Source organism: Phycisphaerae bacterium (assembly GCA_019636475.1).
GTDB lineage: Bacteria > Planctomycetota > Phycisphaerae > UBA1845 > UTPLA1 > JADJRI01.
In genome coordinates, this window is the sequence record JAHBXN010000005.1 from 1 (window position 1) to 57,671 (window position 57,671).

Consider the following 57,671-nt stretch of genomic DNA (forward strand, 5'->3'; position numbering starts at 1 on the left):
CTTCGGCACCTTGAGTCCCGCCTGACGCCAGAGTCGTTCGATCCGCTTGCGGTTCACACACCAGCCTTCGTGCCGCAGCAACGCCGTGATCCTGCGGTAACCATAACGGCCGTACACGCCGGCCAGTTCGATCATCCGTTGAACCAGCCGCGGCTCATCATCGCGAATGCGCACCCGATGACGCTGTGTCGCCCTGGCCTGATGGAGTACCCGACACGCCCGACGCTCTGACACGTCCGGAAGCACTTCCCGAACGTGATCGATCGTCAGCCGTCGACGAGCCGGGCTCAGAAGTTTGGGTTGGCGGCCTCTTTCAAGATCGCATTGTCCAGCGACAGGTCGGCCACCACCTTCTTCAGCCGGCTGTTCTCACGCTCGAGTTCCTTCAGGCGTTTCGCCTGATCCATCTTCAGCGCGCCGTACTCCTTGCGCCATCGATAGTACGTCTGGTCCGTAACCCCGATCTGCTTGCAGACCTCCGCCACCGTCCGGCCCTTGGCCAACTCCACCTCCGCCTCACGCAGCTTGTGAATGATCTGCTCCGTCGAAAATCGATTCCGTGAACTCATCAACCTGTCCTCCATTCCAGGGTCCAAGACCATGAGTTTACCACTCAACACATGGACCGGGTTATGGGGGGCAGGTCACTAGCCCATGCAACCCATGAGGATCAAGGCGGCGAACTGGATGTGCGACCGGGCCTGCGAGAAATTTCTCATGGGCCGTATGTCGATACCGCGCCTCTACGGTGAACTTTTGGGCTTTCGCGAATACCGCCGCATGGCCTCAAGCGTCCGCGGACTGAGGTGGTGTTCGATACCCTCCGCGTCGATTTCCGCATCGGCGCGGGGCACACCCAGTGCAATGAGGAAGTCCAGCACCGTTCGGTGTCGTTCACGGGTGAAGTCCGCGAGAGCCTTGCCTTCGTTCGTAAGAAAAATGGAGCGATACGGCTTTGAAGTCACCAGCCCTTCACGCTTCAGGCGATTGATAGTCTTGGTCACTGTGACCTGGGTAACGCCAAGATGCGTGGCCACATCAACCGCCCGAGCCTCGCCCCGCTCCCGAATGAGGTCGTCGATCAACTCCACATAGTCCTCTGCGATCTCGCGGGCGTGGTCGGATCGCGTTCGGCGATGCCCATCCACCGTGGAGAGTGCCGAACGAGTGGGTGCTGTGGATTTCTTGCGACGTAAGGTCGTGGGCATTTTCGATTTTCACTCGGACGGGCCATCGGCGCCCACTTCAGACGCCCTGTGCCGGATCGGACCGCACACCGGACTGACTTCGACCGCATTTAGCGTAACCGTCCGGACAACATGGTTCAAGGCGATTTGTTCGTTGAGCGATGATAAATTGCGTGGGCTCTTCATTTTTTGACTTGACCGAATGTATAGCCTCTGCTAAATTCTGACGCCATCGCAAGCCCGCTTTCGCGCGCCGGAGTTGTGTGGAGGAGTCTGACTGCATGTCCCGCCCCTGCCGTTGCTGTATCGTCGCCTCGTGCCTGACGGCCATCGCCCTGATCGGTTGTCGCGAAGAGAACCCGGCACTCGGGGGCGACGCCAACAAGAACCGAAACGCTTCGACTGAAGATTTGCATCGAACGCCGCCGGCCGCCAGATTCAAGATCACCTGCACCACTGGCATGATCACAGACACCGTCCGCCGAATTGCGTCGGACCGGGCGGACGTCCTGGGCATCATCGGGGAAGGTGTCGATCCACATCTGTACCAAGCCACGCGATCGGATGTCCTTGCACTGACGTCGGCGGATGTCGTCTATTACAACGGCCTCCTGCTTGAGGGCCGGATGACCGATACCTTTATTAAGGTTGCCCGACAGAGGCCGGTGTATGCCGTAACCGATCTCATCGACGAGAGCATACTGATCGTGCCGGCCGCCCTCGGCGGGCATCCGGATCCTCACGTCTGGATGGACCCCTCGCTGTGGTCGATCTGTGCCAAGCAGGTCGCCATCACACTGGGCAATCTCGATCCACCGCGGCGAGAGACCTTTGTGGCCAATCACGCCAAATTTGCCGAAGAACTCACGCAGCTCGACGCCTACGCGCGAAAATGCCTGGATTCCGTCCCGGAGCGTAGCCGCGTACTCGTAACCGCCCACGATGCGTTCCGATATTTTGCACGTGCCTACGGCATGGAAGTTCACGGCATTCAAGGCATCAGTACCGAATCTGAAGCCGGCATCGCGGACATCAACCGTCTCGTCGATTTACTGGTGACCCGTGAGGTCAAAGCGGTTTTCATCGAATCGTCGGTCTCCGATAAGAACATTCGTGCGCTCATCGAAGGCGCGGCTGCTCGCGGACATACAGTCACAATCGGCGGAACGCTTTACTCCGACGCCATGGGAAAACCGGGCACCTACGAGGGCACCTATGTCGGAATGATCGATCACAATGTGACCACGATCACCCGATCGCTCGGCGGAGACGCCCCGATCCGGGGCTTGCACGGCAAGCTGTCTTTCGAAAAATGAGCCGGAAAATGTCTGAACAAAAACCCCACACCCCGCCGGCGAGAAATTCCCTGACAAGAAAGACGATCGCTCCGCACGAAGATCACGATCTCGCGGCCCCGGTTTCGATTCATGACATGACTGTGGCATATCATCGCAAACCGGTGCTATGGGACATCGATTACGCCGCTCCACGGGGCCAGCTCATCGGCATCGTCGGTCCAAACGGTGCGGGAAAAAGTACGCTCATTCGTGCGTGCCTCGATCTCATTCCGAAAACATCCGGAAGTGTCTTATTCTACGGCAGCCAATATCGGCGGGCGCGGCACACGTTAGGCTACGTCCCGCAAAGAGAAAGCATCGATTGGGATTTTCCTGCCAGCGCGCTGGATATCGTGACCATGGGCCGCTACGGCCGAATTCCATGGTGTATGCCGCCGCGAAGGAGGGACAGGGAAATCGCACTGCATGCGCTTGAACAGGTGGGAATGGCCGATTTCGCGCGACGCCAGATCAGCAAACTCTCCGGCGGACAGCAACAGCGTGTCTTCCTGGCAAGGGCACTCGCGCAGGATGCGGAGACCTACTTTATGGATGAGCCATTCGCGGGAGTGGATGCCGCGACGGAGTCCGCAATTGTCGGCATCCTCCGGGAACTCAAGTCCCGCGGCCGAACCGTCATCGCCGTTCATCATGATCTTCATACCGTCCCCGAGTATTTCGATCATGTGATGTTCCTCAACATGCGCATTGTCGCCTGCGGTCCGACGAGCGAGGTTTTCACGCAGGAGAATCTGCAGAAAACCTATGGCGGGCGGCTGACTTTGCTTGTCGAAGCGGCGGAAGCGGTTGCCCGTGGCGGCAAGGTCAAGTGAGGCTGCTGGCGTGATCGGACCTGTAATACGGCCAATCCGAAACACCCGACCGGGCACCCTGTTGGCCGGAGCGGTCATCACATCCCTGTCTATTGCAGCAAGTATCTCCGCCGCATCGGAACCTGACCACGGCCACCAATCACGCAGCGCGACGAACGACCGCCCGGCGTCCGTTTCCAACTCTCGCTGGCCGACGTGGCCTGACTATCTCCGGGCCCTGACACTCCAGGATTACAACACGCGGATTGTTGTCATCGGCACGACACTGCTCGGCGCTGCCGCAGGTGTGATCGGCACCTTCGCTTACCTTCGCAAACGAGCCATGGTTGGTGACGCACTCAGCCATTCCACTTTGCCGGGCATTGCCGTTGCCTTCCTCATCACCGAGTCTAAGTCGCTCGGCGCCCTGCTGCTCGGAGCAGCCGTAAGCGGCGCCCTCGGTGTCTTCTGCGTGATTGGTCTTGGCCGTTTTCGCCGAATCAAGGTCGATGCGGCGATTGGCATCGTCCTGAGCGTCTTCTTCGGCATGGGCATGGTCCTGATGACAATCATCCAGAAGATGCAGACCGGCAACCAGGCCGGTCTTGACCGGTTCATATACGGAAAGTCCGCAGGCATGATTCTCAGCGACGCGCTCCTGATCGGCGCCGCGGCCGTCGGCGTCGCGCTCGGTAGCGTCCTGTTCTTTAAGGAATTCAGACTAGTCTGCTTCGATGCCGACTTCGGCGCATCGCTCGGCCGATCCCCGCTTGTGATCGATGCGTTGATGATGACACTTGTGGTCGTCACGACTGTTGTCGGCCTTCAAGCCGTCGGACTGATACTCGTCGTCGCCCTGCTCATTATTCCCGCCGCCTCGGCCCGATTCTGGACGGACAATCTGCGGCGAATGACCGTCCTGGCGGCGCTTTTCGGCGCGGTCAGCTGCTGGATCGGAGCGACCTTCAGCGCCCTGGTTTCAAACGTGCCGACCGGTGCGGTCATCGTTGTTTGCGCAGGCTTCGTGTTCTTCCTGAGCATGTTATTCGCGCCGCTCCGCGGCCTCGCTGCCGAACTCTTTCGACAAGCCACGCTTCGGCGAAGAATCGCCTACCAGAATCTCATGCGTGCGATGGCAGAACGAGAGGAACAGGACGGCACGGGCGCGGCATCCACATTCAATGAACTCTTGCTCAAACGCAGTTGGACCGCGTCCACGCTGAAAAGCCTGCTTCGCCGCGGCCAACGGCTTCAGGAAGTCGCGAAACTGTCTTTCGACCGATACGCCCTGACCAGGCCCGGGCGGCTCAAGGCTGACCGCGTACTCCGAAATCACCGACTCTGGGAAGCCTACCTCATACGTCACGCAGACATCGCGCCGTCACATGTCGATCGCGACGCAGACATGATTGAGCATATTCTCTCGCCGGAATTGGTGCGAGAACTCGAGAGCACTCTATCCGCCGGTGGTGAGATTCCGCCGTCTCCGCATGGAGAGGTCGTGCGCCAGCCATGAACAGTTGGAACTGGACCAGCGACGGTTGGGTCATGGCGGTGGCAGTCATGAGCGCCGTATCCTGCGCGCTGCCCGGGTGCTACCTTGTTCTGCGGCGCATGTCCCTCATGGGCGATGCAATCTCACACGCTGTCCTGCCCGGACTCGCGATTGCGTTTCTCTGGTCGCAAAGCCGCTCGCCCCTGCCGATGTTCATTGGAGCAGTCTTGGTCGGAACGCTCACCGCCCTGCTCACTCAGGCGGTCAGTCGATCAGGCAAGGTTGAAGAAGGCGCGGCCATGGGCGTCATTTTCAGCGTGTTCTTTGCTCTCGGTCTCATCCTCATCAGGCAGGCGGCAGACCAGGTCGATCTCGACCCTTCCTGCGTGCTCTACGGCAACATTGAGAACATCGGATTGGAGGCGACCGTATTCGGCGCACCGATTGCCGCACGCAACCTCGCGATCGTCTTGACGATGAATGTGCTTTTTATCGCGCTTTTTTACAAGGAACTGAGAATCTGTGCCTTCGATCCCGCACTGGCAACGACGCTCGGTATCAACGCAAACATCATGCATTACGCGCTGATGATCCTTGTCGCCCTAACAACCGTCGCAAACTTTGAATCGGTCGGTTCGATACTTGTCATCGCCATGCTGATCATTCCACCGGTGTGCGCCCACCTGCTCACTGATCGACTGGGACTCATGATCGTGCTCAGCGTGGTGATTGCCGGCGCAACCGGCATACTGGGTCGTGTTTTTGTTGTGTTCGGCCCCGGATGGATCGGCGCCGACTTTGATACGAATACCGCCGCCTTGATGGCGGTGATCGCCGGTGGATTCCTTTTGCTCGCTCTGCTTTTTGCGCCGGAGCATGGCCTGATCGCAGCCACGGCCCATCGATATGCCGTCGAGCGCCAGATCATCCGCGAGGACATTCTCGGGCTTCTGTTCCGATGGAACGAGATGGGCAACCGCGACGATCAGCCGATGAGCACGCCGAACGTGCTTGATGCGATCGGACGCTCTGGCGCGACTCGAAAAGCAATCGGGTCCCTGCTTCGGCGAGGCGACATTGAACGCACAACTCTGGCGCCGAACGCCGCCGGCGCGATCCATGAAGGTCTTCGACTGACGCCACGCGGACTGGAGCGCGCAACGCAGCTCATTCGCGGCCATCGACTGTGGGAAGCCTACCTTGAAAAGCACTTCGAATTGCCCAGGGATCATCTCCACATGCCCGCGGAGCGCGTTGAGCATTACCTCACACCAATGATGCGAGATCAGCTTGCAGAGGATCTCACCGCGCCGGATAAAGATCCTCACGGACGCGAAATCCCGGACTGACCACCGCCGCGCCGCGAGGCGCTGCCTGTCGCCCGCTTGTCTCTCACTGAATAGACCGGTCTAATGTCGATTGACTCAGGACGCCATGGCTCAACCAATCGACCCTGGACGGGAATCATTGATGAAGAAACTTCAACTTGTGCAATTCGCCTCGAATCGCGCCTCAATCACAAACTGGATCGCGGTCACTGCCATGGTGGTGACGCTTGCGGCGACACGGCCGGCTCACGCTGGCGGTTACATTTGCGCCGAGGGGGGCGGCGGACTTGACAAAGGGCGATGGGCCGACGACGTATTCGCGTGGATGCTCGGACATGGTGGAGAACGCCGCGTCGTCGTGGTCGGGTATCATGCCGATGCCGACGAAACCGTCGAACGCGTGTTCCTGAAGCACGGAGCCACAAGCGTCCGACATCTCACTATCCCGAGCCGTGAGGTCGCGGACTTAAAGGATACCGCCGAAGCAATTCTCTCATCGGACATCATCTGGCTTCGCGGCGGCGACCAATCAAGATATGTCTTCAACTGGCGCGGCACCGCAACCGAACGCGCAATCCGAACCGTTTACGATCGGGGCGGAGTCATTGGCGGCACCAGTGCCGGCGCAGCCGTACTCGGCGAAGCCATCTTCGATGCGCTGAATGGATCGCTTGCGTCACACGAAGCGCTGAGCGATCCGTTTCATCCGCTCGTGACTTTGACGACCGGTTTCCTAAGCCTCACGCCCGGAGTGCTATTCGACACGCACTTCACCGAACGCGGGCGAATCGGGCGACTGGCAGTCATGCTGGCGCGGCGATTTGAAGATGCCCAGCAGGACCTCATTGGCGTCGGGCTCGACTATCGAACTGCCTTTTGCGTTTACCCCGACCTGACGGCTGAAGTGCTCGGCGAGGGGGCTGTGACGATTCTGCATCGGACCGGCGAATCCCGGCAACTCATCCTGCGCAGGCGTCCGCCGATCATCACCGATCTGTCGTGGTCCTCGCTGATTCACCGCCAGCGATACGACCTGCGAACACGCCGGATCATTCAGGAGAACGATACCACACCGGAAAACCCACCCACGGAGCAAGCGCCGGCGGCGCGATCCGCATTCTCAGTCTGCACGCTGGACGGCGGCACCGAAGAGGACGCAGGCAAGGGCAAATGGATCGTCCAGGACGGCGGGAACAAGCGCGCCCTCTTCGAGGGTTCCGTGAAAGCGGCGAGCGGAACCGGAGAGATCGGCGATTCGGTGATCGTGACCCGGACATGGCGAGGCGACGGACATATCGAAAACCGTGCCGGCGGCGCCGTGTGGATCTTGGCGGATAAGAAAGCCCATCTTGCATTGCTCATCGGTGATGGAATGCAGGTCGATGCGGATCCGACCGGCATCCTCGCCTTTCGGACAACGCGCGATGACGCGCCGTCAGCCATACTGCACTGCACACGGGACGCGCGGGCCACCGCATCGACCACCGCCCGATCACGACAGGTCGCCGCGATCTCCGATGGTCGCTTGCATATTCTCGGTAATGAGACGTTTTACAATCACGCAAAGCATCGAGTGGTCATCGGTCGGCGATTGGCCGACCTGAATGCCGACGATGAGTTGGACCGCGCAGACCTCGAACTGTTTGCCGACATTGTTTCCGGCGCCCCCTGCGCGCAGTGGCAGCGCCAGTCCATTGACGCCAATGGCGACCATCGGGTCGATGTGAATGACGTCGCCCCCTTTATCGATCAGCTGTTGAAAATCTTCGAGGTTTGGTAAATCCGCATTCCGACCGCGTTTTCACCACGCTGAGTTGTCGCCGATCGCCGGCGTCCAGTGCTTCAGCATACGCGGGCTCTGCGCCGTTCGCTCGATCAGGTCGAGTCGCGTCACATCCGGCGGCCGGCGGTCGATCAGATTCTGAAGCTTGACCCATGCCGTGGTCGCCCGATCTGCGAACTCGCTCCGCAGGTGCTTTCCGCGATAGAAAATCTGGATCTCATATGGCGATGCAGAGGCGTCGCCCTGTCCCACGGATGCCGCGAGCGAATGATCATCCGCGTCGGCTCGTTCTCGGAATGCCGCGCGTTGCTCGGCGTCGAGCGCGGCATATGCGATGTATGCCGTACGAACTTCCGCCGATTTCCAGCGCATTGCCTTCCATCGCCTGATGATTGCGGCCACCTCTTCACTCGCAGGCATCCCACCGAACCGTGCCGTAAGAAAGGCCCGAACCGCACTGTCACGTGGGCGAATGCCTGCCGACGCCAGTTCACGACATGCGTCGATCACCCGCGGCTCCCACTCGTCGGTCGCGCGGTCAAAATGTGCGTCCGCCGTTTCAGCCGGCGGAATCATCGCGTTCAAATCTTCATGGCCGGCCGTCTCCGGCGTCATGCCCCGGGCCATCGCACTCAGCGCCGCCGCAATGGCCGAATCTTGTTCCGAAAGGGGTACACCGTCGCTCATCTCTCACCTCGTGGACTGTAATGCGGCAGCGAAGTTCGCGCCGAAATAGCCAGACACAAATTCAGGAATGCTGACGATTGACGAGGGGAGAACCGAGACAGGCGCCGGCGGGCGTCGCTTGAATCATTCGATTATACGGCCGATCGGGCGGATGCGACAAGTCCTGCACCATCGCGATCTCGAACCGTTTCGGGTTCTCGTTAGTCAAAATTCGTGGAAAACCGCTCCGGCCGAGCCTAAGCTACCCGCAACATCGTCACAAACCAAAGTGAAACTTCTGATTGGAGATACGCTTATGAAACTGCTGGCCGCTCTGATGGTGGGAACGATGACTGTCACCGGGCTTGCGTTCACCACGAACGCCAACAATGCCGAGCCTGAAAACTACAAGATCGACAATTCGCACTCCTCCGTCCACTTTCGAATCAAGCACCTGGGTGTCAGTTACTGCTATGGCCGTTTCAATGAAATCGACGGCAGGCTGACGATGTCCGGCGACGATAAAAACGCGCTCGAAATCACCATCAAGGCCGACTCCATCGATAGCAACGACAAGAAGCGCGACGACCACCTTCGCGGGCCGGACTTTTTCAACGTCAAGCAGTTTCCCGTCATCAGCTTCAAGAGCAGCGAGTTCAAGAAAAGCGGGACCGACCAGTTCAAGGTAACCGGCGATCTCACAATGCACGGCGTCACGAAATCCGTCACGGTCACGCTCGATCACATCGGATCGGGCAAGGATCCCTGGGGCGGACAGCGCACCGGCTTCGAAGGCACCTTCGAAGTCAAGCGAAGCGACTTTGGCATCAGCTACATGCCGGGCGGGCTTGGAGAAGATGTCCGGATCATTGTTGCTCTCGAAGCAATCAAACAGTGATTCGATAATCAATGACGCGGGCATCGCCGCGTTGACCGGCTTGAGGCATCACGACGCGGCGGTCCATTCATGTTTGACACGCAGGCGATCATCGACATCCTCGTGCTGCCCGTCGCAGCCGCGATCGTCATCGGCGGAATCCTCTTCCTCATGACGCGCGGCCGCGACGAGCGGGCATGGCCGAATCGACTGGGCGGACTCGTCATCTTCGCGACATATGCCGTTGGACAGTTCGCCCGATTTCAGCAGCCGAACTGGAGCAACCCCCAGTCGGTCGATGCGTGGCGATGGATCCTGCCGTGCGCCCTGGCCGCAACACTTGTTCTGATGCTGGATGCGTGGCTTAATCGCGCCTGGATACGCTGGACGCTCCGGCCGCTGCTTATCGCCGCGCTCGCTGCGACCACGCTCCAGCCGTTCATCCGTCACACCTGGGATCCCAATGAGACCGCAACGTGGATGATCGGGATCACCATCGTGGGCACAATATGGTGGGCGTTGGTCGAGGCGGCCGGCACGAAAATCCGTGGCAACTGGTTCGCCGGGCACTGGCTTCTCGTCACCTTCGGCGGCGGTGCGATCCTCGTGCTTTCCGGAAGCCAGACCTATCTTGAACTGATGATAATGCTCGGGGCCGGTGTCGGCGTCTGCATGATCCTTCAAATGCTCGGCAAACGCGCGCTCGCCGCCGGACTATTCTCCGTCGCACCGCTCATCGTGGTCGGCGTGTTTCTCAACGGACGGTTTTTTCTAGATATGGCATGGTGGCGCGTCATTACGCCGATTGCTGCGCCGCTCGCCTGCCTTGTGCCGGGTATCCTGCTGAAGTCGGACGCAAGGCCGCTGATTTCAGGAATGCTCCGAACCGCTGCCGTCGGCCTGGCGCTGGCCGGCGCAGTTGTACCCGCCATCATGGCCTACGATCAGAATCCCTACAGCGGCGGATACTAAACCGTTTTCAAGACATCACGGCGCCGACAGCAGCGCATTGACCATCCCGCTGATGTCTCCCAGATCCAGCGTCGAAGAGCCGTTGAAGTCCCCGGCACAGACCTGGCTCGGTGTTCCACCGTTCACCAGCGCACTGCTGAAGACCTGCACATCCAAACCGTTCACAAGGTTGTCATCGTTCAGATCGCCGTCGGCCGGAGGGCAGGACGGTGTGCAGCCGGTCGCACAATTCGTCCCGGGGCCTGCCCAACTCGCGCCGGAGATGATGCCGCACTGGGCCTGGAGCAGCAGGAGGCATCCGCCATTGCTCAGGCAGCACGCTCCGCTTGGTTGCGGACAGTTCGCCGACGCACAGGATACTCCGCTTTGATAGGCGCCTCCCTGGTTCTGACAATCAACGACGGTGCCAAAAGTGCATGCGCCGGTCGGCAGACAGCATGCGCCTTGCGGACACGAAAAACCATTGCAGGTCGATCCGACACCCTGAAACTGTCCGCCCAGTTGCTGCGTGCAATCCGGTTTCGTCACCTCCAGGCAGTTCGTATTTCCGCTGCCGAAACAGCAGCCGCCGACGCACGCCGCAGCCCCGCACTCCGTAAAGGGGCCCTTGAAAGTGCCGCCATACACCGACGTGCAGGTCTGCATATCGACGGAAAGACACGGCACTTCGGAGGTGTTGGTGCAGCACGCGCCTTCAGGTTGCTGGCATTGCACCTGAGCGCATGTGAGATTCTGAAAGAAACTCTCGCCGACACCAAGGCATGAGTTAATAATGACGTTTTCACTGCAGGTGCCATTGATACGGCAGCACGCGCCCATCGGCTGCGGACACTGATTCGGCGTGCAACTGGTCCCTTCGCCGCCCCAGTTACTACCGGCGATCTGGCAATCCGACTCGGTTGTCACCGTGCAGTTTCCGTTCGAAGGATTGCAGCATCGACCGAAGCCGGCGCAAAAGAAGGGTGTGAATGTTGCCCGGAACACCCAATCGCCGCTCGGCATGCCGGTCGAGGTGAAGTTGAACCAGCCGTTCGGAGACAGAGTACACAATCCCGTGGCTCCCGGGCACGCCCGGGCATAAAGCCAGTTGTTCGCGGCCGACGCCAGACCGTCCGTATCCGTCGCTGGAAATGCGTTTGTGGTCGACTGAGGCGGACAACAGACGGCCGGGAGATTTCCAAGCCCGCAGGAACATGTGGCCGTCGGCGGATTGTTGTGATGATCGATTCGAATGCCGATGCTGAACCGGTTCGAGCCGTTGTTACCGACGATGATCTGCTCCGGATCGTTGGGATCAATGCTGACCTGGATATTCAGGCCGGCCGTTCCCGGGCCGATGCGGGCATGCGGCAGTATGAGATCATCCGAAGAAAACTCGAAAATCTGATTGCCGTTGTTCGGTGCGCCCTCCCAGACGATGACGGTGTACTGCGTGACCGTCTGGACCGTGGCGGCCTGCGTACCCAGAATGAATTCCATCGTGTCGATGCGAAGGGGAAAATCGCCCGCAGGCTGTACATAGGTCACCGCACCGATCTCGGTTTCGACCATGCCGCCCTGCAGGTTGTAGGAGCCTCCGGAAAACAGACCCGGATTAGCGTAGGTCCGCTGCTGCTGCGGGCACGTCCCTCTCGGCTCGCCGCCGCCGGAGCCGTCTCCTTCCAGCGGAATCGGCGTCATGACCACGTTGAATTTCGGCACATGGGACAGGTCGATACGCGTTTCAATCGTCTCTCCTGCCAAGGCCGCTCTGCAACATACGGCGACAAGAATGCCGGCTGCATATTGAAGGAAAAACGAACGGGAAGTGCGGCATTTTAACATTCGGGCTCTCCGTGCCTGTCGGGATCAACGATCAGGTTTTCTGGACATCTGGTTCGTCAGGCGTAGGGAAGTGCCGGCGCAAAACCATCGAAGCGACGGCCGCCGACCCGGAAGGCATGACTGGCCCAGAGAATGCGAGTTCTCGGACCTGGACTAACCTATTCCACATCCCTCCTTGAATTATCCCAACCCTAGGCCCGAAATTCAATCTTTCTTTCTGGCAAATTGAGATGGTTCGACATTCCGCCCGGATGATTGTGTGGCCGAGCGTCCTGCAAGATCATGCCCACGTCTGCATTTGAACGATCTGAAAACGCGTCGCGTCGTGACAACAGCCAAATGCGGTCTGTCGCCAATCCTCCGCCGATTCACGATCATCAAAAATCGCGAAGAGCGTGCTTCCGCTACCCGTCATTCGGACGCGGACACCACGCAGACCGTCGAGCGTTTTGTGCAGCGCATTCAGCGCCGGGGACAGTGCGAACGCCGGCGCTTCGAGATCGTTGAACAACTGATCGGCGAGCGCCGCGGCAGTGGATAAGGGCGCGGGCCCCTTCGGCGATAGGCTCCGAGGCGCCGTCGCGCCGGCGGATCCGCACGCCGCCCACGCGCGATAGACGTCCGCGGTCGAAAGCGGAAAAGGAGGCAGAATCAGACAGACCCAGAATGCCTTGTTCATCGTGAGCGCCGATAGTCGTTCGCCGCGCCCCGCCATGAACATCGGCCCGCGATGAAGGAAAAATGGAACGTCCGAACCCAGTGCCGCGCCGAGTTCCGCCAGACGCTCCACTGACCAATTCAGATTCCAGAGTTCATTCAGACCGATCAGTGTGCACGCCGCATCACTGCTGCCGCCACCCAGACCCGCGCCCGCCGGTATGAATTTGGTCAGCTGAATCGCAACCTCGGCAGGCCGATTAGCCGCCTGCGCCATCGCGATGGCCGCTTTGCAGACGAGATTGTCAGGGCCGCCGGGAACGCCGATCGCTGAGTCTGCGCCAGCGCCGCTGATTTCGAGAGTCAGCGCGTCCGACGGCGCCAGCCACAGCCGATCCGTCCAATCGAGCTTGACCACCCACGACTCGATCTCGTGAAAACCGTCGTCCCGTCGACCGCGCACCGCCAGCGCGAGATTGATCTTGGCCGGTGGTGAAAACTCGATGCGGGATGCCGTCATTCAATGCTCCAAACAGCCCCTCGATAGGTTATCATAATCCGCGCGAGCCGACGACGCCCGTGTGCGAACCGCACATGACGCTTGCGGAAGCCGAATCAGGCGTGGAAGATGGATCGTTGCGTTTGAACCGGCGGAGAGGAAGCCGAACCGCTTACTCCACGGTCAGGCCGATGAACCGAAGAAACGACTGGGCGTGTGGCGAAATTGGTATACGCTGGGGACTTAAAATCCCTTGTCCGCAAGGACGTGCGGGTTCGATTCCCGCCACGCCCAATGACACACGAGTGACACCGACTTACCCCGATCTCATTCAATCCGCATTGCATTCGGCGGCATAATCTGCGGGGCCGCAAGCCGATTGTGTCTGCCCCGCGCGTTGACATCATTTCATGCAGGTCCGCAATCGATGACCGCTCGCGCCATCCCCGGGGCGATTCAGCCGTACCTCGGCATCGCCTCGGCTTGCGGGCACGTTCACCCTTCCCAACCACCGCCGCCCGACATGAGCGCCGTGGCAGCCGGAATTGGAAAACCGTTCGGCAAGCCCCGTGAATCGCGACCCGTCGCCCATGGTATCCAAAGAGATACCTAAACATCCCCCTCCACGATTCCCTAACGTAATGGCATCCGGACGCGTGGTGTCAACGTGACCCGCAAGGTCCGGAAGCTGAGCCGGGAGCGGCGATTCAGGGCGCGATGCTTGTGGCATCTCCAGCCCGCGCTTCGCCTGCGTCTGAGCTCGCGGTCGGGAGAAAGCCATGAAGGTCTTGAGCACATCGATCAACAAGTCTCGCCGATTACAACGTTTTTGCACCCTCGCATTGGCAGCATGGACGGTAAGCCTGGGGGGCGGCGTCGCGCTGGCCGCGCCCGGCGCTCGTCCGGTCCTGCCCTCGGGAGGTAATAATCGTATTGTCCCGACCGACGCGATTCCGCGCGCCCTATCGACACAGGACCTCAACTCAGGATTAACGCCGGCGGATCTTGTCACGACTCTGCTCGGCCCCGGCGTGACGGTTTCGAATATCACCTACACCGGTACAGCCAACGCGGCCGGCATATTCAGCGGCGGCACCGGCATCGTGGATTTTCCGAGCGGCATCATCCTGAGCAGTGGCGACATCTCCTTTGTCGTGGGTCCGAACAGCCAGGACAGCACCAGCGGCGTGAATCTGGGTTTCGGCGACCCGAATCTGGACGCACTGATCCCCGGTTACACGACCTATGATGCGTGCAGCCTGGAATTCGATTTCTATTGCACGGGGACGCAGATCATCCAGTTCCAGTATGTATTCTCCTCGGAAGAGTACAACGAATGGGTCAACACGGCCTTCAACGACGTATTCGGATTCTTCCTCAACGGCGTGAATATTGCCCTCATACCGGGAAGCGCGGGAACGCCGGTCAGCATCAACAACCTGAACTGCAACAACCCCTTCAACCCGCCGTCGGGCAGCTTCTGCAACCTCTTCGTCAACAACCGGTGCGCTGACATTCCGCCGGGCCTGTTTCCATGTGTCGGCGTTCGCGACACGGAGATGGACGGACTGACCGTCGTACTCACCGCGACCGGCACGCTCAATCCCGGAATAAACCATATCAAGCTGGCCATCGCCGACGCCGGCGATCAGGTTCTCGACTCCAACGTCTTCATTCAGGGACAAAGCTTCACTTGCGGTACGCCGACAGGCGCCTGCTGTGACACCGCGGCAAACTCCTGTACCGACCTCGTTACGGAAGCGGGTTGCGTGGGGGCGAACAAGGTTTGGAGTGTCGGACTCAGGTGCGATCAACTCGTTCCTCCCTGCACGTCAGCCCCCCCGCCGCTCGGAACAAACTGTGCGAATCCGATTCCCATCACCTCCATCCCCTTCGTTGACACCAACACCACCGCAGACAAGGGCAACGACTACACGAACTCCTGCCTCGGTCAATACGACAACGGCAATGACATTCTTTACAGACTTGAGCTTGGAAGCGCCCAATGTGTCGACATCACCGTGACCGGCGCCCAGGCGGGCGACGATTGGATCGGCGTCGCGCTCGATGATGTCTGCCCGCCGAACGGCACATGTATTGCGCAGGCAACCAGTCAGGGCAACGTCGCAACCATCACGGGACTAAACCTCGCCTCGGGTGTGTACTACCTGATGATTGACCGGTGGCCACTGGCGAGCGAAAGCCTCAATTTCACATTGACGGTCACAACGTGCGGAGGTGCGGCAACCGGCGCCTGCTGCGACTCGTCGACTCAGGTCTGCACCAATAACGTCCTGGAGGCCAACTGCCAGGGGCCAACCCAGTCGTGGACCGTCGGCGTCCAGTGCGGCCAGTTGATCCCGCCCTGTTCCCCCGAGGCGGACGTCGTTGGTCAGGATTGCGAATTTCCGATTATCGTGAATTCCCTGCCATACGACGATATCAACACCACAACCGACAAGAAGGAAGACTATTCCAACACCTGCCTTGGCGTTTACGACGACGGCGATGACGTCATGTATAAGATCAACCTGACGACTGAGCGTTGTGTCGATATCACCGTGGCGGGAGCCACGGCGGCTGACAACTCGATCGGAGTGGTGCTGGACAATGTGTGCCCGCCGGGTGCCTCTTGCATGGCACAGTCGACCACGCCGGGAACGCTCGTCTCCATCAACAACCTGATGTTGTCCCCTGGTGTCTATTACCTCATGATCGATCGCAAGCCCGGGCCCGGAGGCGCCGAGACGCTGAATTACCGCTTGACGATCGCGGATTGCCCGGCGACGTTGGGCGCCTGCTGCCTGCAGGATGGCACTTGCGCACAGTTGATCGAAGCGGACTGCTTTAACGCCAGTGGCATGTCGTGGACCATTGATTCGGCATGTTCGCCCAACCCCTGCGCCTACTACGCCAAGGGCGATGTGAATTGCGACCACGCCGTTGACCTGGCCGACATCCCATACTTCGTCGATGCGCTGATCGGCGATTACACCGGATGCGACATCACCCTGGCGGACATGAACGATTCCGGCACGGCCGATGGCGAGGACATCCAGTTGTTTGTCTCCGACGCACTGCTCGGCCCGTGAGCGGCCCGGCGGGACCGCGATAACAGCCGAATTGCCGCGATCGGATCGATCCAGTTCACGGGGTTCCGGTCGCGGCGTTCTTTGCAGGCGACAGACTGCCTGCGTAATCAGATTTCGAAATCAGATACGCGCTCTGCGCGACGGCCGCAGGAATGCCACAACAGCAGGACCAGTTCGGTCTTGTCAGCCGTGTCGGTTTTGCGATGAAGATTCCGAAGGTGCCGCCGAACGGCGGGAACGGAGATATTGAGCGTCGACGCAATGACGGAATTCTTGTGGGCAAAGCAACAGAGGTTGAGAACCTGCTGTTCGCGCGGCGTCAGGTCGCATGCGCCGGTCAGCGACGCAATCGCATCGCCGGCCATCGGCGGCAACTCCCGGGTCATGCGCAGGAGTTGAATCGTCGGATTCGGTTCCTCCAGTCGGCTGGCAGACGCGGACAGCTTCTTCGCCCGAGCGCCATCTGGCGACCGATGTTCGCCCTGTCGCGGCCGGCCATGGAATAGAAGACGTGAAACGGCAACCATGTAGAGAACCTCCCTTTGTGTCACGTTCGCGGTAGGACTTTCGGCAAGGAAAATGCCAACTGCATAATTTGCACAGCGCCTTACGCAGCGCGCGAGCCTCTTTTGCGCCGCGAAAAGCGGGCTTTTCAATTATCAGGACGCCTCTTCAGGGGCCGGTGAGTTGAAATCAGACAGACGGGAATTACAGCGCGTGCGTTTCGATACAAAGCCGCGTGTATAATGGCACATGGCGCGTATCGTGGGGAGTGTGAAATGACGCTCGGGCGACGTCTGACGGGAACAACAGCCGTGTTCATTTGCGGCATTGTGCTGTTGGGCGCGGCGTCGACCTCGGGTTTAAGCGGCTTGCGCGAGCACGCAAGAATTGCACGCGATGAGTTCCTCGAACTCCGCATGATTCAGCGCGCAGAGGCATTCGCCGAGGACGTGCATGGCCGATCTCGTACGGCCGACTACGACCGATCCAAGGCGCGCGACGAACTCGACTCTGCGATCTCGATTATTGATGAATTCCTTGCATTCCAGGATTTGCAGGTTGGCGCAGACCCTGCGCATCAGGAGGCTGAACGGCGAGGGGCGACACGCGCCAGGGCCAGTCTCGTGGTGCTGCGCGACGGCGCGCAACGCACCGCCGACATCGCTGAAGATCGCAAAGAGATCGAATCCGCTCTGGGTGAACTGAACCAGTTGATTCAATCGATGGACCGGCTGATTGCCATTAACCACGCATCCGCGGCGACAAAGCTGTACGAATCGATCCTTTTCATCTCAATTCTGGCGGTCTCGCTGGCGATTGGCGCCGTAATACTGGGATTCTTCCACCACCGCTCGATCATGCGGCCGATCCGCCGGATGCAGGCGGCCGTGCGCCGTATCGCGTCGGGCGCGCTGGCCGAACGTGTCGCAATCTGCGGTGACGCCGAGTTGGTAGCGCTTTCAGAGGACCTGAATCGGATGGCGCAGGAACTGCAGGCCGTCTATCGCGATCTCGAGGAAAAAGTGCGCGTAAAAAGCCACGAGTTGGTTCGTTCTGAGCGGTTGGCGAGCGTCGGCTTTCTCGCGGCGGGCGTGGCGCACGAGATCAACAATCCGTTGAATATCATGTCCGGTTTTGCGGAGCTGTCGCTCTCACGGCTGCGAAAGGCATCCAGCCCCGATGCCGTGGCCGAAGCGCGTGAGTCGCTTCAAATTATCCGCGACGAGGCGTTTCGGTGTCGGGATATTTTGCAGCGACTTTTGTCGCTGGCGAAGATGGGAGACGACCTCCGCGCTCCGGTGTCGATGTCGCGGATCATCGACGAAATCGTGCATATGATCCGGGCCGTCAGCGCCAATCGCCACCGGGACGTGTCGGCGGAAATTCCACAGGACGACGGACTGGTGATCAACGGCAACGAATCGGAGATGAAACAGGTCTTATTGAACCTCGTCATCAACGCCTTGAACGCCGTGAAGCCCGTCGTCGGTCGCGTTAAAATCACAGGCCGGCGCGAAGGGCCGCGCGTTGTCGTGGATGTAACCGACAACGGCTGCGGCATGTCACCCCAGACAATCGAACAGGTTTTTGAGCCATTCTTTACACTCGACACCGGCGCAGCCGTACACGGAGCAGGACTCGGCCTATCGATATCTCACGCCATTGTCGAAGCGCACGGCGGTTCGGTCACCGCACAAAGCGATGGCTTGGGATGTGGAAGCCGATTCACCGTCTCCCTACCGGCTGAAGCCAGATCGGAGGCCAGTGGACAAGCTGCTTGAAGACCAACCAGCAAGCGATCGGGTGCTTGTCGTGGACGATGAGGCGCGCCTTCGAGAATTGTGGAGGCGGGCATTGCGCGACATGGGCTTGTGCGGCGCGGGCGCTCGCAACGCCGAAGAGGCTGTCGCGCTGGCCCGCGAGGTGGAATTTGGCGTCGCCATGCTGGATTTGAATCTTCCGGGCTGCAACGGACTCGACCTGCTGGATCAACTTCGTGCTCTTCAGCCCGACATTGCGGCCGTGATCGTGACGGGTTACGGCACGCTCGACGCGGCAAGGCGCGCCATTCACCTTGATGTGGTCGAGTTTCTCACGAAGCCATGCAGCCTTGGAGAATTGGAGGCGGCCGTCGATCGCGCCCGCAACAGATTCCGCTTACGCCGGACTGCGGAAAAATCCGCGCCCATTGAGCAATTTTCGCCATCAGCCGCTCCGACTGCCACAACCATGTCCGAGGTCGAACGAAAAGCGATTCTTGAATCACTTGAGCGCAATGGCGGCAATCGCATCGCGACGGCCCGCGAACTTGGCATCAGCGTCCGCACGTTGTATTACCGGCTTTCGCAATATCAGCGTGCGGGATTTGTCGCGTGAGCCGTTGCCGCGAGAAGGCGGCAGGCATTCGTGATCATGCGCCGGCGAAAGTCTGATCAAAACACGTCCAGGCGCGTTGAACTGCAAAATTTGCAAAATAGGGAACTACTCATCTCTCGCACGTATAGTTAAAGGAGCTTTTTCCAACAGCGAGGATTGAGATGGAACCATCCACCTTGAACGTTACGAAACCAAGCGGTCGCGGACAACTCAGCATGGAAGGCGTCATTACGGACATCAAAGCCAGTGCGTGCTTTCAAACTGAATCCGCATGGCTTGCTCGCGGCGGGTTTCCCGTTGCGCCACGTCCCAGACTCTACAAAGTGCTTGAAAAAGACATGGTCCGCGTGATTTTTCCCACCCTGGTTACGACGGTGGACGAAGGCACGGCCGTCGGGCTGATCTGTCTTTATTCACTTCAGGACCGGTCGACGATCTACGCGCATGCGGTCTTTGCCGGGCCCACCGCCAACGCTTCGCTGCGCAGCATTTTCAATCCGCCGACGCAGGCCAAGCCCCAGCCGGGACTTGACGGCAATCTGGCGATTCTGAAATTCGTCGCATGGAAAGCCGCGGGGTGGAGCAAATTCCTGAATGACGAACTGGCGATGGGAACCGATGAAGCGTCGCGAATCTGGATCGAGAATTTCTGGAAAGCGCTCGATCGCATGTACGGCGGAGGAAACCTGATTTCGTGATTCGCCAGCGTCGATTCTTGGCACAGTTCACGTCGGGCCTTGTTTTCGTCACCGCTCTTGTCCTGGCCGGCTGCGTGCCCGCCCAATTTGAAGACGGGCTTGGATGGACGGTCCGCCAATATCGAGCGACGGATGCACGGTACCGCGCGGTGGCGGATATGCCGTTTCTGCGCATCGATGATTACTCGCTCGATCAACTGCGGACACTGTCGGCTTCGGGTGCATCGGACGATTCCCCGGCGAATCTGGTCGAGATTCTGGCGCGATGTCATGAATTGGCCATCACCTCGGTTCAGAACGAGATCGATCACCTGCCGTCCAAAGCGATCGACGAAATCTGGCTACGGTATTTTCAAAATGAACCAGAGCCGAAGGATCGTCGAGCGGCGATTCGAGACCGCTACGTGATGCAGCTCAGGAGCGACTACACGTCGCTTCGCGATCAGGCGACCGCTTCGAGAAATCGCACTGAAGCCACCCGAATCGCGCGATCGATCGTCGACAAAGTCGGCCCATCCGTGAAGGACCAGCGTGGAAGCGGGCTGCTTCTGGAGGCAGTCCAGTCGCAGTATGAACGCGATCGAGCAGCGGGCTTCACAGCGGCCGGACCCTTCGATGTGTATGCACCGCCGTCATCGCCGGAATTCCAGAACGCATTCGCCTCGTGGAGTCCTGACGAATATTCATCGCTCGTGCGCTTTGCTCCGATTCTGCTGCAGGAACGACGGTCCAATGCCAAATATCCTGCGCGAGTCGACGAAATCGGCAAGGTGAACCTCTCGGGTTCGCCCGGCCGCATCGAGGTCCATGTCGAGACTTCGACACCTGTCCTGTATGCCTACACCCGCAAGGCGGTGATTCGCAATCATGCGTATCAGCAGCTTCTTTATTGCTGGTGGTTTCCCGAACACCCTTCGATGACGCAGAATGACCCGGAAGCCGGGCTTGTTGATGGCGCGACGATCTGCATTACGCTCGATTCGCACGGTCAACCGGCCGTTGTTGAGACGATTCAAAACTGCGGATGCCACATTCACTGTTTTGCCAATTCCAATCTGGAGGAGAAAGCGCGGCGGCAATGGAAGGACGCTGCCGGTTCCGCGCTGGAGCCTCTGGAAAAGCCGGCGGACGATCGGCCGCGGCTCACAGTGGCAGGCCACTTTGTCACCGGTGACTCCGGCGATGCAACGCAACTATACGTCATCAGCCGTGCAGGCTATCACGATGTGATTGCCGTTCACGGCGTTGACTTTGACCCGGAAGGCGGACGAACCGTCCTGTCAAAGCGAACCTACGACCTCGTGGCATACGATACGCTTGAGAATCTTCCCACCCAATTCGGGAAGGCCAGCATGTTCGGGCCTGACGGCCTGGTCCACAATGCCGGTCGCCCAGAAGGCTGGCTGCTGGCCCCGACCGGTATGCGCAGCGCGGGTCAACCGCGGCAGCGTGGCACACAGATGGTCTGCTGGGACGCGCTTGACTTCGACGATCCGCACCTGCTGGAGAAGACCCTGCGCCTGCCGAACGACTTCTGATGCGAATTTCTTCATGCCTCTATTCTGGTTCTCCGAACCTGGTAATGCGTTCCACGCCATTCCACGTTCGATTTCCTCAGGCTCTTGAAGAGTGCGGCCCCCAGGATGAGAAGTACCCCGATGCACGAGAGCGGATAGAGCCAGAGATATCGAATTCTGCACCGAGCGATCGAGAAGAAACGCACGCTCGTCGTCATGAGCATCGCAAGATGCAGAACGCCAAGTCCACAAAACACCTGCCAGACAAGCCCGCCGCCATGGAGCACGCGCGACAGACAAATCGGAATCGTGATGAAAGGCGTCAGCGAACCCACGACGATCGACGCCATGCAGAGCGCTATTTGCAATGGTGTGAGTACGCCGATGTAGATGCGCTGCCAGCCGCGGAAAAGTTCGCGAAGCGACGCATACATTCGAACGCAGCAGATGTCGGGTCCGATCGCACTGGCAATGCGGAACCCCGCGGCCCTGAATCGACGCGCGAGGGGGATGTCCTCAATCAGGGCGTCCCGAACCGCGCGATGGCCGTCCACCGAAAAGTAGACCTCTCGCCGAACCAGGAGGAACTGGCCGTTGGCGAAAGCGACGTGATCCTTGTCACGGGCCGATCGGCCATACCAGATGACAATCATGGCGCCGCAGAGCGGCAGCAGGAGCCGTTCCCAGAATCCGACACTGCCGTCCCGCGGCCAGATGCTCAGCATGTCCAGCGTTCCCGTTCCTGCATAATGAACGGCATTGACCAGGCCGCGCGGCAAGACGTGGCAATCGGCATCGACGAACATCAGCCAGTGCGTCGTCGCCTGCTGCGCAGCACACCACATCGCATGAGATTTGCCCATCCATCCCTTCGGCAGAGTTTCAATCCGCTGAACACTCACGCGGGGATCGCCGCCGGCCGCGGCACGAACCATGCCAGCGGTATCGTCGTCCGAACGATCGTCCACCACGACGATTCGAAAATCAGGATAATCCTGACTGAGAAGATGTTGCAGGGTATCTGTTATCCTCGTCGCCTCGTTTCGCGCGGGAACGATGACCGTCAAGGACTCCTGTGCACTGTTTGCGGGATCGTCCTCGACGAACATGCCGTCGCGCCTCGCGCGATTCATGATGACATGCTGCCAAATCCAGACGAAAATCACCGCGACTTGCAGCAAGGCGGCCAGCAACTGGAGCGATAGAATCAACATGGGTGCAAACCGGGATTCAAGCGACCAATTCGAAATGGGCGTAACAAAGGTGATGAAGACTTCGGCTGCAATCAGAAGCGTAATGGATCTCCGAAAACAGGCAAAGGCGGTTGTATTTCTTGTCGCCACATTTCCGTTTGCGTCCAGTTGCTCCGGTCCACTGCCGCTGACGACCGCGATCCTGCCGGAGCACGATTCCGCATACCTCGAACGCCTCAATACCCACCACTTCGACGGACGAACGGCCTACCTGACGTGGAAGGCTGAAGAAACCGGCCGATCGTCTGAGGATCTCGCGAAGGCCGACGAAGCCCTGAGCAGTACGAAGAATCCGTTTGACGCCTACGCCAATGCCGATGCAGTGAGCCGGGGAGCGGTCATATATAAGTACCACTGCGCCCGCTGCCACGGCGACGACGCGCGCGGCCACGGACCTTCCGCCCTGGCGACGCATCCGGCCAACGATTTTCGGGCATTCAGTCAGCGATTTGCCTCGGGTCTTCACCGTGGCGCACCACGCCGATGGTTCAAAAGCATCTCGGAAGGCTTTGGCGATCCCGTTGATTACCCCGATGAACCGCGCGGCCCCGCAATGCCGGCGTTCGGCGACAAACTGACGCGCGAACAAATCTGGCTTGTCATCACGTACCTTCAGACACTCGACGCGCGGGCGCCCCAATCGCATGGACCGACCGCATCGAAGTAGGCGTTTGCACTGAATGTGATCGAGCCGCGCAAGTAGCGGGAATGGAGTTGTGGATGGCGACCATATTCCTCACAGGTGCAACCGGGCTGCTCGGCCATTACACCCTCGCCGCCTTGTTGTCGCGGGAGGGTGTGACGGTTCGGGTCCTGGTTTCGCCGCCAGTCGACGAGAGCATCGCCCGACTGGGACTCCTGCTCAAGGAAATTGGGGTCGATCTGGCGTCCGCGATTGGTTCCGGTCGCGTGTCGATCGTTCCGGGGCGCCTTCCCGATCGACTTGACCCTATGCAAATGGCCGGCGTGGACACCGTGCTTCATGCCGCAGCCTCAACCCGGTTCCACATGGATGCCTCCGGAGAACCGTTCCGGACGAATGTCAACGGGACGGCGGCACTGCTTGGGTTCGCGGCACGCGCGGGCGTGAAGCATTTTGTACTGGTGAGCACCGCGTATGTGGGCGGTCTGTCATCCGGGGTGCTTCCCGAGGACCGGTTGGCGACTTGCAGCCCCAACGCCAATGATTATGAGCGATCCAAATGGGTGGCCGAGCAATCCGTCCTGAAATGGTCAAATCGCGAAAGACGCGGCGTCATTGTTCGGCCTTCGATTCTGATTGGCGATTTGGCGAATGGCCGCTCCACGACGTTTGGCGGCGTCTATATTCTGGCCCGGGCTGTCGAACTCATGGCCCGTGCGATCGAACATGAACCGCTGATTGATCGCAAACGCATTCCGTTGCGCATCATGGGCCGACCCGAGTCTTTCTTGAATATCTCGCCGGTGTGCTGGACCGCCCTTCATTTGTCGGCGATTGCTTCCCATCCACCCGATTCGCCCGAAATCGTCAACCTCGTGAATCCGGCGCCGCCGTCGTGTGATGACGTCAAACGATGGCTTGAGGCGCAGTTTGATCTGGGTGGAGGCCGGTTCACGACCGAGGCATGGCCATGGGCCGATGCGACTGACTTTGAAGAGGTGTTCTATGCTGCGGGTGAAGGTGTGCATGCCTATTTCCGGCGTGACCTGCATATTGAGACGAATTTCCTTTCGGCCCGGGGCGAGTCTGGATCCCTGGTCAACGAAGCCCACTTCCAGAAGTGCATCAACTATGCTCGAGATCGCCGGTGGGGCCGCAGGGCACCGACTCTGACGAGGGCGTCGATCCCGCAGGGCGGAGACATCCATCCCGCGTGGTACTTCGAGCAATTCATGGCCAGCCGGCTTCCGACGTCATCCATCTCGCGCATCAGCGGCTTCACCGCGATCGTGCGATACATCATCGATGGGATCGAAGATGGGGAGTGGGTGTGCCGATTCCAGGCGGGCCGGATGGTCGAACTTCGGCGCGGCCGAAATTCTCTTCACGAAAACTTCGGCTTTCGCGTCGGTCGCGAAACCTTTGTCAGGATTGTGACGGGTAAACAGACCATTCAGTCGGCCTACTTTCAGTCGGAAGCGGAGATTTTCGGCGACACTCTCATGGCGATGAAAATGGTTCCGATCATGGATTCCTTCCTGCTCGAGTGTCCTTTGCCTTCGGGGTAATTCGTTCCATGCGACCTCGCGGCCACATCTCCGAGGAGACGGTTCGCTTCAGATGCGGATCACTGATGCTGAACGGGCAATTGGCCTATCCGGAGTCGGGACGGCCGCATTGGGCGGCCCTCATCGTCGGCGCACATCCTCTGCTGGGAGCCAAGCCCGGCAATAACATCGTGGATGCGCTGCGCAGCTCGCTCGCAATGAACGGTGCCGTAACAATGTCATTCAGCTATCGGGGCACGGGCGCAAGCGACTCGGGCAATCTGGATTGGCAGCGCATGATCTCTGATTTCTGGCGGGACAGTCACGTTGCTGAGGAAAGCACATGGCTGGAGGATGGCCGAAGCGCGTTGGAATTCCTTCGAACGGTTGTTCGCAGTCCCATTGTGCTGGTGGGATACAGCTTCGGTTGTTGGATCGTCTCGTGTTTACATGCGACGCGGAACGCCGCTGCGGCAGTTTTCATCTCTCCCAATCCGACGCAGCACGATCTGAGCGGCATAAACGCCGGGGGCATCCCTTTGCTGGTGATATCGAGTGATAATGATTTTTCATGCCCGGTGGAGATTCTGAGGAGTTGGTTTGATTCTCTGCACAATCCGAAAACTCACGTCCTGATTCCGCAGGGCGAGCATTTCTTCAGAGGCCGTGAGGCCGAAGTTGCGGAAGCGACCAACGCACAACTGGCGGCGTGGGTTATACCGAGGGCGATGGCTTGATTCACACCATGGATGCTCAGGACAAGATCGAGAAACGAATTGCTTCGCTTATTGCTCTCCATTTCGACCCACAGGACGGCACACCTTACTGGATCGAGCGATCGAAACAGCTTTCGTTTGATCCTCGCGATGCCATTCATCAATTGAACGATCTGCACCGCCTGGGCTTTATGGATCAGAATGCGCTGCGCTCCCGCCCCCTTGCTGATTTTGTTCCGCGATCAATCTGGGAACGTCGAAATGACCTGATCATCGCCCAAACCGGCGGCACGCTCGGTGAACCCGTGTGGACGGCCTATACACCCGAGGAATACGAATCGGCGTTCGTCGCGCCATTCGTGGCAGCAGCGGACCACGTCTGCTTCCCACGCGGCGGAACATGGTTGTACGTCGGGCCATCGGGCCCGCACATCATCGGCCGTGCGGCGCGGTCCATCGCGCTGGCAACCGGTGCGCGGGAACCGTTCACCGTCGACTTCGACTCGCGATGGGCGAGGAAACTGCCGTCCGGGTCATTTGCCGCTGACCGTTACCTGATCCATGTCGTTGAGCAGGCACTCGCCATCGTCCGCACACAGCCCATCACGCATCTGTTCACCACGCCGCCGGTGCTGGCGGCGCTCGGCGATCAAATGTCTCAGTCCGAACGGACGCGAATCATCGGCATTCACTACGGCGGGCTGTCGCTGACGCCGGGACAGCTTCAACGCCTTCAGGAGCAGGTCTTCCCCGATGCCGTTCATTTGTCGGGCTACGGCAATACGCTTTTCGGCTGTTGCCTTGAACTGAACGTCCATCGCGGCCGCGATCTTCGGTACTTTCCCTGGGGCGAACGAATCGTGTTCGGCACATGTCCAGACGAGAACGACGCAGCTTCAATCGACTATGCCATGCACGATGTTCGGGGGCGCTGCATCTTCACACGACTGGCCGAGACCGTGCTGCTCGTCAACATGCTCGAACGTGACGAGGTTGCGATCACGCCGCCACCCGATGACGCGCCGGCTGGGTTCACGCTATCCGGAGTCATTGCTCCGACGCCGCGTCAGCAAGTGACTGCTGCGACCGCAGCGTCGCTCTACTGAACGCCGGCAGACCAGATCAGATCGTGGCAGACTTCTGTCTGACTCAAGCAGCGGATCCGGCGATTGGAGAAACCCGAAGCGCCGCGGTGACGTTTCATCGTGCCGACGGGAGGTTGGTCGGTGCTGACTCGGCGCGGCCGTGCTCAGCGTCCGCGGACCGGATGGCGACGACCGCCTCAGCGATCCGATTATCATTGAGAGCGACGGATTTGCAGCGCGCGGGACAAAATTGTTACTATCTCCCTATACGACTGGCGGGATTTCGATTCCCGCCACGCCCCGTGGGCGCAACAATTCCGGCACTGCCGGGAGATCGACAATCGCAGGGTCGCCAAGCCCGGTGGGATTTGCTTCGGCGTGAAACAAAACAAAAGCATAGGGAATCATGGATCGAAACGCTCGCACAATTCGCTTGAGTTCGCTGATCTCACTGGCCACGGCCGTAAACTTCTTCGGCCCGTCTCAACTTCGCGCTGAGACAACGCAGACTCCCGTTTCTCTCGGATCCGCCGCTCAAGGCGTCGGCACAGTCGTGGACATTGAGCAACCCCGGCAACTCGACGCAGATTCGATCGAGGTCACTCTGCCAATTCCGAACGCGGAGAAGCCGATCGTCCTTCATCGCTATTCAATGCGTGCCGCGGGGTTCAAGGTCATCAAGTATCTTGATGCGACGACATCCGTCGACTTCGACGTTTCGCCACCGTGCACGTTCAGGGGTGAAATTCCGACTCTGCCCGGGAGCGATGTCGGACTGAGCCTCACGCCCGACGGCATCAATGGCATGATCTTCGACGGCGCGGGCGGCACGTGGTTTATCGAACCGGAGGCGATCCCGGCAGAGCGCTTAACAATCTCGCACGGCGAATGGCGCCGCGCGCACCGCGTGTATCGAGCGATCGATGTGCCGGCGGTTCCAAACGTTCGATGCGGCGTCTCCCCGGACCTGGACGCGCGATTTTCGCCCGTGCCCAGCATGGCGTCCGGCGAATCGGCCGGAGGTGGATCGCCTCGCGGCGGCGCGACATTGAGCGTGTGTGAGATCGCTCTCGACTCGGACTATCTTTTCTTCCAGCGCGCGGGCGGGACGTCGACAGCGGTCGTTGTCGATGTCGAAGGGCTGATGCTCGCCATACAGATGATCTATGAACGAGACACCAGCATCGCCTATTCGATCACGTCGATCGTGGTTCGCACGACGCCGCCGGCCGACCCTTATAGCAGCACCGATTCGTACACGCTGCTTTGCCAGTTCCGCAACCAATGGAACAATGTCCTCGGAGCGATTCCGCGCGATATCACCCATCTCCTCACCGGTCGGCAGCTCGACGGCAGCATCGTCGGCCTTGCGTGGCTTGGCGTCGTGTGCAACAGCGCGGGGAGTTCAGGCATCCAGGGTTGCACCAATTTTGAAAATCTGGGTTATGGTCTGTCGGAGTCGCTTTTCACCACCAATTATGCCAACCGAATCAATCTGACAGCTCACGAGCTGGGGCACAACTGGAACGCCTGCCACTGCGATCAGGGCGGTTGCACCGGCGGCGGAGCCGATGCGGATTGCGGCATCATGTGGTCTTTCATTACGGGCTCGACCACGTTTGGCAGCCGATCGATCAATGCAATTGTCGATCATCGGAATTCCCGAACATGCCTCGATGTGAGCCCCGTTCCAGAGGACGATGTTTACGAGGAGAACGACAGCCTAGCGCAGTCGGTACCGCTGCCGTTTGGCACGACCAATCTCGTGATGGCGGACGCCGCCGATTACTTTTCGTTCACATTCTGCGAAACCGGTTCGATTACGGTCTCCGCCAGTTACGATTCGCCGCTCAACCTCCGTCTGACGGTCCTCACAAGCGGCGGCATCACCCTGTCGACCGTCACCGGGGCGAACGGATTCGCGACCGTCACGCGCAACCTCGCGCCCGGCGGCTACCGAATTCTCATCCAACGGACCACAGGCCATTACGGGCCGTATGTAATGACGGTGACCGGTCCGGCCGACTGCAACAGCAACTCCCGGCAGGATCGGTGCGATATCCTGAATGCGACGAGCGCAGACTGCAACGCCAACAATATCCCCGATGAGTGCGAAGCGGACTGCAACGAGAACGGCATCCCGGATGATTGCGACATCGCCTCCGCCACGGTCGCCGATTGCAACAACAACGGTATCCCCGATTCATGCGATCTCGCCGCTGCAACCAGTGTCGATTGCAACGAGAATGTCATCCCCGATGAGTGCGAAGCGGACTGCAACGAGAACGGCATCCCGGATGATTGCGACATCGCCTCCGCCACGGTCGCCGATTGCAACAACAACGGCGTTCCCGATGTCTGCGAGAGAGGTGACTTTGACTCGTCCGGAGCCGTTGACCTGGCGGACCTCGCTGATTTTGTCGGGGCGCTTCTCGATCCACTCGCGCCCTGCTCGCCACTTGGCGATCTTAATGGCGATGGCCTGGTCGACAGCATGGACATCCAGCCATTCGTGGATGCACTTCTACTCTCGTAGATCGGTTTGATCATGAGGAACGACTCAACAGAATAACGAGCCGTATTGATCGCATTAGAGGAACATGCCATGGCAAAGATTTCCCGGAAGCTTCCCCCAACACCCGCGAAACGGTCGACGAGCAAACGCGCGGCGAGCGGCAAGACGACGCCCGCCGGGAGCCGAACGGCTGACGTTGACGCGTATATTCAGCGCGCGCAGCCATTTGCCAAACTCATCCTGACCAGGATTCGCGCGGCTTTTTTGAAGGCGTCTCCCGAAATAATGGAAACGATCAAATGGGGTGTGCCGCATTTTGTGTACAACGGCAACCTTGGCGGCATGGCGGCTTTCAAGAACCATGTCAGCTTTGGCTTTTGGAAATCGAAGCTCATGGATGATCCAGCCAACCTATTTCGGGGCGAACCGCGTGGATCGATGTGCGTCTCCCGGTTTGCCTGCGCAGAAGAACTGCCCGCCGAGAAAGTTCTGATCGCCTATGTCAAGGCAGCCATGGCGTTGAACGAGCCGGAAGCCGTCGCGAAGCAGGCGGCTGCGCGCGCTCGCGGGAAAAAAAATCCTCCGAAGCCGGTCGTGGTGCCGCCGGATCTGCACAAGCTTCTCATGCAACCGCGGAACGTGAAGGCCCGCGAGACCTTCGAGGCATTACCACCCAGCCACAAACGCGAGTACATCGAATGGGTGAACGAAGCCAAGCGCGACGAGACGCGGCAGAAGCGACTTGCAACGACGCTGGAATACTTGAACCAGGGAAGGTCGAAGAACTGGAAGTACAAGCACTAAACGCCCGTCAATCCGTCCACTTGTTGCCTCAGCGGCCGCCACTTCAGCAGCACCGGCAGCAACAACAGCGAAACGAACAGGCAACTCAACAATCCGACCGCGAGCAAAAGCCCGAGGCGCGCGTTGGCGGGCACCTGCGACAGCGTCAGGACCAGCATCCCGGCGGAGAGGGCCAGCGCATTGACCGTTACCGGGAAACCCGTGTCAACCAGCGCCTGGCGGACTGCAATCTCCGGCGATGAGGCGATCGCGCGGAACCTGTCGAGAACATGAATTGCGAAATCGACGCCAGCGCCCAGGATCATCGCCGCGAACATGGATGTGGCGACTCCCAACGGAATCCCCATCCAGCCCATTGTCGCAAAGACGATCGGGAGGGACAGCGCACACGGCAGAACGCAATAAAGTCCGTACTGCCACGAGCGCCCCATGATGCAGGTCACCAGGAAAATTCCGACAAGCGAGAATACAAGTGACTTGACCTGCGTCGAAACAATACCGTCGATCAGCGCCTGACTGACAGCCACATCACCGGCGAACTCCAGGGAGATACCCTCCGGCGCGAGTTTCTCGCGTTCGAATGATCGAATCTGCCTCATCAACCGAGCCGTATCCACGAAGTTTGCGTCGCGGAGGTAGATGGTCGAGAGCGCGCGTGCATAACTCGAATCGACCAGTTGCCGACGGCGCTGCGGACCGCGAATAAAGGCGTATTTGCTCCAGAGAGATTCAATTTCGTCGACGCTTTGTGGAATCCTTCGTGAGTCGGGCTCGTCGGGTCGGATCATGTAGCGTGATGTTTCGATGTAGTCCGCCGCATCGAGCACGCCGCCGACAGCGTAGCGTGTCTTCCCCCTCATGAACTCACCCAGAGACCTGACCGCAGCCATGACACTCGGCGAGGTCATCGGGCGGCCGGCGACTTCGATCCGCACCGGCCGCGACTGGTTCCGATCGACCACATAGATCGGAAGACCATCGCTCCGCGGCGTTCGAAAGCATTTCTGCGAGCCGTGGGTTTCGATGGATTCAATCGACGATCGCCAGCTCTGACCTGATCCATCGTTCGGTCGCGAAGTCGAGGCCTCGCCGTGATCCTCCATCGACGAAAGCCAGATTCGATCCCCGATGAACTGTTCAGGCGGCCGCAGCAAGTGCGCGGGGAGTGGATAACAATGGTCCTTGAAGGTGTCTGATTCGGCAGTGTATGCGAACGTCCGCTTCGAGGCATCGACGCAGACCTGCAGTACATGCGTCCCGAAGAACTGCTCGTTGAACGCGGCTGTCGCGTGGCGAAATTCGCTGTGAGGATCGAATCCGTCGATCCAGCTATCCTGCACAACAACTTTCCTAATGCCGAAGATCGATCCGAACAGCAGCAATCCGAAGGCCGGCACAATCAGCGCCCGGCGCCGCATCAACAACTCAGCCAGCCGTGCGAAGGGACCGCCAGGCGCTTTGACGGTGTGATCACCTGAAGCGGCCGATTCCGCACTCAGGACATCGCCCGACGAAATCCGGACCACTCGCCGCGGATTGATGATGGTCAGTATGGCCGGCATCACCGTCAGCGACCACACCATGCAGAAGACAACGCCGAAAGCCGTGACCACGCCGAACATTCGAACCGGTTCGATCGGCGCCCAGATAAACGATGCAAATCCCACTGCGGTTGTCAGCGATGTGCGCATGATCGGGCCTGCCATCTCCCGCATTGTGGCGCGCACCGCCGCGCGATGGCTCTCCGTCTGGTCGATCGCCCCGCCGGCCGCATGAACATGGCGGCGATAACAACTGAGCAGGTGAATCTCATCACACACGCCGGCGGCGGTGAGGATGATCGGCACCACGGCAATCGTTAGGTAAATGGGAATGCCGACAAGCCCCATCAGCCCGAACACGAAGAACAGGCATGCGCCGACCTCCAGCATCGGTATGACGGCTGAGAGCGTCCGCCGAAACCCGGCGGCAAAGACCAGGATCATCAAGAGAATCGCGACCGGCAGAAGGCCAATCCGGCGGGAGATGAACCGTCGCACGGCAAACAGGCGTGCGACGAAGTCAGAATCACTGTCGGAGATTCCATCTGATTCCGTTTCACCGAATGTGCTCGCGCCGAGCAGCTTCGGAGGAATGCCGAGATCCTCGATAATGTGAAGTCCCAGCAGCGCTTCCGCGACTGGCGCGCCGATTACCTGAATTCGATCATTCGCCGGAACCCGCAGTCGTTGTATCGCCTTATGCACATCCGTGAAGAAACGTACACGATCGCATTTTGCAGGCGTGCCGACATAGACGGCCGTGGACTTCTCGTCGAAGGAAACGATCGAGCCCGTGTACAGTCGAATCTTGCGCACATCATCCCGGAGTCTGGCGATATCGGAACCACTCTCGGGCAAAGGATCCAGTAGTGTCGCAAACTTCAGCGAGTTCGGCAGATGCCGGAAACCGACTTCGGTCGCGAGGCTCGTGACCGTTGCGGGCGTCACTCCGTTTACGCTCGACACGGCCAGGGTCACATCGCGTACAAATTGGAGCGTGTCCTGATTGAATATGCCGTCTGGGTGGGTGCTGGAGACGAGCACGACCAACGGGTCAAGAATGCCGAACTCCGCCCGAATCTGCTCGTCGATCCGGAATTCCGGCGCTCCGTGCGGTACCAGGGCATGACCGTCGGTGTGTAGCCGGAGCCTTGGCAATCCGGGCATCGCGGACAAAGTGACAACTGTCGCTATGAGCAAGACCAGGTACGGTCGTCGGATTGAAAAATTGATGATTCTGTTCACTCGAAGGCCGAACCTGTCCCGGTCTCGATAGCGTCTTTCGCTCCACCGCAAGCGGATCGGGCAATCCCTCGCGTCGAACAACCAGCCGATCCTACCACGCGCACCCCGATCGTTCGACTGGAATCTCGGACGTTGACATCTACCTAACGATCGTTCGGAAGCCTGATTGCTCTTGTCGTGGTAACCGCTTGTCCCTCGGCGAATCAGATCGGCCGATGGACAGGGCGAGACGATTTCAACGTCAGCTTGGTACGACATGCAGCGATGGGTATAATTGACCTGTTCTGGACCTGCGCCACTCTGGCGCCGTGGCAAACGGGTGGGAAACATAATTCTTGCCGGACGGCAGTAGCCTCGAACCTCAGGTTCGCCGTCTTCTTCATGGATGGCAACCATGGGTAGCATGATGGGAACACTCCGAACGAGATTGTTCGGAATCTCGCGACGCGAAACAACGTTCGCGCGACGCGGATTTCCCCCCTGCCCCGATGACAATCGCCGACACCTGGAGCGGATTGGACAGGCCTTCGTCGAAGGATATCAAGCGGCACTGACGTGGGATGTGACCCCCGCTCTGATCGAAACGCTAAACGACATGCCGACAGAGTTTGTCGGCTTTGGGTTCGAGGGTGCGGCGATGGCGTTCGCGCTGCTCGATCGAGTCACTCCCTGGCGGCGGGATCGCATAGCGAACTTTCTGGAAGGTCCGGGAGAGCGACATACCTACATGATTCATGTCGGGGTCGGTTTCGCCCTCGCCCGACTTCGACGCCGTGTCGAGTCGACAATGTCGAACCTCGATCCACTGCTCCGCTGGCTGGTTGTGGACGGCTACGGGTTCCATGAGGGATTCTTCCGCTGGCGCGAGACATTCGAGGCGCGAACCGTGCCGGGCCGCATCGCCGGCTACGCTCGACGGGTATTCGATCAGGGTCTCGGGCGTGCGCTTTGGTTTTGTGGCGGCGCACAGGCCGATCGGATCGGAATGATGATCGCCGCATTTCCGCAGTCGCGCCGGCCCGATTTGTGGAGCGGAATCGGCCTTGCCAGCGCATACGCCGGGGGTGTCGGACGAACGACATTGGAACAGCTTCGGGGGATGGCTGCGAGTGATAATTCAGTCGCAGAGTTGAAGCAGGGCGCCGCATTTGCGGCCAAGGCGCGCGAGCGAGCGGGGATTATGTTGCAACATACCGAGATGGCCTGTGAGGTGTATTGCGACCATTCCGCCACACATGCCGCACGCTTGACGGACGAGGCGCTGGCCGGTTTGGATACGTCGCAGGAACAACAGGGTGCAACGGCAACCACGCCAACGTATGAAGTCTGGAGACGCCGCATTCAAGCCGTGTGACAGTCAACATGGGCGGCTGTCGGGGATAGGGACGTGCAGCAGAAGATCAGAAATAACTCGAAACGCATTGCGGCCGTGGCGATTGTCGGGCTCCTCTATTGGCTCACGCGCCTGCCGACGATCAGCGACGCGGAACGCGCTGAACTGGCGGGCCGATTCAGATTCGAACGGACGATGCTACCGGAACTGCCGGGCAGCCCGAAGGTAAAATCGACCCGCGTTGTTCATCGTGATCTGAGCAGCTTTGCATCATGGATTTCGTCGATCGGCGCCGCCGTTGCCCTGAACGATCTCGATGGCGACGGCCTGGACAACGACTTGTTTCATGTCGATCCCCGAACGGATCAGGTGATCGTGTCACCCGCACCGGGCACGGGTAGCCGTTACCCGGCGTTTGAACTCAAACCGCGAGAGCTGCCGTATGACTCCGCCACCATGGCGCCGATGGGCTGCGTCCCGATCGATGCCAATGAAGACGGCCTGCTTGATATCCTGGTTTATTACTGGGGCCGATCGCCCGTCATTTTTCTCCGGAAAGCCGGCGCAGCAGCCGCGCCCTCGGCGGATTCATTCGTCGCCGTCGAGGTCGCGGCGCGCGTCGAGCGCTGGTTTACCAATGCCGCGTCATTCGCAGACATCGATGGCGACACCCACGCCGATCTCATCGTCGGCAACTACTTCCCCGACGGTGCGGATATCCTCAATGCAGACTCCACGGCCCCACAGCATATGCAGGACTCCATGTCGAGGGCGTTCAACGGCGGCCAAACCCATGTATTCCTTTGGAAGTCCGCGACGGCCGGATTAGAGCCCGGCGTCGCTTTTTCCGCCGTCGATGGTGTACTTGAGGATCAAGTGAATCACGGGTGGACGCTCGGCATCGGCGCGGCCGATCTCGATGGCGACGGCCTGCCCGAGCTGTATCTCGCGAACGACTTCGGGCCCGACAGATTGCTGCACAATCGCTCAAGAATCGGCCAACCGGCATTCGCGCTGCTTAGAGGCGTCAAGCACTTCACCACGCCCAATTCAAAGGTCCTAGGGCGCGATTCGTACAAGGGAATGTCCGTGGAATTCGGCGATGTCAATGGTGACGGCATCCTCGATATTTATGTTAGCAATATCGCAAAGGAATTCGCCCTTGAAGAGAGCCATTTTCTATTCCAAAGCACTGGAGAGCCTTCCCTCATGAAGGCCGGGATCGCCCCCTACCGCGATAACAGTGAATCTCTGGGGCTTTCACGTAGCGGCTGGGGATGGGATACACGCCTGGTCGATTTCGATAATGACGGCCAACTGGAAGCTGTTCAGGCCACCGGTTTTCTCAAAGGCAATATCAACCGATGGCCCGAACTCCACGAGCTGGCCATGGCGAACGACTACATGGTGCACGTCCCTTCCGCCTGGGCGCATTACCAACCCGGTGACGACCTCAGCGGACATGAGCACAATCCATTCTTCGTACGCGCTGCCGATGACAGGTTCTACGATATTGCGAATGACATCGGCCTGAGTGCCCCATACGTGACACGCGGCATCGCAACGGCTGACGTTGACGGCGACGGGCGAATCGACTTCGCGATCGCCAATCAGTGGGAACCGTCATTCCTATTTTGGAATGTATCCGACACCGGCCATCGGTCCCTGACGCTTCGGGTGCAATTCCCGATCGATGCCAGCATTCAAAGTGGATCGGACGTCGAAGCCCCCAGACGCACCGCCCCGCTCGGTCGGGCCGCCATCGGCGCGAGCGTCACGCTAACCCTGCCCGATGGGAGTCGGCGCGTTGCGATGGTCGATGGTGGCTCGGGCCATTCCGGCAAGCGCGGCCACGAAGTTCACTTCGGGTTGGGCACGATTCCGGAGGGCGCCCCGCTCATCGTGGATGTAAAATGGCGCGAGCGAGAATCGGTGGCGACGCAGCGATTCGAAGTAACATCCGGACGGCATACACTCTTTCTGAATTCAGCCGGTAAGGTGGGAACTGGTAAATGATCGCAAAAGACCGTTGGTATCAGGCTGATCGTCTTGGCGGGCTGCGCCGCTTCGCCGCCGCCATCACGATTCTTAATCTGCTGGGTCACACCCTGCTTGGGTTCGAGCCGGCGTGGGCGCATCCGTTTGTCGCGGTTGCCACGGCCTATACCCTCGAGTTGATTCTTGAAGTCCTCGATGCCCGGGCCAACAACCGCTCGTTCAGATTTCTCGGAGGCGGGGTGACCGGATTCATCGATTTCTTTCTGTCCGCACATATCTCAGCCATGGCTGTCTCGATGTTGCTCTACGCAAACGAACGCCTCTGGCCAATCTCTTTCGCGGCGGCTGTCGCCATCGCATCAAAGGCAATTCTTCAGGTGCGCTGTGGGGAGCGGGTGCGGCACTTTCTGAACCCATCAAATTTCGGCATCACGGTGACGCTGCTCGCCTTCCCCTGGGTGGGCATCGCACAGCCCTACCAGTTCACTGAGAATCTAGGCCATTACGGTGACTGGATTCTTCCTGCCGTCATTGTCTGCTCAGGCAGCTTCCTCAATTGGCGATTCACGCGTCGCCTTCCGCTGATCGTCGCATGGCTCGGCGGTTTCGCGCTGCAGGCTGTTATTCGGCATCTCATCCTTGGTGCGGCCGTTGTGCCCTCACTCGCCCCGATGACCGGTGTCGCGTTCCTGCTCTTCACGTTCTACATGGTGACCGATCCGCCCACGACGCCCGCATCGCGTCCGGCGCAGATCGCATTCGGGCTGTCGGTCGCGGCAACCTATGGCGTACTCATGTCGCTCCACATTGTTTTCGGGTTCTTCTTCGCCCTGTCGATCGTGACGTTCAGCCGCGGAATCTATCTCTGGCTCGCGTCGCTGGCATCGGAACAGCAGCCAGGGCTTGCCGGACAACTGGCATCCAATGGCACCAACCCGGCAGGTTCAGCCGGCTTCACGCCGGCGCCTGCAACCGCGCTGGTTTCCCATTCGAATGCGCCGTCCGTCGAATTATCGAATGTCGCAGTCGCCGGAGGCACAGATTGATGCGATCTGGCGTTGCGATTGTCGGCATGTCATGCATCTACCCGGATGCAAATTCGCCCGGAGAGTTGTGGGAGAATGTGCTGGCGCAGCGCCGGGCGTTCCGGCGCATTCCACCCTCGCGCCTGCGCCTGGAGGATTACTTCAGCGCCGATCGATCCATCTCTGACGCAATCTATTCGACGCAGGCAGCGCTCATTCGTGACTACGAGTTTGATCGACTGCGTTTCAAAGTCGTCGGCAGCACCTTTCGATCCGCCGATCTGGCTCACTGGCTTGCGCTGGATGTCGCATCTTCGGCGCTCGCCGACGCCGGATTCGCCGACGGCGTCAATCTGCCCAGAGAAGAGACCGCCGTCATCCTCGGCAACACGCTGACGGGCGAATTTTCCCGGGCCAACGTCCTCCGGCTCCGCTGGCCCTACGTGCGTCGAGTCTTCCATGCCGAGCTACTGAAACGCGGATGGACGAATGAGGAATGCCTCGATTTTCTTGCCCAATCCGAGCAGTCGTTCAAAGCGCCGTTTCCCGAACCGGGGGAAGAGTCCCTCGCCGGCGGCCTGTCCAACACGATTGCCGGACGAATCTGCAATCACTTTGATCTCAAAGGCGGTGGGTACACTGTCGACGGAGCCTGCGCGGCGTCGCTCCTGGCCGTGACGAATGCGTGCGCCAGCTTGCGTGATGGCGACGTCTCCGTGGCACTCGCGGGCGGTGTGGATATTTCGCTTGATCCCTTCGAACTCGTCGGTTTTGCCCGCACTGGCGCACTTGCGCCGGAGCAGATGCGCGTTTACGACGCACGTTCCGCCGGTTTCTGGCCGGGGGAAGGCTGTGGCTTCGTCGTGCTCATGCGCGAAGAGGACGCCGTCGCGCAAGGCAAACGGATCTACGCCGTCATTCGTGGCTGGGGCGTATCCTCGGACGGCAGCGGCGGCATTACGCGTCCTGAGGTCGCCGGGCAAAAAATCGCGCTCACCAGAGCCTATCGCCGGGCGGGCTTCGGCGCCGATCGCGTGGGTTACTTTGAAGGCCACGGAACCGGCACCGCTGTGGGCGATGCGACTGAACTGCGCGTATTGAGCGAGTTTCGCCGCGAGTCAATGAAATCCGCTCCATCTGCTGCGATGAATCTTCTTCCAGCCGCGATCGGTTCGATCAAGGCCAACATCGGCCATACCAAGGCCGCCGCCGGCATTGCAGGACTGATCAAAGCCGCGATGGCGGTTCATGCGCGCACCCTACCACCGGCGACCGGTTGCACAAGACCGCACGACGAGTTGACTGCCGCTTCAGCCGCACTTCGCGTCCTCTCGCGGGCTGAGCCCTGGCCCGAACAGACTGCGGTGTGCGCCGCGGTCAGCGCGATGGGCTTTGGCGGCATCAACACCCATGTCGTGATCGATTCGCCGTTGCAGGATGCGCCGCGAACGATCTCATCGCGTCCCGGGCCGGCTGCTCAGTTCCGATCTCAGGACGCGGAGCTTTTCGTGTTCGACGCGCCCGACGCCGTTGCACTTGGCCTGAAACTGGAGCGTCTGTCGTCACTGGGCGCCGGCCTGTCCCTTGCTGAGATGGTTGATGCCGCCGCCCAGCTCGCTCGCGAATCCGGCGACGGTATGATGCGCGCGGCTGTTGTCGCGTCCACACCCACGGAACTGGCCGACCGACTTGGCTTACTCATCGAGGGTGTCCAAAAGATCGACACACTTCAACCGGCGGATTTTGAGTCGCTCCGGGCACGCGGCGTCCACCTCGCACGACGCCGCGCCCAGCCTCGAATCGGCTTCCTTTTCCCGGGTCAAGGCTCACCCTCGCACGTCAACGGCGGCGCGATTCGAGCCCGATTTGACGAGGTGGACGATCTCTACCGCCGCGCCGCCCTCGCGACCGACGTCGACGGTGTGGCAACCGTCGTCGCTCAACCGGCTATCATTGCAGCCTCGCTGGCCGCCCTGCGCACACTCAAATCCCTTGGAATTTGTGCCGAAGCGGCTGTCGGTCATTCGCTCGGCGAACTGGCTGCGCTACATTGGGCCGGCGCGTTTGACGAAGCGGCACTGCTCGATCTTGCAAGGGCACGCGGCAGAGCAATGGGAGAACTCGGCAGTCCCACCGGGGCGATGGCCGGCCTTCGCGCCGCCGAAGACACTGTCCGCAACTTGATACGCGAAGCCGAAGAAAGGTGGCCGAATGCCGCCGCTGAACTCGTTATCGCGGGACTGAATTCGCCCAGGCAGACCGTCGTTTCCGGCCCGGCGATGGTCGTCGATGGCCTAATTGAAATTGCGTCCGGACACGGCATCGGCGCGACGCGACTGTCTGTGTCACATGCGTTTCACTCGCCACTCGTGGCGGCTGCTGCTCCGGCACTGCGCCAGCATCTGGATACGATGAACCTGTCGCCCCCAGAGCCCGGAGTCTATTCGACCATCACGGGGGATTCGCTGCCAAGCGCAATCGACATCCGCGATCTGCTCTGTCGACAGTTGACGAACCCCGTTCGTTTTATCGACGCGGCGAGCCGGGGCCTGTCGAAATGCGATCTCCTGATCGAAGTCGGTCCGGGCAATGTTCTCGCCGGTCTGGTCCGCGATATCCTCAGCGTCCCCGCCGTTTGCACAGACGCCGGAGGAGAATCGCTCACGCAGTTTCTCAATGCAGTTGCAGCGGCGTACGTCTTAGGCGCGACTGTCCAGTTCGAACACTTGTTTGCCGACCGCCTCACTCGACCAATCGACCTCGGCGCGAAGCCGGGCTTCTTTGTAAATCCATGCGAACTCGCGCCGATTCCAGATGGCGGTGACGCATCGTGGCTGGAACTTTCGGCCCGACTAATCGCCGAACGAACAGAGCATCGGCTCGTGACAGGGGATTCGCATGCGAACGATTTCGCTTCGCAAGTCAGTCCACTCGAACTCGTCCGCCGCCTCGTCGCGGAGCGCTCCGAGCTGCCTGCCGAGGCCGTTTCCGAGAATCACCGGTTGCTTAATGACTTGCACCTTAACTCGATCAGCGTTGGGCAACTTGTCGCCGACGCCGCGCGCCTGATGGGCCTGCCTAATCCCGTCTCGCCGACGGCATTTGCCAACGCGACGGTCGCCGAACTGGGTGCGGCGCTGGAGTCCTGGGCCGCGGATGCCCCGCGACAGGCTCCCGTGACGCGACCACCGCGCACGGCAACCGGCGTCGCTCCCTGGATTCGCCCGATGACGGTACGACTGCGCCTCGCGCCGCTTGCACCGGCGCGGCGCGGCCCGGAAGTCTCGACAGGCTGGCGCGTTATTACTGAGAAGGATCACCCGCTTAAGGCCGCGATTGAGAACATTCTCGCCCGAACGGCTGCCGGCGGAGGCGTCGTGCTGTGTCTGCCGGTTCATCCAAATGAACGATTTATCCCACTAATGCATGAGGCGGCTCGCGCAGCCATCGCGGACCCGGGCGCGCGATTCGTCGTCGTCCAGCAGGGTGGCGGCGGCGCGGCACTCGCCAAGACACTTCACCTTGAGCATCCATCCATCGATGTCGCGGTCATCGATGTGCCATTCGACCACCCACGTGCAATCGAGTGGGTTGCCGCCGAAGCCTCAGCCGTGACCGGATTTGTTGAAGCATCCTACGACAATGACGGCATACGCCGCGTTCCGGAACTCCAGCCGCTGAGCCTGCCATCCAGTTCTCCGGCCGAGGACGATAGTACCGGCCTGCCAATCTCTTCGAACGATGTCCTGCTGATCACCGGCGGGGGTAAAGGAATCGCTTCGGAATGCGCGGTATTCCTCGCACGCAGATCCGGAGCAAAAATCGCCCTGCTCGGCCGCTCCGACCCGGCAAGCGACGCCGAACTCAAGAGCACCCTCGACCGGCTCCATGCATCAAAGGCCCAGTACGCCTATTATCAGGCTGATGTCTGTGATGCCGTGTCCGTGGCACGAGCGATCAGGGCAATCGAAGGGTCGCTCGGAGCGGTTACTGCGGTACTGCATGCCGCCGGCGTAAATGAACCCAAGCTCCTCACCGCGCTTGAAATCGTCGATTTCGAGCGAACGATCCGGCCCAAGCTGACCGGCCTCCACAATATTTTGAAGGCCGTGGATTCACGCCAACTCCGGTTGCTTGTGTCCTTCGGATCGATCATCGGCGATGCGGGCATGCCCGGCCAGGCCGATTACGCCGTCGCGAATGACTGGCTCGCGCTGGCGACGTCGCGTGTGGCTTCGGCGCATCCGAACTGCCGTTGCCTGACGATCGATTGGTCCGTCTGGCAGAGCGTTGGCATGGGTCATCGCCTTGGCAAGATCGAATCACTTTCGCAGCAAGGTGTCACGCCGATCCCAACGGATGACGCTCTGTCCTGTCTCGAATCTCTGATTCGCTCAGCCGGACCGAACGATCGCGTGATTGTCGCCGGTCGATTTGGCTCGCCGCCGACGCTCGGAACGCGACACGATCCGCTTCCGTTGCTTCGATTCGTCGAACGACCTGTGATCGATGTTCCCGGAATCGAATTGATCGTCGATGCGACGGTGTCGGACACAACGGACCCCTATGTGCTCGAACACGCACTTCACGGGGATCCGCTCTTCCCGGCGGTCCTCGGCCTGGAAGCCATGGCCCAGGTGGCGGCCTCACTGGCCGGATCCGAGACACCGTCACACATCGAATCGGTCGCGTTGCTGCGACCGGTCGTGGTGCCGGTCGGTCATAGCGTCACAGTGCGGCTCGCCGCGCTAGTAAGGGATGCCGAGGCCGGTACCGTCGATGTGATCCTCCGAAGCAGCGAGAACGACTTCCAGATTGATCATTTCCGCGCCACGTTCCGATTCGGCGCAATGTCCGCCGCCCCCGCTCCGCTTGGCGTCTTTGTGGGCAATAATGGCGTAGGCCATATCCCGCTCGATCGCGATGCCGAAATCTACGGCGACATGCTCTTTCACGAAGGTCGGTTCCGCCGCGTCATGGGATATCGCAGTCTGATGGCTCGACAATGCCTCGCGGAGATTTCGCCCGCCGCATCTGATGGTTGGTTCGCGACCTATCTGCCAGATCGCATGTTGCTCGGAGATCCGGCCGCGCGGGATGCCGCGATTCATGCGATTCAATCGTGCATTCCTCACGCGCGACTGTTGCCTGTCGGCGTGGATGCCATCCAGCGCCACGCCCCGGTCTTGACACCGGCACGATTCATCCGCGCTATCGAGCGATGTCGCAACGGCGACACTTTTACCTATGACATGCAGATGCTCGACGACGAGGGCCGGGTCATCGAATCGTGGATCGGCCTGCGACTCGTCGTCGTCGAAGCAATTCGCCGTACCGCCGGCTGGAATCCTTCGCTGCTCGGCAACTATGTCGAGCGCCGATCGGCCGAAATGCTCGGGGGTGTCCTTATCTCGGTCATCATCGAGCATTCGCCCTGTTCAGAGCGGACCACTCGAAGTGATCACGCCATTGGCCTTGCCGCACTTTCGACTGAGCCGATACGTCGCCGCCCCGACGGCAAACCCGAGTCCGTCAACGGACGACACGTCTCCGCATCGCATGCCGGACCCGTGACGCTTGCCGTCGCCGCCGACGCGCCGGTCGGATGCGATATCGAACCGATCCAGCAGCGAAATGCAGCAGATTGGAAAGACCTGCTGGGCGTCGATGGATTGGCACTCGCTCGTGTCGTCGCCGGCGAGAGCGGAGAAGACGTGAATTCCTCAGCATCGAGAATCTGGGCCGCCCACGAATCCGCAATAAAGGCCGGCCTGCCCGCGGGTTCACAATTTGTGCTGGAAGCCCGAGCGCCTGACGGCTGGATCGTACTTCGCTGCGGCGATTCACTCGCGGCCACCTTCGTCGCTTCGCTGCGCGACGACGCGCGCCCGATGGCCCTCGCAATCCTGTCGACGGCATCACCCAGCGCCGCTGCATGTCCGACTCACGCACGAGCCGGAGATGTTCCGTGAGAGCCTACGAATACACCCACACTGTCGGATTCGCCGAAACCAACTTCATTGGGAACGTCTATTTTGTGAACCACCTTTCATGGCAGGGCCGCTGCCGTGAAATGTTTCTCCGAGACCACGCCCCCGCCATCCTCGATGAACTGCAACGCAACCTGCGCATGGTTACGATTCGGTGCTCATGCGAATATTTTCACGAGTTGGCGCCATTTGACGTGGTCATCGTCCGGATGCGACTTGGCGAGATCGTGCAGAACCGCGTCACAATGCTCTTTGAATACTGGCGACGCGACCATGCGGGCGGTGAAACGCTTGTTGCTCGCGGCGACCAGCAAATCGGCTGCATGCTCCTTGAAGCAGGCCGCCTCGTTCCCACAGCAGTTCCGACGGTCCTGAGAGACGCCCTGAAGCCTTTCGCTTCGCAGTAGCCGCAGCCCGAGAATCGACTTGGCGGCGTCGCGCAACCACTCTATCCACGATTACTACCGAGGAGGAGCGCCCAATAACCAGCGCCCATTCGCGGTCCGGGATGGAATCCCATCCAATTTGATTGACCAGCACTCTTGAATGAAGTAAATTGTTTTACTAAGCCTGCTTCGGAGGTTCCGCAGCAGTCGAAACCATTCTCACAGACGCCGCTCGAACGGCCGGGAAAGACCACCGCTGCATGAGCACTATCCCCAATTCCGACCTGCTTGGCTCCGAAATTCCAGAATTCAGCGGCTGGCGATCCATTGGTCCCGTTACCGGCTACTCTCAGAAATCCAATTCGTTCACGATCGACTGCGGCGAGGCCAAGCTTCGAATCAGCTTTGAACGTCAAGGGATTGTTCGGCTCAGGCTTGCCCAGACGGGCATCTTCGGTCGCGACCATTCCTGGGCGGTGATCGCCGACGACACACCCGCCCCCGCATGGAAGATCGATGATGAGACAAATCAAATCACGCTGATTACGAGCACGCTGCGAGTGGTCATCCAGAAAAATCCCTGCCGCGTCGCCTTTCACACACTCGACGGAAAGCTGATCGCGGGGCACGATCCCGGCAAGGGCATCGCATGGGACGGAGATGAAGTCCGTTGCTCCATGCGTCTGAATGACGACGATCATTTCTTCGGCCTTGGCGAGCGAGGCAGCCCGCTGGACAAGCGCGGACAAGTGCTCGTCGACTGGAACCACGACGCAGCCGAACACGATCCGTGGACCGATCCGCTCTATCAATCCCATCCGTTCGTCATCGTGCTGAACGCCGGGCGCGCGCATGGCATTTTTTTTGACAATACGTTCCGAGCGACCTTTGACCTCGGCAAGACGTCCACTTCCCGGTATTCATTCGGAGCCGACGGCGGTGAGTTGAACTATTACTTCATTCCCGGCCCCACCGTGAAGGACGTCGTTCGGCGATACGGCGCGCTCGTCGGCACCCAGTCGCTCCCACCCCTTTGGGCGCTCGGCTATCAGCAGTGCCGCTGGAGCTACGAATCCGCCAGGCGCGTTCGCGGAATGGCAAAGCGACTGCGAAAGCACCGCGTTCCATGCGACACAATTTATCTCGACATTGACTACATGGATGGCTTCCGTTGCTTCACATGGAACCGCGAAACATTCCCGAATCCATCGAAGCTGCTCCGAGAACTGGCGGACGACGGATTCAAGACCGTCGTCATCATCGATCCGGGGATCAAGAAGGAACAGGGCTACGGCATCTACGATTCCGGCATCGCCGGACACCATTTCTGTAACGACGGCACCGGCCGGCCCTATGTCGGCAAAGTCTGGCCCGGGGAGAGCGTCTATCCCGACTTCACTCGCGCGGCCACCCGAAAATGGTGGGGTGATCTCTATCGGGGTCTGATCAGCGACGGCGTCACAGGGTTCTGGAACGATATGAATGAGCCGGCGGATTTCACATTCTCACACGGCACCGTGCCGCTCACAATGCGCCACGACAATGACGGGTGCCCCACCGACCACCGTGAATGCCACAACATTTACGGAATGCAGATGGCCCGAGCCTCATCCGAAGGATTCGCGCGGCTCAGGGAGAACGAAAGACCCTTTGTCCTGACGCGGGCCGGCTATTCTGGTGTGCAGCGATACGCCGCAGTTTGGACCGGCGACAATCTCTCGAGCTGGGAACATCTGCGCATGAGCATTCCCATGTTGTTGAACATGGGATTATCCGGAATCGTCTTTGCGGGCGCGGATATCGGCGGATTTCGCGGTTACCCATCCCCGGAGCTTTACGCACGATGGCTGCAACTGGGCATCTTCTATCCTCTGTGCCGTACGCACACCTGCGGTGGCCTTACAAAAGACGCCCCGGAGCAGGATCCCACCGCTTTCGGCAAAAAATGGCTCAAAGTCAATCGCTCAGCCATTGAGTTGCGCTATCGACTCCTGCCTTATCTTTACACCCAAGCGAACGAAGCAGAACGCTCCGGGCTACCGGTCATGCGAGCACTTGCACTCGAGTTTCCGGAGATGGAGAAAGTGCATCGTGTAGAGCATGAATTCATGTGGGGCGACCAGATGCTTGTCGCGCCGGTCGTCGAAGAAGGCACGAAGTCGCGCAAACTGCGATTGCCTCCAGGTGAATGGTACGACTTCGAATCCGGAAAACACTTCGAAGGCGGCGCGGAAATTGCAACCCGCGTCCGGATGGACACGATACCGATGTTCGCCCGTTCCGGGGCCATCGTTGCGATGCGTGATGCCGTGCAGTACACCGGAGAAAAGTCACTCAACGAACTGATCCTCGCCATCTTTCCCGGCAACGGTCGCGGATTGTTCTATAACGACGACGGAATTTCGTACAACTATCGCGGCGGCGAATTCGTCCGGGAAACCTACACGATTGCGGCGACTGCGGCAGGCGAGGATTCCACGATCGGCGCGGCACGTAACAGCGACGCCGTGTTCGCGTTCGAGTCGCGCGAAGGCAACGCGTCTTTTCTGCCGGCAACATACCTGCTGGCGTTTTGTGGCCGGCGACGAATTCCCGCCAATGTCGAGACCAGCGAAGGCCCGCTCAAGCATCTGAAAAAGGCCGGTCAGGCCGGGACGGGTGAGTTTGGCTGGTGGCATGATGATGCAACGCGCACCGTGTACGTCCGAATTGCCCGACCCAGCGCCGGCGTGACCGTGACGGTGCGGCAGTAACCTCGCACCTATCGCTTCCCGGCGTGATTTCAAGGTGCCCGGGCGCTGACCGCCGGAATTCATGGGTGCCCCGACCTGCCATTGCGGCGACGCGCCCTCGCGCGTCACAATGGCGTCGGAAGTGACAAATTGTGACGCTGCCGATTGCATCTCACTTCAGATTCGTGCATCGGCACCTCACATTATACGAGCGGCTCTCCGCACGGCGTCCTGTTCGACCGACGGCGGTCACGCAGCGCGGCTCGGTTGAGCGGCTCAATCAGGCAAGGAGACCGCGCCATGTCAGCCGAAGAGTTCATGAAGCAGCAATACCTTACACTACGCGACGAGATTCGTTCGTCCAAGGCCCGCGTCTTTTTTATTCTGGTGATCGGAACACTCTTCGTGCCTTTCGTCGCATTTGCCGCCAAAGCCTATGCAAGCACCTTTGCCAGTGCGAGCCTGCCATTCATCATGCTCGTGCTGATGATTGCGTTCATCATGGAGCAGAACAGCATCGTCCGTGCCGGTAAATATCTGAAAGACCATGTCGAGCCGACATTGCAAGGCCACCCCACCTGGGAGACGTGGCTTGAAGCCAACGCAAAGATGCGAGAAGTGGACAAGAGCTTCTTCGCGAGCTTTCTGATTGTCTTCCTCGTCTTCTACGCCGCATCCGCAGGACTGGCGTTCGAGGCGCTGCTCGAGCAGTTGAGAGACGGCGATGGCTTTCCCAATCAGCAGTGGTTCGCGCTTGGCGGATATCTCGTCGGCGGATTCTGGTTCCTCGTTGTCTGGCTCAGTCATTGGCGGATGTGCACGACGACGAACTGAGCCGGCGGTGCAACTTGTCGCCGAGTGCGTGGAAATCGGCGTGGACCGACAGCAGCGCTTCGGCCGTTCGATCGTCGACCATCAGCAGACCGCCCGGACGGACGGCTTCCGCGACACGGCGCATCCCATCCGCCTGACAAGCCGGGTCGAGCCGGCAAACCACGTTGAACGCAACGACTACGTCCGCCATCCCGGGAATCGGGGTCGTCGAGATGTCCACACAATGCGTGACTGATTCGGGCAGGTCGCGCGCAACGGCCGCCAGGACACGCCGCGATCGGTCGATCACCACCAACCGATGCGGCATGGCGATCGTCCGTGAGAGTTCGACTGGTTCAAGGGATTCGAGCGGGGCAAACGGAAACCGCCGAAACAGTTGATCGGCGTATCGAGCCAGGTCACCGATGATCTTTCGCGATCTGGACAGCGCGCGGGAAGAGTCGTTGAGTAGCGGCGCGAAGAGCCGGGTTACTCCGCCCGGACCGACGATCAGGATTGTCGGATTCACCGCGCCGTCGGCCGCCAGTAACGATCGCAACCGCTGAAACGCGCCGAGATGCCGATTATGCCAGGATGTCGAACCGACTGAATCGAGCCCCCGCATTACGGCACGATCTTGAAGGTGGTCGTCGCGCTGTTCATCTTCCCAGCCAGGATGTCCTCAACCTCGACCTTGACCACATACTCACCCGGGGGTAATTCGCTCGGTATCGTGATGACCTTCGTGCAGAGGTAGAAATCTCGGCGCGGCCGACGAGCAAGTTCCTCGATGTTGTCCGTGGTCTGTACCCAGACTTCCTTGCCGTCCCTCGTCAGGAGCGCCTGCCGTGCCGAGAGCAATGTCCTGTACATTCCCGAATTCGTCGGACGACAACTGAAGTTGTCGATCTCGATATAGATTACGGTACGATTTCGCCTTCCGACCTTGAACTCCGCCGGTTCGATCGGTGTGTAGCGACCGAAGCTCGCGACCTCGGAACATAGCACGATTTTTGATACCACGAGATCCGCTCGTTCACGGACAAGCCGTCTAAGCTCCTCGATTGAATCGAGTTGACGGGTTGCCCACGTCGCTGGATCGCGCCCCGAGACCGACCGCGCCGAAATCAGTGAATCAATCTGGGCAGTGATGATCTGCTGAATATCCGCATCGACGCCGGGTATCTCGGCCCGCGCTTTTTCATCCTGCCCGTCGATCAGGTACATCATGCGAAGTCGATACTGCTGCTCGAGGTTGTTCGGGTCAGCCGCCACAAGCCGTTCCTGAGCCGCAATTCGGTTGTTAAACGAATCATCACTGTCGGTGGCATTGATCGGCTGATTCGCCCGAACCGACGGTTCTGCCGTCTCGCTGATTTCAGCTGGCGCTGCCGACGCCGGAGGTGCAGACGTCACTGAGATATCCTCCAATTCCGGCAGGCCGGAATTAGCGCCGGTTCCGGTCGAGTGATGCGAATCACCCGATGCGCCTGCTTCGCCGTTCGCGGTCGTTCGCGACCCGTTCGAAGCGGTGGGTGCCGACTGTTCGGCACTACTCTTAGAATCGATGACCTTTTGTGAACCATCGGCGGTCTTGGGACCCCGCGCGCCGGTTTTGTGAATCACTGAGCTCCCGGTGGATTCCGGGCCTTTTGACGAATCCGGCGGAGCACGGTGGCCCGGGCGCGAGACCGGCTCTTCCGACTGGACGCTGACGCCGGTGTTCCGTTCGTAACGGTCCATCGCATCTCCATCGGCCGGCTGCGCCGATTGCGAGTCGTCCGCTTTGTCATTCGACGCCGCTTCGTGAATTCGCTTCTGCCGATCGGGATCTTGTTGACGTTGCAGCTTCGTGCTCAGATCGTTTGGCTGATAATTTGCCGCTCTTGTGCGATTCATGTTGGCGGCGTAGGCCGATACGTCTTCGTCTACGTCATTCCGCTCGGCGTTGTCCGCCTTCGGCAATGGATCTTCGCCGGCTGTCGACGGACCGGACTGCGCCGTCGCCGAATCGCTTTTGTCCGGAGCGGCTGAATCGGATCTGACCTGCGCACTGCCGGAGCTGGGTCTCACGGTACGCTTCGGGCCGCTGTCCACACCCCAGAATTCATTCCAACGCTGCTTCTGAGCGTCGGAACAGCCGGCCAGAATCAACAGAATCAACGCTGCGCCGGCCGATCCGGCATTCAACAAACTCAACTTTCGCATGCTAGGCAATCCCTTACTGCTACAGGCCGCACGGTCGATGTACTTAAGACGCCGCGCACAGTTCCACGATCAACTTTTCCACCGAACTCTGAACCGTTCCGAGCCCGCTCTTTGAGTTCAGGTCAATCCGGAGCAGCCCGGTCAGCATACTTCGCGATTGCGGAAGCGTGAACCGCGAAAGCTGCCGGGGAAGCATGTCCGCCGGATCCCAGATTCTCAACGCCGACTTAATGTCCCTTGCTGAAGCGCCGCGCGAATGCATCCGTTTTGCGTTATAGAGCCGCTCGAACGCGAAACGCAATCCGCCCAGTGCCATGAATTCCGCACCCTTGCCGCCCGCAAGGACCTGATGCCACATCTTCAGCGTGCCGGCCGCATCGCCTATTGTGAGTGCGTCCATCAGCTTGAACACAATTTCCGTTCGTGCCTCGCCGACGAGCAGTTCGATATCCGACGCGCGAATTTCCTTCCTCGGATGTGCATAGTCCGCCAGCTTCGATATCTCCATGTGGAGCAGGCCCGGCGTCTCCCCGACAAGCTCGACCAGGAGAGAAGCCGCTTCACCGGCGAACACGCAACCGAACTCATCACGAGCGTGCTGACGAACCCACGAAACAAACTGTTCGCCCTTCGGCGGATCGCAGTCGATATTTCGCCCGATCCTGTCAACCACCTTGTACAATCGAGTCGTCTTCGGCCAGCTCTTGCATTCAAAAACAAGTATGCCGGTATCGCATGGGTTTTCGAGATACTTCTCAAGTAACTCGCGCGCAGACATCGCCCGCGGCACAGCCGACCGGCCGCGCGCGCTTTTCGCGGCAGTTGACTTGGGCGATGGGGATGCGGAATCATCACCATCCTTCACGAAAAGGTCGTCCGCATCGCGCACACATACAACCCGAATCGGCGAAAACATCGATGGAGTGCGCAGGTCATCGAGAATATCCACCAGCTGCGCGGACGACCCATCAAACAAACCGACGCTCATCGACTCGTCATGTTCGCCCAGTAATTCCTTCATGAGGCGCTTAAGCCGGCGAGAGCGAAGAAACTCGTCCTTCCCGAACACGACATGGACAGGCGGCGGCCGATCATAGGATTGCGACTCTTTTCTCTTCAAGCAGTCAGTACTCCCCGCCGCTATTCGGCCTCGCTGCTCAGCGTAAATCCATCGACCTTGTATATCTCCAGTCGCTTGGCAACGCGCGCCTTCAATTCCTTCGAGGCACCGGCTGAGTCCATGGCCTTCTTCCAGGCATCCCGTGCGGCGGATCGATCGCCCATGAACAACGAAACATCACCGAAGTTCATCCATGCTTCAGCATCCGCCGGGTCCAGCAGTAGCAACTTTTCAAGTGTCGTGTGCGCCGAGCGATAATTCCGCTTTCGAGCTTGAACCAACGCCAGGCCTTTCATTGCGGAGCGATGCCCGGGATCGGCCTGAAGTATCGTGCCGTACTCCGCCTCGGCATCGTCCAATTCCCCCCGAAGGTACAACACTGCCGCCAGGTCGTTGCGAGCCGCGGCAAGGTCAGGGCGCAATCGGAGCGCCTCTCGGTACTTCACCACCGCCACCGCTGTTTCGCCGCGAAGTCGATGCCAGGTCGCGAGATCATACTGGCGTTTGGCTTCTCTTGCAGCGCCGGAATCGTCCAGACGTTCGCCTGAATCCGGATCGGACATCGGTGAAAATGTCGGCGTTTCGCCGGTTGCATCGCCGGATTCCGTTCCGCGACGCTCAGCGGATGCCGCCGAATTCACGGACGACGCTGCCATCTCATCCTGCGATTCGGCAGTCGACCGCATTGCCAGTTCGGCGGCGGCGTCGCTAACCCGCAGGCGGTCGTCCACATGGTCGCCTCGATTGCCGGCCCGATCCGTGGCGGACAGCTTCAACTCGATGCGTCCGAAGTCTCCCTCCGGCACGCTCCATCGCAACAGGCCCTCCGCCGGCAAGCTGTCCTCAATCAAACGAAACGTCTTTGTCCGTTCAGTTCGAAATCGAATGGATACCGGTCGATCCGCCAGATCCGCGTCCTCGGCCCGCCACCGAATCGCCACTTCGCGCGTCAAATCAAAACGTTTGTCCGGCTTCAGGGTGAGTAATTGAACAACCGGAGCCGTGGTGTCCACCCGAACACAACGTTGCGGGCGGGTCCCTTTCGTCGGAGCCGATGAACTCGCTTCAGCGGTATGAAACTGGAGGTAGAAACCGTATGCGCCATCGGCCGGTGCATCCCAAGCGACGGGGCTATCGACTCCCTTGGGTGCCTTCGACTTTTTCCAGGTCTCCCCGTCATCAGTAGTGAAGTACAGATCGATTCCCGTCAGCGGCTTCGCTCCTTCCTTTAAACGGAAATGAAGGAGCACATGAGGTGATGTCACCCGGTCAATCTCCAACTCTTTCTTCGAACTCGGCCTTCGATCCGAAGAGGGAGTTTCCCCCGCGATCGGGGGCGCAGACATCGCCGACGCCGCCAGAAGCGGCATGATCCCCAGAACCGTCAGGGAAGTGATCTGTGCGCTCCGACGCGCCCGAATTCCGGCATGTTCTGGGGATGATCCAAGCCGCATGTTCTAATTATCGGACATTCTATTCGATTTGCAATTCCCCGCCCCCCGAAACCACGCATTTCGCCCGAACCGGCCGCCTGCCGCGGCACCCCTGACTGTGAATCGGCCCCCGTGGGTTGATAAGCAATGGGTCGCTAACGCACAGCTAATGTGGCTGTTACAACCGGTCGATCCGACGAATGATCGAGCTCCGGCATAGGATTTTCAGTGGCCGAAAGGTCGGAGCCGCACGCTGGCGAAACTGAAGCCGGCTGAATACGGACAAAATGGCGACCCTGCACCAAGCGTCGAGGTCGCCCACCCATCGAACGGATTCGAGCAGTCTGAGGGGGAAAAGACGTGATAACGTTCGAGGTGCGCCGTCGCCTTTTCTGGGGACTGGTCTGGAGTTTCCTGCTGTTCGGCGTTGTGGGGTGCCAGACTACACCGCCGCGAACGCACTCCTCCGGCTCATCGTTGACACCTGCCAGCGTGCGAAAATCCGTTCCAATTATCCCGGCCCCGCGCGATTCGAAGCCGACGCGAAAGCCAGCGCGAGCCCACGACGACCGCGTCGTCGATCACGATGCCGCGACTGAAGTGGATCAACCCGCGCACATACCAGCCGGAGTTCCTGTCGAACAGGGCGCGGGTTCAAAAGCCGATCGTGCGCGCAAGCCGATCAGATCCCCTGAAGCCGGAAATCCGAACCAGCCACGGCCCGATCGTAAACGCACGAAGCCGAAAGAGTCCGAGTATGAACGACATCCCTCCAAGTGGAGAGAAAAGCTCAAGGCAAAATACGCCTGATTATTCCGAGTCGATCATGCCAACGGTTTTGACGCAGCGTTGTCGATCTGGCGCGTCTGGAAACCTCTCGTTGTGAGCCATCGCACAGAGCGATAAAACCCCGGCTCGGAACCGGAATATGCCGCCCCATAACGGGCGCAAACATTTCAGCGGCATCGATTGAATCGCGTGCCACCTCGGGAGAATAATACGAAAAGCGTTTGTGGAGAAACGCGCCTCGTACAACATCGCGTGAGGGTCACGCGAACGGGCCAGAACTCCATCGAAATCTGATAGGGGGAGTATACTCTATGCATACTGGTTTTCGCCGCGCCTTCGCGGGCATCGCATGTGTCACCACTGTTGCACTGGCTTCGCAGGCCAACGCAGCCGAATTCCTGTTTCAACTGCGCAATCACCCCGACGGACAGGTGCAGATGCCCCAATACGGCGCCCGCCTCGACGAACTCTTCAACGCCACTTCCGGCACCGACATCTTCACCTTTGATTTCAATCATGCACAGTCTGATATGAAGCTGATCTACGACTCGACCGCCGCGACCATCCGAATCTTCGGCCAGAGCTGGGGCGGACGCGACACCGGTTCATCCTACGCAAACGACATTTACCGCGGCGTATACCAATTTGACTTTCTCTACGCGTTTGGTGTCGGGCAGGTTCCGGGTGATGATGATCTGTGGGCATCGCCGGCGCAGGATTTTCTCAACAAAGGCACCGTCTCTGCTCCCGTATCCGCCGGCGGGCAAACGTTCCATCTCGTCGACAAGGGGCTCGGAATGTTCGGCTACACCTTCCGTTTCGGAGATGAGAACAACGACCTGGGGCATCGCGGATACAACGGCATTTCCGGCTGGGGCTGGATGGAAATCAACGATGCTATGAACGGCAACGCGACACGTGACTGGCTCTTCACTGCGGTACCGGTCCCGGAACCGACAACCGCCATGTTCGCAATGTTCGGAGTTGCCGCTCTGCTGCGACGCCGCTCGCGATAAGCGCGCATACACCGCGTCGCATGTCCAACGTGCAAACTCTCAAAAAGCAAAAGGGCCGGTGCGTCAGAAGCGCATCGGCCCTGCTCTTTTTAGTGGATCAGCTTTCGCACGAGCTGAAAACCAGGTCCTCCGCGAAGGCTGACTACCGGCACACCTCGCGATACATCTCCACATAACGCGGAATCACCACTGGCCAGCAATAGCGTTTGCAAATCAATTCGCGGCCGCGCAGCCCCATCTGCCGGCGCTCCTCATCCGAGATGCCGACCATCTGACGAAGCGCCGAGGCGATGCTGCGGCGCTCCGGTGCGACAACCCGGCCCGCGCCATGCTCCTCGACCTCCGGCATGTTGCATGAATCCGAAATGATAACCGGCAATCCGGCGGCCATCGCTTCGAGAATCGACATGCTCATTCCCTCACTTTTGCTCGGCTGAAGCAGGACCGACGCACGGCCGAGACACGCCCGCACATCTTCCGCCCCGAGCATGCCGGTGAATGTCACGCGCTCACGAAGTCCTTTCCGCATCACCGCCGCCTGAAGCATCGGCGTAATCCCGAATTCATCCGGCCCGACGACGAACAGATGCCAGGACTCGCCCGAAGCCAGCGTGTCGAAACAGGCTCGCAACGCCTCGATAATCCCCTTCTGTTCGGCAACTCGTCCTAGGAACAGGACCCATTTCGCACCCTTCGCGGCCGGAAACCGCTCCTCCAGCGAAGTTGCCGGCGGGAGATTCTGAAACTCGCCCGGGTTCAGCGCATTGGGAATCACCACAACTTTCTGATTGAACCCGAGCGCACGAATGTGCTGCGCCTCCCCTTCCGCAAGGGCGTGCAATCGTGCCGCATGCCGCAGATTGCCGTGCTCAAACAGCCATCCGATCGGACGTTTCTTCCACGCGCTGCGCCGCCACGCCCACGGCATCATCATGCTATGCGGAGTCATGATATAAGGCTTGTTCTGCTTGCGAGCCGCGCGGCCGGTCGACCAATTCTGCGCTGACCACAAACCGTGCAGATGCACCACGTCCGCCCATCCCACGAGCGATCCGATCTCGCGATCGAATGCCGGCGACTTGCCCAGCTTCGACCCAGCCCTGGCCTCGAATGAAATTACTTCAGCACATTCAACCGTCGGAGGTCGACCGAATCGATCCCCACTCAACGTGGCGATTCGACTTGTCTGGCCCGCACGCTCAAGTTCACCAGCCAGAAGCGGAAGCACGCGCGCGATGCCGCCCCAGGATGGGTCAAGGGACTGCGTGATATGCAGAATTTTCATTCAATCTCCAACTCGTGTCGGCCGTGGTTCGGCCACGGACGGCAGCCTAACTGATTGTCGCATTCTGGGGAACGGCCGATCGCACTTGGCCAGTCACGTACTCATGCCTATGATTCGACCCGCATGTGCGGAATTGCAGGATTGATCAGCATCACCGGAGAACCCGACCCGGTACGACTCACCGAGATGACACGGCGACTGTCCCACCGCGGCCCGGATGGTGCGCATCAATGGATCGATCCGCGATTCGGAATCGGGCTGGGACATACAAGACTCAAAGTGCAGGACCTGACCGCTGCGGCCGAGCAACCCATGCGGACAGAGGACGGTGCCTGCACCATTGTCTTCAACGGTGAGATATACAACTTCCAGACCCTCCGTGCTGAATTGGAGGCGGCCGGATCGCGATTTAACTCAACCGGCGACACAGCTGTTCTGCTCGAGTTATGTCGGCGCGACCCGTCTTTGGCTTTCCTGCCGCGACTGAACGGCATGTTTGCATTCGCCTTCTGGCATGAACCAACGCAAACACTCACGTTGGTGCGCGACCGGACGGGAGTGAAGCCGCTCCTGTGGACGGCCATTGCAGGCGGAATTGCGTTCGCTTCCGAGATGCACGCCTTGCGGCCCGCAATCGGCTCGGCGCCGATCGATTCTGCGGCCGTGTATCAGCTCCTTTCGCTCGGTTTTGTCGCCGCGCCCGCAACGATCTTTCGCGGAGTTTCGAAGTTGCGCCCAGGACATCTGCTTCAATTCCGAAACGGCGGAATCGAGGTACGTCCATGGGTGCCGCCGCCTCCGGACTCGACTGACATCACCGGTTTCGAAGCGGCCAAAACCATCGTTCGATCAACAATGATTGAAGCGGTTCGGGAAAGATTGATCGCCGATGTTCCGGTCGGAGTCTTCCTCTCCGGTGGAATCGACTCGGCCATCGTCACGGCCGTCGCTTCTCAGATTTCCACGGAGAAGATTAAGACGTTCTCCGTCTGCTTCCCGGACGAACCATTCTACGACGAAAGCAGATACTCCGATGCCGTGGCAAAAATGCACGGAACCGAACACACTGTGCTTCCCCTGTCACTTGCGGAAATTCAGAACATTATCCCGACGGTCCAGAATCACATTGACGAGCCATTTGCCGACAGTTCCGCCTTGCCGACGTACTTGCTTAGCGGCCTGACACGCAAGCATGTCGTTGTCGCCCTCAGCGGCGACGGAGCGGATGAACTGTTCGCGGGATACAATCGCTACGCTGCGGCGACGCTGAACGCCAGATACGGATGGTTCGCTCGCACGCCGCTCTATCAGCTCTCGCGCGGCCTGATCGAGAAGCTCCCCACCAGGAGAGAAACGCGTGTCGGCGGATTCATCAGCCAGTTGAAACGGGCCGTCCGTTCGATGGATCCGGATCGGATGACACGCTATGCCAACTGGATGCGCACATCCGACGATCGAACGTTCGGACGCCTGTTGGGCGATGCCGGCCGCGCAAAGTCGGCCATGCGAGAAATCGAACAGCTACTGTGGAAATTCCGGGGCGATCCAAAATCCTCGGATGACTTGAACGCCCATCTGCGAACCGAGTGGCAACTCTCGCTGCCGGACGACATGCTAACCAAGATCGACTTGATGTCGATGGCTCACGGGCTGGAGGTCCGTTCACCTTTCCTGGACTGGCGCCTGGTGAACGCGGTATCTCCGTTTGATTGGCGTTGGAAGCTCAATGGAATGCGAAAAAAGCACCTTCTTATTGAAACTTTTCGCGATGTGATGCCGCGGGAGCTGCATAATCGTCCGAAAAAAGGGTTCGAAGTGCCGGTTGGTCCGTGGCTTCGTGGTCCGCTCCGGAAAATGGCCGAGAACCTGATCCTGCGGGACAAGTGTTTCTTCGGCGTCGTGCTGTCCCGCGACGGTGCCCTCGCGACCCTGAACGAGCACGCGCGGGGCACCGCGGATCACAATTTCTGTTTATGGGCGCTCGTGTCGCTCCTGGCATGGCAGCAGACACACGCGAACGACGCGGTCGTCGCACTCGATGTCCCGACACCGGGCTGACAGCTTGAAATCCGTTCCGCGAAAAAACTCTCGAAAAGGATACCGGGTTTGACGAATTAAGGACTCGTCCGAAAAGCGCGTTGTACTAAAATTCTCAGTCGGTAGACTCTGGCCCTCTCGACCAACAATAATGCAATAGGAGGGTTTACTGACAACGTCTTCGCAAATCTTCTGCCCATCATCTCGCGGCACTTGTTGCTAAGCGCATGGCATACAGTTGCGAACGGGGCGCGGATGAAACGGCGGTATCTGTTTGGTGATTCGAGCCAGGTGCGCATCACTTGGAAGAATTTCAAGCGAATCGCGGGTTCGCTATCGGAAACTGGATAATCGATCGGGGGGGGGCGACCTTTGATTCTGAACGGCCGGGCCGTTCGATCAGCGGTCGGGACAAGTACAGAGGGCTGCATGATGATAAACCATACAATTCAAATTCGAAAAACGCTAATAATTCTGGCTGTCGCGATGGTCGCGGCCTTGTTCGAAACGGGGCAGGCTTCTGCAGAACCTGT

At 59.7% G+C, this 57,671-nt stretch carries 43 protein-coding genes and 1 tRNA gene (1 of these 44 running past the window's edge); 30 read left to right on the plus strand and 14 right to left on the minus strand.

Annotated elements, in window-relative coordinates:
* From KF841_09310 to mntR, 3 genes are all read right to left on the minus strand, one after another.
* Positions 1-234: transposase (locus KF841_09310; GenBank protein ID MBX3395552.1), on the minus strand; the 234-nt coding region annotated here is incomplete at its 3' end.
* Between the two features lie 53 nt (positions 235-287).
* Positions 288-569 carry a transposase gene (locus tag KF841_09315; GenBank protein ID MBX3395553.1) on the minus strand — a complete coding sequence of 94 codons (282 nt, stop codon included), beginning with the start codon at positions 567-569 and terminating at the stop codon, positions 288-290.
* Between the two features lie 174 nt (positions 570-743).
* Positions 744-1,208 carry a manganese-binding transcriptional regulator MntR gene (gene mntR / locus KF841_09320; protein MBX3395554.1) on the minus strand — a complete coding sequence of 155 codons (465 nt, stop codon included), beginning with the start codon at positions 1,206-1,208 and terminating at the stop codon, positions 744-746.
* 260 nt (positions 1,209-1,468) lie between these two features.
* On the opposite strand from mntR, the gene KF841_09325 reads away from it, so the two are divergent.
* From KF841_09325 to KF841_09345, 5 genes are all read left to right on the plus strand, one after another.
* Positions 1,469-2,503: a zinc ABC transporter substrate-binding protein gene (locus KF841_09325; GenBank protein ID MBX3395555.1), complete on the plus strand. Its 1,035-nt coding sequence runs from the start codon at positions 1,469-1,471 to the stop codon at positions 2,501-2,503.
* Positions 2,504-2,511: 8 nt separating this feature from the next.
* Entirely contained in the window at positions 2,512-3,357 is an 846-nt protein-coding gene (locus KF841_09330; protein MBX3395556.1) for a metal ABC transporter ATP-binding protein, read from the plus strand.
* 103 nt (positions 3,358-3,460) lie between these two features.
* A complete protein-coding gene (locus tag KF841_09335; protein ID MBX3395557.1) occupies positions 3,461-4,852 on the plus strand; it encodes a metal ABC transporter permease in 1,392 nt (463 codons plus the stop codon).
* Positions 4,849-6,180, plus strand: a complete 1,332-nt coding sequence (locus KF841_09340; GenBank protein MBX3395558.1) for a metal ABC transporter permease — start codon at positions 4,849-4,851, stop codon at positions 6,178-6,180. The genes KF841_09335 and KF841_09340 overlap by 4 nt, the downstream gene beginning before the upstream one ends.
* A gap of 121 nt (positions 6,181-6,301) precedes the next feature.
* On the plus strand, positions 6,302-7,939 hold the full coding sequence (locus KF841_09345) for a cyanophycinase (protein ID MBX3395559.1): 1,638 nt from the start codon (positions 6,302-6,304) through the stop codon (positions 7,937-7,939).
* Between the two features lie 21 nt (positions 7,940-7,960).
* Here the strand turns inward: KF841_09345 and KF841_09350 are convergent, their stop codons facing one another.
* Positions 7,961-8,629 (minus strand): hypothetical protein, encoded by a 669-nt coding sequence (locus tag KF841_09350; protein ID MBX3395560.1) that lies wholly within the window; start codon positions 8,627-8,629, stop codon positions 7,961-7,963.
* 328 nt (positions 8,630-8,957) lie between these two features.
* Between KF841_09350 and KF841_09355 the strand changes: the two genes are divergently transcribed.
* Together KF841_09355 and KF841_09360 are read left to right on the plus strand one after the other, a co-directional pair.
* Positions 8,958-9,506, plus strand: coding sequence for a YceI family protein (locus tag KF841_09355; GenBank protein ID MBX3395561.1), 549 nt, complete (start codon positions 8,958-8,960; stop codon positions 9,504-9,506).
* A 69-nt stretch (positions 9,507-9,575) separates the two neighbouring features.
* Positions 9,576-10,457, plus strand: a complete 882-nt coding sequence (locus KF841_09360; GenBank protein MBX3395562.1) for a hypothetical protein — start codon at positions 9,576-9,578, stop codon at positions 10,455-10,457.
* Positions 10,458-10,472: 15 nt separating this feature from the next.
* On the opposite strand, the gene KF841_09365 is transcribed toward KF841_09360, so the two are convergent.
* Both KF841_09365 and KF841_09370 read right to left on the minus strand, forming a co-directional pair.
* The gene (locus KF841_09365; protein ID MBX3395563.1) at positions 10,473-12,281 is read right to left on the minus strand and encodes a hypothetical protein; all 1,809 of its coding nucleotides are present in this window, start codon (positions 12,279-12,281) and stop codon (positions 10,473-10,475) included.
* Positions 12,282-12,561: 280 nt separating this feature from the next.
* On the minus strand, positions 12,562-13,458 hold the full coding sequence (locus KF841_09370; GenBank protein ID MBX3395564.1) for a 4-(cytidine 5'-diphospho)-2-C-methyl-D-erythritol kinase: 897 nt from the start codon (positions 13,456-13,458) through the stop codon (positions 12,562-12,564).
* A 189-nt stretch (positions 13,459-13,647) separates the two neighbouring features.
* On the opposite strand from KF841_09370, the gene KF841_09375 reads away from it, so the two are divergent.
* Positions 13,648-13,731 (plus strand) — tRNA-Leu (locus KF841_09375).
* 485 nt (positions 13,732-14,216) lie between these two features.
* A complete protein-coding gene (locus KF841_09380; GenBank protein MBX3395565.1) occupies positions 14,217-16,529 on the plus strand; it encodes a choice-of-anchor L domain-containing protein in 2,313 nt (770 codons plus the stop codon).
* A 107-nt stretch (positions 16,530-16,636) separates the two neighbouring features.
* Here KF841_09380 and KF841_09385 read toward each other — a convergent pair whose 3' ends face one another.
* A complete protein-coding gene (locus tag KF841_09385) occupies positions 16,637-17,056 on the minus strand; it encodes a hypothetical protein (GenBank protein ID MBX3395566.1) in 420 nt (139 codons plus the stop codon).
* Between the two features lie 252 nt (positions 17,057-17,308).
* Between KF841_09385 and KF841_09390 the strand changes: the two genes are divergently transcribed.
* The 4 genes from KF841_09390 to KF841_09405 all read left to right on the plus strand — a co-directional run bounded on the left by KF841_09390 (position 17,309) and on the right by KF841_09405 (position 21,645).
* Positions 17,309-18,814, plus strand: a complete 1,506-nt coding sequence (locus tag KF841_09390; GenBank protein MBX3395567.1) for a HAMP domain-containing histidine kinase — start codon at positions 17,309-17,311, stop codon at positions 18,812-18,814.
* Positions 18,798-19,409, plus strand: coding sequence for a response regulator (locus KF841_09395; GenBank protein ID MBX3395568.1), 612 nt, complete (start codon positions 18,798-18,800; stop codon positions 19,407-19,409). The genes KF841_09390 and KF841_09395 overlap by 17 nt, the downstream gene beginning before the upstream one ends.
* Positions 19,410-19,585: 176 nt before the next feature.
* Positions 19,586-20,107, plus strand: a complete 522-nt coding sequence (locus KF841_09400) for a hypothetical protein (GenBank protein ID MBX3395569.1) — start codon at positions 19,586-19,588, stop codon at positions 20,105-20,107.
* Complete coding sequence (locus KF841_09405; GenBank protein ID MBX3395570.1) at positions 20,104-21,645, plus strand: hypothetical protein; 1,542 nt, start codon at positions 20,104-20,106, stop codon at positions 21,643-21,645. The genes KF841_09400 and KF841_09405 overlap by 4 nt, the downstream gene beginning before the upstream one ends.
* A gap of 11 nt (positions 21,646-21,656) precedes the next feature.
* Here KF841_09405 and KF841_09410 read toward each other — a convergent pair whose 3' ends face one another.
* On the minus strand, positions 21,657-22,838 hold the full coding sequence (locus tag KF841_09410; protein ID MBX3395571.1) for a glycosyltransferase: 1,182 nt from the start codon (positions 22,836-22,838) through the stop codon (positions 21,657-21,659).
* On the opposite strand from KF841_09410, the gene KF841_09415 reads away from it, so the two are divergent.
* The 6 genes from KF841_09415 to KF841_09440 all read left to right on the plus strand — a co-directional run bounded on the left by KF841_09415 (position 22,837) and on the right by KF841_09440 (position 30,187).
* Positions 22,837-23,544: a c-type cytochrome gene (locus tag KF841_09415; protein ID MBX3395572.1), complete on the plus strand. Its 708-nt coding sequence runs from the start codon at positions 22,837-22,839 to the stop codon at positions 23,542-23,544. The two genes, KF841_09410 and KF841_09415, sit on opposite strands and share 2 nt — an antisense overlap.
* Before the next feature lie 53 nt (positions 23,545-23,597).
* Positions 23,598-25,088 carry an SDR family oxidoreductase gene (locus tag KF841_09420; protein MBX3395573.1) on the plus strand — a complete coding sequence of 497 codons (1,491 nt, stop codon included), beginning with the start codon at positions 23,598-23,600 and terminating at the stop codon, positions 25,086-25,088.
* Between the two features lie 8 nt (positions 25,089-25,096).
* The gene (locus tag KF841_09425; GenBank protein MBX3395574.1) at positions 25,097-25,804 is read left to right on the plus strand and encodes an alpha/beta fold hydrolase; all 708 of its coding nucleotides are present in this window, start codon (positions 25,097-25,099) and stop codon (positions 25,802-25,804) included.
* Positions 25,801-26,889: a hypothetical protein gene (locus KF841_09430; protein ID MBX3395575.1), complete on the plus strand. Its 1,089-nt coding sequence runs from the start codon at positions 25,801-25,803 to the stop codon at positions 26,887-26,889. The genes KF841_09425 and KF841_09430 overlap by 4 nt, the downstream gene beginning before the upstream one ends.
* A gap of 385 nt (positions 26,890-27,274) precedes the next feature.
* On the plus strand, positions 27,275-29,404 hold the full coding sequence (locus KF841_09435) for a hypothetical protein (protein MBX3395576.1): 2,130 nt from the start codon (positions 27,275-27,277) through the stop codon (positions 29,402-29,404).
* 69 nt (positions 29,405-29,473) lie between these two features.
* Positions 29,474-30,187: a YdeI/OmpD-associated family protein gene (locus KF841_09440; protein ID MBX3395577.1), complete on the plus strand. Its 714-nt coding sequence runs from the start codon at positions 29,474-29,476 to the stop codon at positions 30,185-30,187.
* On the opposite strand, the gene KF841_09445 is transcribed toward KF841_09440, so the two are convergent.
* Positions 30,184-32,973 (minus strand): MMPL family transporter, encoded by a 2,790-nt coding sequence (locus tag KF841_09445; GenBank protein ID MBX3395578.1) that lies wholly within the window; start codon positions 32,971-32,973, stop codon positions 30,184-30,186. The two genes, KF841_09440 and KF841_09445, sit on opposite strands and share 4 nt — an antisense overlap.
* A 394-nt stretch (positions 32,974-33,367) precedes the next feature.
* On the opposite strand from KF841_09445, the gene KF841_09450 reads away from it, so the two are divergent.
* The 7 genes from KF841_09450 to KF841_09480 all read left to right on the plus strand — a co-directional run bounded on the left by KF841_09450 (position 33,368) and on the right by KF841_09480 (position 47,271).
* Positions 33,368-34,327, plus strand: a complete 960-nt coding sequence (locus tag KF841_09450) for a DUF1702 family protein (GenBank protein MBX3395579.1) — start codon at positions 33,368-33,370, stop codon at positions 34,325-34,327.
* A gap of 33 nt (positions 34,328-34,360) precedes the next feature.
* Positions 34,361-36,322, plus strand: coding sequence for a CRTAC1 family protein (locus tag KF841_09455; GenBank protein MBX3395580.1), 1,962 nt, complete (start codon positions 34,361-34,363; stop codon positions 36,320-36,322).
* Positions 36,319-37,350: an RnfABCDGE type electron transport complex subunit D gene (locus KF841_09460; GenBank protein MBX3395581.1), complete on the plus strand. Its 1,032-nt coding sequence runs from the start codon at positions 36,319-36,321 to the stop codon at positions 37,348-37,350. The genes KF841_09455 and KF841_09460 overlap by 4 nt, the downstream gene beginning before the upstream one ends.
* Entirely contained in the window at positions 37,350-43,301 is a 5,952-nt protein-coding gene (locus KF841_09465; GenBank protein ID MBX3395582.1) for an SDR family NAD(P)-dependent oxidoreductase, read from the plus strand. The genes KF841_09460 and KF841_09465 overlap by 1 nt, the downstream gene beginning before the upstream one ends.
* On the plus strand, positions 43,265-43,726 hold the full coding sequence (locus KF841_09470; protein ID MBX3395583.1) for an acyl-CoA thioesterase: 462 nt from the start codon (positions 43,265-43,267) through the stop codon (positions 43,724-43,726). The genes KF841_09465 and KF841_09470 overlap by 37 nt, the downstream gene beginning before the upstream one ends.
* Before the next feature lie 239 nt (positions 43,727-43,965).
* Positions 43,966-46,458 (plus strand): glycoside hydrolase family 31 protein, encoded by a 2,493-nt coding sequence (locus KF841_09475; protein MBX3395584.1) that lies wholly within the window; start codon positions 43,966-43,968, stop codon positions 46,456-46,458.
* Between the two features lie 279 nt (positions 46,459-46,737).
* Complete coding sequence (locus KF841_09480; GenBank protein MBX3395585.1) at positions 46,738-47,271, plus strand: hypothetical protein; 534 nt, start codon at positions 46,738-46,740, stop codon at positions 47,269-47,271.
* On the opposite strand, the gene KF841_09485 is transcribed toward KF841_09480, so the two are convergent.
* The 4 genes from KF841_09485 to KF841_09500 are packed head-to-tail and all read right to left on the minus strand — an operon-like array spanning position 47,237 to position 51,843.
* A complete protein-coding gene (locus KF841_09485) occupies positions 47,237-47,875 on the minus strand; it encodes a hypothetical protein (GenBank protein ID MBX3395586.1) in 639 nt (212 codons plus the stop codon). The two genes, KF841_09480 and KF841_09485, sit on opposite strands and share 35 nt — an antisense overlap.
* Complete coding sequence (locus tag KF841_09490; protein MBX3395587.1) at positions 47,875-49,458, minus strand: hypothetical protein; 1,584 nt, start codon at positions 49,456-49,458, stop codon at positions 47,875-47,877. Before KF841_09490 ends, KF841_09485 begins: the two co-directional genes overlap by 1 nt.
* Before the next feature lie 43 nt (positions 49,459-49,501).
* Positions 49,502-50,578, minus strand: coding sequence for a DNA polymerase III subunit delta (holA, locus tag KF841_09495; GenBank protein ID MBX3395588.1), 1,077 nt, complete (start codon positions 50,576-50,578; stop codon positions 49,502-49,504).
* 20 nt (positions 50,579-50,598) lie between these two features.
* The gene (locus KF841_09500) at positions 50,599-51,843 is read right to left on the minus strand and encodes a tetratricopeptide repeat protein (protein MBX3395589.1); all 1,245 of its coding nucleotides are present in this window, start codon (positions 51,841-51,843) and stop codon (positions 50,599-50,601) included.
* A gap of 528 nt (positions 51,844-52,371) precedes the next feature.
* Between KF841_09500 and KF841_09505 the strand changes: the two genes are divergently transcribed.
* Positions 52,372-52,821 carry a hypothetical protein gene (locus KF841_09505; protein ID MBX3395590.1) on the plus strand — a complete coding sequence of 150 codons (450 nt, stop codon included), beginning with the start codon at positions 52,372-52,374 and terminating at the stop codon, positions 52,819-52,821.
* Between the two features lie 290 nt (positions 52,822-53,111).
* Complete coding sequence (locus tag KF841_09510) at positions 53,112-53,816, plus strand: PEP-CTERM sorting domain-containing protein (protein ID MBX3395591.1); 705 nt, start codon at positions 53,112-53,114, stop codon at positions 53,814-53,816.
* Positions 53,817-53,958: 142 nt separating this feature from the next.
* Here KF841_09510 and KF841_09515 read toward each other — a convergent pair whose 3' ends face one another.
* Complete coding sequence (locus tag KF841_09515) at positions 53,959-55,101, minus strand: glycosyltransferase (GenBank protein ID MBX3395592.1); 1,143 nt, start codon at positions 55,099-55,101, stop codon at positions 53,959-53,961.
* A gap of 123 nt (positions 55,102-55,224) precedes the next feature.
* Here KF841_09515 and asnB point away from each other — a divergent pair, with 123 nt between their 5' ends.
* Positions 55,225-57,159, plus strand: coding sequence for an asparagine synthase (glutamine-hydrolyzing) (gene asnB, locus KF841_09520; protein ID MBX3395593.1), 1,935 nt, complete (start codon positions 55,225-55,227; stop codon positions 57,157-57,159).
* Between the two features lie 408 nt (positions 57,160-57,567).
* Positions 57,568-57,671, plus strand: the beginning of a protein-coding gene (locus KF841_09525) for an HYR domain-containing protein (GenBank protein ID MBX3395594.1). Its footprint extends 2,425 nt past the window's final position; the window shows 104 of its 2,529 coding nt (coding positions 1-104); the start codon lies at positions 57,568-57,570; its stop codon lies off the right edge, out of view.

Bases quoted from the DNA above. Each gene is read 5' to 3' on its own strand.
- KF841_09315 (MBX3395553.1), bottom strand. From the start codon at position 569: ATGAGTTCACGGAATCGATTTTCGACGGAGCAGATCATTCACAAGCTG.
- mntR (MBX3395554.1), bottom strand. From the start codon at position 1,208: ATGCCCACGACCTTACGTCGCAAGAAATCCACAGCACCCACTCGTTCG.
- KF841_09325 (MBX3395555.1), top strand. From the start codon at position 1,469: ATGTCCCGCCCCTGCCGTTGCTGTATCGTCGCCTCGTGCCTGACGGCC.
- KF841_09330 (MBX3395556.1), top strand. From the start codon at position 2,512: ATGTCTGAACAAAAACCCCACACCCCGCCGGCGAGAAATTCCCTGACA.
- KF841_09340 (MBX3395558.1), top strand. From the start codon at position 4,849: ATGAACAGTTGGAACTGGACCAGCGACGGTTGGGTCATGGCGGTGGCA.
- KF841_09345 (MBX3395559.1), top strand. From the start codon at position 6,302: ATGAAGAAACTTCAACTTGTGCAATTCGCCTCGAATCGCGCCTCAATC.
- KF841_09350 (MBX3395560.1), bottom strand. From the start codon at position 8,629: ATGAGCGACGGTGTACCCCTTTCGGAACAAGATTCGGCCATTGCGGCG.
- KF841_09355 (MBX3395561.1), top strand. From the start codon at position 8,958: ATGACTGTCACCGGGCTTGCGTTCACCACGAACGCCAACAATGCCGAG.
- KF841_09360 (MBX3395562.1), top strand. From the start codon at position 9,576: ATGTTTGACACGCAGGCGATCATCGACATCCTCGTGCTGCCCGTCGCA.
- KF841_09365 (MBX3395563.1), bottom strand. From the start codon at position 12,281: ATGTTAAAATGCCGCACTTCCCGTTCGTTTTTCCTTCAATATGCAGCC.
- KF841_09370 (MBX3395564.1), bottom strand. From the start codon at position 13,458: ATGACGGCATCCCGCATCGAGTTTTCACCACCGGCCAAGATCAATCTC.
- KF841_09380 (MBX3395565.1), top strand. From the start codon at position 14,217: ATGAAGGTCTTGAGCACATCGATCAACAAGTCTCGCCGATTACAACGT.
- KF841_09385 (MBX3395566.1), bottom strand. From the start codon at position 17,056: ATGGTTGCCGTTTCACGTCTTCTATTCCATGGCCGGCCGCGACAGGGC.
- KF841_09390 (MBX3395567.1), top strand. From the start codon at position 17,309: ATGACGCTCGGGCGACGTCTGACGGGAACAACAGCCGTGTTCATTTGC.
- KF841_09415 (MBX3395572.1), top strand. From the start codon at position 22,837: ATGGGTGCAAACCGGGATTCAAGCGACCAATTCGAAATGGGCGTAACA.
- KF841_09410 (MBX3395571.1), bottom strand. From the start codon at position 22,838: ATGTTGATTCTATCGCTCCAGTTGCTGGCCGCCTTGCTGCAAGTCGCG.
- KF841_09420 (MBX3395573.1), top strand. From the start codon at position 23,598: ATGGCGACCATATTCCTCACAGGTGCAACCGGGCTGCTCGGCCATTAC.
- KF841_09425 (MBX3395574.1), top strand. From the start codon at position 25,097: ATGCGACCTCGCGGCCACATCTCCGAGGAGACGGTTCGCTTCAGATGC.
- KF841_09435 (MBX3395576.1), top strand. From the start codon at position 27,275: ATGGATCGAAACGCTCGCACAATTCGCTTGAGTTCGCTGATCTCACTG.
- KF841_09440 (MBX3395577.1), top strand. From the start codon at position 29,474: ATGGCAAAGATTTCCCGGAAGCTTCCCCCAACACCCGCGAAACGGTCG.
- KF841_09450 (MBX3395579.1), top strand. From the start codon at position 33,368: ATGGGTAGCATGATGGGAACACTCCGAACGAGATTGTTCGGAATCTCG.
- KF841_09460 (MBX3395581.1), top strand. From the start codon at position 36,319: ATGATCGCAAAAGACCGTTGGTATCAGGCTGATCGTCTTGGCGGGCTG.
- KF841_09465 (MBX3395582.1), top strand. From the start codon at position 37,350: ATGCGATCTGGCGTTGCGATTGTCGGCATGTCATGCATCTACCCGGAT.
- KF841_09470 (MBX3395583.1), top strand. From the start codon at position 43,265: ATGTCCGACTCACGCACGAGCCGGAGATGTTCCGTGAGAGCCTACGAA.
- KF841_09475 (MBX3395584.1), top strand. From the start codon at position 43,966: ATGAGCACTATCCCCAATTCCGACCTGCTTGGCTCCGAAATTCCAGAA.
- KF841_09480 (MBX3395585.1), top strand. From the start codon at position 46,738: ATGTCAGCCGAAGAGTTCATGAAGCAGCAATACCTTACACTACGCGAC.
- KF841_09485 (MBX3395586.1), bottom strand. From the start codon at position 47,875: ATGCGGGGGCTCGATTCAGTCGGTTCGACATCCTGGCATAATCGGCAT.
- KF841_09490 (MBX3395587.1), bottom strand. From the start codon at position 49,458: ATGCGAAAGTTGAGTTTGTTGAATGCCGGATCGGCCGGCGCAGCGTTG.
- KF841_09510 (MBX3395591.1), top strand. From the start codon at position 53,112: ATGCATACTGGTTTTCGCCGCGCCTTCGCGGGCATCGCATGTGTCACC.
- KF841_09515 (MBX3395592.1), bottom strand. From the start codon at position 55,101: ATGAAAATTCTGCATATCACGCAGTCCCTTGACCCATCCTGGGGCGGC.
- asnB (MBX3395593.1), top strand. From the start codon at position 55,225: ATGTGCGGAATTGCAGGATTGATCAGCATCACCGGAGAACCCGACCCG.